This window comes from Nocardia sp. NPDC002869, assembly GCF_046764065.1.
Taxonomy (GTDB): domain Bacteria; phylum Actinomycetota; class Actinomycetes; order Mycobacteriales; family Mycobacteriaceae; genus Nocardia; species Nocardia rhamnosiphila.
Window position 1 is genome coordinate 1 of sequence record NZ_JBKOOL010000024.1, and the last position, 47,641, is coordinate 47,641.

Annotated in this window: 44 protein-coding genes and 3 pseudogenes; 14 read left to right on the plus strand and 33 right to left on the minus strand. The window is 67.1% G+C overall.

Features of this window, described 5'->3' with window-relative positions; translation table 11 throughout:
- From ACLML9_RS07050 to ACLML9_RS07060, 3 genes are all read right to left on the minus strand, one after another.
- Positions 1-691: SDR family oxidoreductase (locus tag ACLML9_RS07050; RefSeq protein WP_411944724.1), on the minus strand; the 691-nt coding region annotated here is incomplete at its 3' end.
- 75 nt (positions 692-766) lie between these two features.
- A complete protein-coding gene (locus ACLML9_RS07055; protein ID WP_411944725.1) occupies positions 767-2,149 on the minus strand; it encodes an NAD-dependent succinate-semialdehyde dehydrogenase in 1,383 nt (460 codons plus the stop codon).
- Positions 2,150-2,255: 106 nt separating this feature from the next.
- A complete protein-coding gene (locus ACLML9_RS07060) occupies positions 2,256-2,459 on the minus strand; it encodes a ferredoxin (protein WP_411944726.1) in 204 nt (67 codons plus the stop codon).
- A 226-nt stretch (positions 2,460-2,685) separates the two neighbouring features.
- Here ACLML9_RS07060 and ACLML9_RS07065 point away from each other — a divergent pair, with 226 nt between their 5' ends.
- The 3 genes from ACLML9_RS07065 to ACLML9_RS07075 are packed head-to-tail and all read left to right on the plus strand — an operon-like array spanning position 2,686 to position 6,062.
- Entirely contained in the window at positions 2,686-3,927 is a 1,242-nt protein-coding gene (locus tag ACLML9_RS07065; protein ID WP_411944727.1) for a cytochrome P450, read from the plus strand.
- 35 nt (positions 3,928-3,962) lie between these two features.
- Entirely contained in the window at positions 3,963-4,892 is a 930-nt protein-coding gene (locus ACLML9_RS07070; protein WP_411944728.1) for an NAD(P)-binding domain-containing protein, read from the plus strand.
- A gap of 57 nt (positions 4,893-4,949) precedes the next feature.
- Positions 4,950-6,062: an NDMA-dependent alcohol dehydrogenase gene (locus ACLML9_RS07075; RefSeq protein WP_411944729.1), complete on the plus strand. Its 1,113-nt coding sequence runs from the start codon at positions 4,950-4,952 to the stop codon at positions 6,060-6,062.
- 118 nt (positions 6,063-6,180) lie between these two features.
- Here the strand turns inward: ACLML9_RS07075 and ACLML9_RS07080 are convergent, their stop codons facing one another.
- From ACLML9_RS07080 to ACLML9_RS07125, 10 genes and pseudogenes are all read right to left on the minus strand, one after another.
- Positions 6,181-7,539, minus strand: a complete 1,359-nt coding sequence (locus ACLML9_RS07080) for a flavin monoamine oxidase family protein (protein ID WP_411944730.1) — start codon at positions 7,537-7,539, stop codon at positions 6,181-6,183.
- Positions 7,540-7,581: 42 nt separating this feature from the next.
- Positions 7,582-8,277, minus strand: a complete 696-nt coding sequence (locus ACLML9_RS07085) for a transporter (RefSeq protein WP_411944731.1) — start codon at positions 8,275-8,277, stop codon at positions 7,582-7,584.
- Positions 8,278-8,585: 308 nt separating this feature from the next.
- Positions 8,586-8,690 (minus strand): annotated as a pseudogene (locus ACLML9_RS07090) (nitronate monooxygenase); the annotation flags it as partial.
- A gap of 176 nt (positions 8,691-8,866) precedes the next feature.
- Complete coding sequence (locus ACLML9_RS07095) at positions 8,867-10,165, minus strand: NAD(P)/FAD-dependent oxidoreductase (RefSeq protein ID WP_411944732.1); 1,299 nt, start codon at positions 10,163-10,165, stop codon at positions 8,867-8,869.
- A gap of 5 nt (positions 10,166-10,170) precedes the next feature.
- Complete coding sequence (locus ACLML9_RS07100) at positions 10,171-10,545, minus strand: hotdog domain-containing protein (RefSeq protein ID WP_411944733.1); 375 nt, start codon at positions 10,543-10,545, stop codon at positions 10,171-10,173.
- Positions 10,542-12,200, minus strand: coding sequence for a flavin-containing monooxygenase (locus tag ACLML9_RS07105; protein ID WP_411944734.1), 1,659 nt, complete (start codon positions 12,198-12,200; stop codon positions 10,542-10,544). Before ACLML9_RS07105 ends, ACLML9_RS07100 begins: the two co-directional genes overlap by 4 nt.
- Positions 12,201-12,314: 114 nt before the next feature.
- Positions 12,315-13,772 carry an aldehyde dehydrogenase family protein gene (locus ACLML9_RS07110; protein ID WP_411944735.1) on the minus strand — a complete coding sequence of 486 codons (1,458 nt, stop codon included), beginning with the start codon at positions 13,770-13,772 and terminating at the stop codon, positions 12,315-12,317.
- Between the two features lie 34 nt (positions 13,773-13,806).
- On the minus strand, positions 13,807-14,901 hold the full coding sequence (locus ACLML9_RS07115; RefSeq protein WP_411944736.1) for a Zn-dependent alcohol dehydrogenase: 1,095 nt from the start codon (positions 14,899-14,901) through the stop codon (positions 13,807-13,809).
- Positions 14,898-15,695: an enoyl-CoA hydratase/isomerase family protein gene (locus tag ACLML9_RS07120; protein WP_411944737.1), complete on the minus strand. Its 798-nt coding sequence runs from the start codon at positions 15,693-15,695 to the stop codon at positions 14,898-14,900. The genes ACLML9_RS07115 and ACLML9_RS07120 overlap by 4 nt, the downstream gene beginning before the upstream one ends.
- A 10-nt stretch (positions 15,696-15,705) precedes the next feature.
- Positions 15,706-17,313, minus strand: coding sequence for a class I adenylate-forming enzyme family protein (locus tag ACLML9_RS07125; RefSeq protein WP_411944738.1), 1,608 nt, complete (start codon positions 17,311-17,313; stop codon positions 15,706-15,708).
- A gap of 288 nt (positions 17,314-17,601) precedes the next feature.
- Here ACLML9_RS07125 and ACLML9_RS07130 point away from each other — a divergent pair, with 288 nt between their 5' ends.
- Positions 17,602-18,279 carry a TetR/AcrR family transcriptional regulator gene (locus tag ACLML9_RS07130; RefSeq protein WP_411944739.1) on the plus strand — a complete coding sequence of 226 codons (678 nt, stop codon included), beginning with the start codon at positions 17,602-17,604 and terminating at the stop codon, positions 18,277-18,279.
- Positions 18,280-18,346: 67 nt separating this feature from the next.
- Here ACLML9_RS07130 and ACLML9_RS07135 read toward each other — a convergent pair whose 3' ends face one another.
- From ACLML9_RS07135 to ACLML9_RS07145, 3 genes are read right to left on the minus strand one after another with little or no spacing between them, the layout of a single operon-like run.
- A complete protein-coding gene (locus tag ACLML9_RS07135) occupies positions 18,347-19,051 on the minus strand; it encodes a gamma-glutamyl-gamma-aminobutyrate hydrolase family protein (RefSeq protein ID WP_411944740.1) in 705 nt (234 codons plus the stop codon).
- Between the two features lie 56 nt (positions 19,052-19,107).
- Complete coding sequence (locus ACLML9_RS07140; protein ID WP_411944741.1) at positions 19,108-20,463, minus strand: glutamine synthetase family protein; 1,356 nt, start codon at positions 20,461-20,463, stop codon at positions 19,108-19,110.
- Complete coding sequence (locus ACLML9_RS07145; protein ID WP_411944742.1) at positions 20,456-21,118, minus strand: hypothetical protein; 663 nt, start codon at positions 21,116-21,118, stop codon at positions 20,456-20,458. Before ACLML9_RS07145 ends, ACLML9_RS07140 begins: the two co-directional genes overlap by 8 nt.
- Positions 21,119-21,273: 155 nt before the next feature.
- On the opposite strand from ACLML9_RS07145, the gene ACLML9_RS07150 reads away from it, so the two are divergent.
- Positions 21,274-22,239: an alpha/beta hydrolase gene (locus ACLML9_RS07150; RefSeq protein ID WP_411944743.1), complete on the plus strand. Its 966-nt coding sequence runs from the start codon at positions 21,274-21,276 to the stop codon at positions 22,237-22,239.
- 155 nt (positions 22,240-22,394) lie between these two features.
- Entirely contained in the window at positions 22,395-23,624 is a 1,230-nt protein-coding gene (locus tag ACLML9_RS07155) for an amidohydrolase family protein (RefSeq protein WP_411944744.1), read from the plus strand.
- Positions 23,625-23,730: 106 nt separating this feature from the next.
- Here the strand turns inward: ACLML9_RS07155 and ACLML9_RS07160 are convergent, their stop codons facing one another.
- Genes ACLML9_RS07160 through ACLML9_RS07195 form a run of 8 tightly spaced genes read right to left on the minus strand, consistent with a single transcriptional unit; the run spans position 23,731 to position 31,457 of the window.
- Positions 23,731-24,825 carry an acyl-CoA dehydrogenase family protein gene (locus tag ACLML9_RS07160; RefSeq protein ID WP_411944745.1) on the minus strand — a complete coding sequence of 365 codons (1,095 nt, stop codon included), beginning with the start codon at positions 24,823-24,825 and terminating at the stop codon, positions 23,731-23,733.
- Entirely contained in the window at positions 24,822-26,000 is a 1,179-nt protein-coding gene (locus ACLML9_RS07165) for an acyl-CoA dehydrogenase family protein (RefSeq protein WP_411944746.1), read from the minus strand. Before ACLML9_RS07165 ends, ACLML9_RS07160 begins: the two co-directional genes overlap by 4 nt.
- Positions 25,997-27,220 (minus strand): acyl-CoA dehydrogenase family protein, encoded by a 1,224-nt coding sequence (locus ACLML9_RS07170; RefSeq protein ID WP_411944747.1) that lies wholly within the window; start codon positions 27,218-27,220, stop codon positions 25,997-25,999. The genes ACLML9_RS07165 and ACLML9_RS07170 overlap by 4 nt, the downstream gene beginning before the upstream one ends.
- Entirely contained in the window at positions 27,220-28,248 is a 1,029-nt protein-coding gene (locus ACLML9_RS07175; RefSeq protein ID WP_411944748.1) for a phosphotransferase family protein, read from the minus strand. The genes ACLML9_RS07170 and ACLML9_RS07175 overlap by 1 nt, the downstream gene beginning before the upstream one ends.
- Positions 28,248-28,700, minus strand: coding sequence for a MaoC family dehydratase (locus ACLML9_RS07180; RefSeq protein WP_411944749.1), 453 nt, complete (start codon positions 28,698-28,700; stop codon positions 28,248-28,250). Before ACLML9_RS07180 ends, ACLML9_RS07175 begins: the two co-directional genes overlap by 1 nt.
- The gene (gene fabG / locus ACLML9_RS07185; RefSeq protein ID WP_411944750.1) at positions 28,697-29,455 is read right to left on the minus strand and encodes a 3-oxoacyl-ACP reductase FabG; all 759 of its coding nucleotides are present in this window, start codon (positions 29,453-29,455) and stop codon (positions 28,697-28,699) included. The genes ACLML9_RS07180 and fabG overlap by 4 nt, the downstream gene beginning before the upstream one ends.
- Positions 29,456-29,484: 29 nt before the next feature.
- On the minus strand, positions 29,485-30,240 hold the full coding sequence (locus ACLML9_RS07190; protein ID WP_411944751.1) for an SDR family oxidoreductase: 756 nt from the start codon (positions 30,238-30,240) through the stop codon (positions 29,485-29,487).
- Positions 30,237-31,457 (minus strand): acetyl-CoA C-acetyltransferase, encoded by a 1,221-nt coding sequence (locus ACLML9_RS07195; protein ID WP_411944752.1) that lies wholly within the window; start codon positions 31,455-31,457, stop codon positions 30,237-30,239. The genes ACLML9_RS07190 and ACLML9_RS07195 overlap by 4 nt, the downstream gene beginning before the upstream one ends.
- A 152-nt stretch (positions 31,458-31,609) precedes the next feature.
- On the opposite strand from ACLML9_RS07195, the gene ACLML9_RS07200 reads away from it, so the two are divergent.
- Positions 31,610-32,203, plus strand: coding sequence for a TetR/AcrR family transcriptional regulator (locus tag ACLML9_RS07200; protein WP_411944753.1), 594 nt, complete (start codon positions 31,610-31,612; stop codon positions 32,201-32,203).
- Positions 32,204-32,274: 71 nt separating this feature from the next.
- Here the strand turns inward: ACLML9_RS07200 and ACLML9_RS07205 are convergent, their stop codons facing one another.
- Entirely contained in the window at positions 32,275-32,592 is a 318-nt protein-coding gene (locus ACLML9_RS07205; RefSeq protein WP_411944765.1) for an amidohydrolase family protein, read from the minus strand.
- Positions 32,513-32,740, minus strand: coding sequence for a hypothetical protein (locus ACLML9_RS07210; RefSeq protein WP_411944767.1), 228 nt, complete (start codon positions 32,738-32,740; stop codon positions 32,513-32,515). The genes ACLML9_RS07205 and ACLML9_RS07210 overlap by 80 nt, the downstream gene beginning before the upstream one ends.
- Between ACLML9_RS07210 and ACLML9_RS07215 the strand changes: the two genes are divergently transcribed.
- Together ACLML9_RS07215 and ACLML9_RS07220 are read left to right on the plus strand one after the other, a co-directional pair.
- Positions 32,713-32,928, plus strand: coding sequence for a zinc-ribbon domain-containing protein (locus tag ACLML9_RS07215; RefSeq protein ID WP_411944754.1), 216 nt, complete (start codon positions 32,713-32,715; stop codon positions 32,926-32,928). The two genes, ACLML9_RS07210 and ACLML9_RS07215, sit on opposite strands and share 28 nt — an antisense overlap.
- Before the next feature lie 26 nt (positions 32,929-32,954).
- Positions 32,955-33,164: pseudogene (locus ACLML9_RS07220) on the plus strand (IS5/IS1182 family transposase); the annotation flags it as partial.
- 137 nt (positions 33,165-33,301) lie between these two features.
- On the opposite strand, the gene ACLML9_RS07225 reads toward ACLML9_RS07220, so the two are convergent.
- Positions 33,302-34,216 (minus strand): VOC family protein, encoded by a 915-nt coding sequence (locus ACLML9_RS07225; protein ID WP_411944755.1) that lies wholly within the window; start codon positions 34,214-34,216, stop codon positions 33,302-33,304.
- Positions 34,217-34,963: 747 nt separating this feature from the next.
- Between ACLML9_RS07225 and ACLML9_RS07230 the strand changes: the two genes are divergently transcribed.
- Positions 34,964-36,292, plus strand: a complete 1,329-nt coding sequence (locus tag ACLML9_RS07230) for an NACHT domain-containing protein (protein WP_411944756.1) — start codon at positions 34,964-34,966, stop codon at positions 36,290-36,292.
- Positions 36,293-36,766: 474 nt separating this feature from the next.
- On the opposite strand, the gene ACLML9_RS07235 is transcribed toward ACLML9_RS07230, so the two are convergent.
- Together ACLML9_RS07235 and hsaA are read right to left on the minus strand one after the other, a co-directional pair.
- Complete coding sequence (locus ACLML9_RS07235; protein ID WP_411944757.1) at positions 36,767-36,970, minus strand: hypothetical protein; 204 nt, start codon at positions 36,968-36,970, stop codon at positions 36,767-36,769.
- Between the two features lie 2 nt (positions 36,971-36,972).
- Positions 36,973-38,139, minus strand: a complete 1,167-nt coding sequence (gene hsaA, locus ACLML9_RS07240; RefSeq protein ID WP_411944758.1) for a 3-hydroxy-9,10-secoandrosta-1,3,5(10)-triene-9,17-dione monooxygenase oxygenase subunit — start codon at positions 38,137-38,139, stop codon at positions 36,973-36,975.
- 237 nt (positions 38,140-38,376) lie between these two features.
- Here hsaA and ACLML9_RS07245 point away from each other — a divergent pair, with 237 nt between their 5' ends.
- Positions 38,377-39,693, plus strand: a complete 1,317-nt coding sequence (locus tag ACLML9_RS07245) for an MFS transporter (protein WP_411944759.1) — start codon at positions 38,377-38,379, stop codon at positions 39,691-39,693.
- A gap of 698 nt (positions 39,694-40,391) precedes the next feature.
- Here ACLML9_RS07245 and ACLML9_RS07250 read toward each other — a convergent pair.
- From ACLML9_RS07250 to ACLML9_RS07260, 3 genes and pseudogenes are all read right to left on the minus strand, one after another.
- Complete coding sequence (locus tag ACLML9_RS07250) at positions 40,392-41,255, minus strand: alpha/beta fold hydrolase (protein WP_411944760.1); 864 nt, start codon at positions 41,253-41,255, stop codon at positions 40,392-40,394.
- Positions 41,256-41,983: 728 nt separating this feature from the next.
- Positions 41,984-42,553 (minus strand): flavin reductase family protein, encoded by a 570-nt coding sequence (locus ACLML9_RS07255; protein ID WP_411944766.1) that lies wholly within the window; start codon positions 42,551-42,553, stop codon positions 41,984-41,986.
- Positions 42,542-44,089 (minus strand): annotated as a pseudogene (locus ACLML9_RS07260) (FAD-binding protein); the annotation flags it as partial. The gene ACLML9_RS07255 and the pseudogene ACLML9_RS07260, both read right to left, overlap by 12 nt.
- 293 nt (positions 44,090-44,382) lie before the next feature.
- Between ACLML9_RS07260 and ACLML9_RS07265 the strand changes: the two are divergent.
- Together ACLML9_RS07265 and ACLML9_RS07270 are read left to right on the plus strand one after the other, a co-directional pair.
- Entirely contained in the window at positions 44,383-45,531 is a 1,149-nt protein-coding gene (locus tag ACLML9_RS07265; RefSeq protein ID WP_411944761.1) for a Rieske 2Fe-2S domain-containing protein, read from the plus strand.
- Complete coding sequence (locus ACLML9_RS07270; RefSeq protein WP_411944762.1) at positions 45,528-45,797, plus strand: ferredoxin; 270 nt, start codon at positions 45,528-45,530, stop codon at positions 45,795-45,797. Before ACLML9_RS07265 ends, ACLML9_RS07270 begins: the two co-directional genes overlap by 4 nt.
- 91 nt (positions 45,798-45,888) lie before the next feature.
- Here the strand turns inward: ACLML9_RS07270 and ACLML9_RS07275 are convergent, their stop codons facing one another.
- Positions 45,889-46,392, minus strand: coding sequence for a thioesterase family protein (locus tag ACLML9_RS07275; RefSeq protein ID WP_411944763.1), 504 nt, complete (start codon positions 46,390-46,392; stop codon positions 45,889-45,891).
- 350 nt (positions 46,393-46,742) lie between these two features.
- Here ACLML9_RS07275 and ACLML9_RS07280 point away from each other — a divergent pair, with 350 nt between their 5' ends.
- Positions 46,743-47,543 (plus strand): SDR family NAD(P)-dependent oxidoreductase, encoded by an 801-nt coding sequence (locus ACLML9_RS07280; protein WP_411944764.1) that lies wholly within the window; start codon positions 46,743-46,745, stop codon positions 47,541-47,543.
- The last annotated feature ends 98 nt before the right edge of the window (positions 47,544-47,641 follow it).

Here is a 47,641-nt window from a genome sequence, read left to right on the forward strand (position 1 = left end):
CGTGCGCCGACTGCAGGATCGCAAGGACCGACCGGATGTGGTGCGGTAGGCCTAGACGATCCATCGCGTTGTCGGCGGCGTCCTGTGCCTCGCGGCCGTCGTAGAGCGCGGCCGCGAACCGCGTCTTGACCACGGCGGGCGCGACCGCGTTCACCCGGGTGGCCGGGCCCATTTCCAGCGCGAGCGAAGTGGTGAGATGCATGACCGCGGCCTTGGAGACGCCGTAGAAAGCGATACCGGGTTCAGTGCGCAAACCGGCGACCGAGGCGATGTTCACCACGGCGCCGCCGTGCTCGGCCAGCCATGCCCGGTGCGCCTTCTGCACCCACGACAGAGTAGAGAGCACGTTGACCTCGAGGATTTTGCGCGCGGCATCCAGATCCACGTCGAGCAGCGAACCGTACACGGGGTTGATGCCGGTGTTGTTGACCAGCAAGTCGGCGCTGCCGAACGTCTCGATCGCACGTTCGATCGCCTCGTCCTGGTGGGCGGGGTCGTCACCGCGGCCCGCGACGGCCAGGGCCACCTCGGGCCCGCCCAGCTGGGCGACCGCCTCGTCGAGCGCGTCCTGCTTGCGCGCGGTGATCACCACCTTCGCGCCGTCGTCGACGAGCCGCTGGGCGATCGCCAAACCGATGCCGCGGCTGGCGCCGGTGACGATTGCGGTCTTCGCCTCGAAACGCGCACTCATTCTCGGTCTCCCTTGTCCAATGCAATAACTAAGCGCTTGCTTAGACTTTAAGATAACACCTGATTGCTGAATTCGTCACCGGTGTCCTGCCCCGATTCGGATGAGCTTGCGGTTGACGAATTCCTCGATGCCGAATCTGCCCAGCTCCCGGCCGAATCCCGAGTTCTTCACCCCGCCGAAGGGCAGACCGGGTTCATCGGCGCCGACGAGGTTCACGAACACCATGCCGACCTCGAGCTGATCGGCCACGCGGCACGCCTGCTCGGTGTCGGTCGAGTAGATATAGGAGCCGAGACCGTACGGCGTGTCGTTCGCGACCTCGACGGCCTCCGCTTCGGAGCTCACTCGGTAGAGGTGGGCGAAGGGGCCGAAGAATTCTTCCCTGGCCGCCTCGTTGGCGGGATCGATATCGACCAGGACGGTCGGCTCGAATCGGGCTCCGTCGCGCTTGCCGCCGAGAACTACCTTCGCGCCCCCGGCCACCGCGCGCCGCAGTTGGTCCTCCAGGTGTCGCGCGGCCGCCAGCGACGACACCGGGCCGAGCACTGTCTCCGGCGCTGCCGGATCGCCGGGTGTGACCACCGCGAGCCTGCTCACGAGCAGTTCGAGGAATTCGTCGTAGAGTTCATCGATCACAATGAATCGCTTGGCGCCGCAACAGAGCTGGCCCGCGTTCTCGTAGAAGCGGGCCGCCAGCGCCGCGTCGACCGTCGCGGCGAGATCGTCGGTGCTCAGCACGATGAACGGATCGGAACCGCCGAGCTCGAGTACCACCTTCTTGAGGTTGCGGCCTGCGGCTTCGGCGACGAGCGCGCCGACACGTTCGGAACCGGTGACCGAGACACCGTGCACGCGAGGGTCGGCGATGATCCGGTCGATCTGTTGGTAGGTGGCGTATACGTTCGTATACGCACCGACCGGGTAGCCCGCGTCGTCGAAGATCTGCTCGATGGCCGCCGCAGAGGCCGGGCACTGTGCCGCGTGTTTGAGCACGATCGGGTTGCCGACCAGCAGGTTCGGCGCGGCGAAGCGGGCCACCTGGTAGTACGGGTAGTTCCACGGCATGATCCCGAGCAAGGCGCCCAGTGGCGCGCGGCGAACCACCGCCGTGCCCGTACCCCACACCAGGTCGATCGGTTCGTCGGCGAGCAATTCCTGCGCGGAGTCCGCGTAGTACTGGTAGATCGCCGCGCTGAAGTCCACCTCGCCGAGGGCCTGGGTGAGGGGCTTGCCCATCTCCCGGCCGATGACGCGGGCCAGCTCCTCGCGCCGCTCGGTATACAGCGCGGCCACCCGGCCCAGCAATTCGGCGCGCTGCGCGACCGTCGAACGGCGGCCCCAGTCGCGCAGGGCCTGGTCGGCACGATCGAGGACCGTGTCCAGCGCGGCATCGGTCAGCGTGGCGAACTCTTCGACCTTCTCCCCCGTAGCGGGGTCCACAACGGCGTACGTACTCACGGTAGCCTTCCTGATCGCACATCGAGAACGCGACCAGGATCAGGCCGGCGCCGGCCGATGTGGGTAACCCCACCCGAAACGTCCCCCACCCGGGGGAGTCGGCCGGCTACTTCTCCTCCAGCCTGATCGCGCCCTCAGGGCAAGAGCGAACGGCTCGTACGGCTTCGTCGAGGCGCTCGGCCGTCGGCCTGGGCTCGAGAAGCACGGCTTTGCCGGAGTCGTTGTCGATGTCGAACAGGTCCGGGCACTCCATCATGCAGCAAGCACAGCCGGTGCATCTCGCGAGGTCAACAGTCAGATTCAGCGCCATGTCGGCTCTCCTCGGTGCGGAAACAGGTTCGCTCACTATCGACCGGCAGGGCCACGCCGGCGACGGTGTCGCTGAAGGAACACCCATTCGGGGGGCGTGGATCCCGTTGTACCGCAGCAAGTCCAGACCTCCCCCAGTCGGGGGAAGCGCGTGCGCGGTTTCGGCCGGAGATGTGACCTACGTCCTACCTTCACCCGAACCACCGCCTCGGCTCCCTGGAGGAACTATGACGACTCGCGAAGATCCGGCCGCCGATCTCACACTCGGCGATCTGACCGTTTTCGCCGACGGACCACCACACGAGGTGTTCTCGACCTTGCGGGCTCAGTGCCCGGTGCACCGGTCCCCCGGTATCGCGGGCATGCCGGACGAACCCGGCTTCTGGTCGCTCACCCGCGCCGATGACGTGGAGCAGGCCAGCCGCGACTGGAAGACGTTCTCCTCGCACCGGCAGGGCGCGGTCGATCTGACCTATGGTGATCTGCCCGAAGACCTGCAGGAACTCGGCAAGCTCGACATGATCAACCTCGACCCGCCCAAGCACGACCGGATCAAGCAGCTGTTCCTCGGTGGGTTCACCAGAGATCGCATCGCGGCCTTGGAACCGTGGGTCCGCGGGGTCGTCACCACGGTGTTGGACCGGCTGGACGGCACAGACACCTGCGATCTGGTCGCGGACGTGTCCCAGCCCATCGTGGCGCGTGTGATCCACGGCTTCCTCGGGATCCCCGAACAAGACGACGCCAAATGGGCCAAGGACATGTCGCGCTACATCGGCCGCGACGATCCGGACCTGAATCCCGGCGGACTGATGGAATGGGCCGAGGAATTCATGCCCTACCTCATCGGCGAATGCACCGCACTGATCGAGCCGCGCCGAAAGAACCCGAAGGACGACCTGATCAGCATCCTGGTGCACGCCGAGATCGATGGCGAACGCCTCAGCGAGGACGAGATCGTGATGGGCATCCTGCTGCTGATCGTCGCAGGCAACGATTCCACGATGGCCACCTATGTCAGCGCGATGAAGGCGCTGCTCGAGAACCCGGATCAGCGCCGGCTCGTCCTCGACGACATGTCCCTGGTGCGAAGCGCCGTCGAGGAGGCTTTGCGGATGTTCCCGGCGTTCTCCTTCATGCGCCGAACCGCGACCCGCGAAGTGGAGATCGGCGGGCAACTGATCAAGGAGAACGACAAAGTAGTCATGTGGTACACCTCGTCGAACCGCGACGAGTCCCGCTACACCGACCCACATCGTTTCGACGTCACCCGCAACCCGACCCATCAAGCGTTCGGAGCAGGCGGCAGGCATTTCTGCCTGGGCAACGCGCTCGCTCGCCTCGAGTTGCGGGTGATGCTCGAGGAGACGCTGCGGCGGTTCCCGAGGATGGAGATCATCGGTGCCGCGCCCTTCGCGGAGTCCTTCTTCATCAATCAGCACAAAACCCTGCCCGTCCGGCTCGGCTGAGACAGCACGGGTCATTCGAGACATCGGAGAAAAAATTGCCCGAGAACGCTGCTGCTCGCAGTTTCGACGTCACCGTCGTCGGCTGCGGACTGATGGGTTCGGCACTGGCCCGCGCGTTCGCGGCCGGCGGACTGGCCGTGGCCGCGTGGAACCGCACCCCCGCCCGAGCGCGCGCACTGGCAGGCGACAACATCACCCCGGTCGAATCCCTCGCTGACACAGTCGGCATGTCGACACTGGTGGTGGCCTGCACCTCGACCTACGACACCACCCGCGCGGCGCTCGACCCGGTCATCGACTGGGGCGGCGCCGAGCTCGTCAACGTGGGCACGGGGACCCCCGCCGAAGCGGAGGCGATGGCTCACTGGGCCGCCGACCGGCACGTCGGCTACCTCGACGGCGCGATCCTGTGCTACCCGCCTCAGATCGGCACCGAGGACGGGATGATCGTGTACTCCGGTTCCAGCGAAGTCTGGGCCACGCACCGAGACACGCTGTCGCTACTCGGCCCGCACTCGACCTGGGTGTCCGACGACATCACCGGTGCCGGCGCCGCGGAAACCGCGATGACCGGCGCGTTCTACGTCAGCGCCCTCACCGCCTACATCGAGGCGATGACATACGCTCTGGGACACGGGATTTCCCGTGAAACCATGAAGTCCCTGACCCGCGTGGCGATCGCCACGCTGGCCGCTACCGCAGACGAAGCCGTCGATGCCATCGCTGACGATGCCCACCAGACCTCGACCGCCACCCTCGGCGTCTACGCCGAAGGTTGCCGCGCCGCCCTCGGCGCGATCCAGGCCACCGGCCACCGAGCCACCATGCTCGCGACGGCGGTCCAGGCGCTCGGCGAAGCGGAGCGGGCAGGTCTGGGCGACCTCGGGTTCTTCGCGTTGGCGAAGCTGGACGCGTCCCCCATCCGGGTGGCAGATGTGCACGGAAACGGTGCGGAAGGCACATAGGTCCTACGGTCTCTCCCACCCCAAGACCCCGTTCGGCCCAGAAGAGGAGCCATCACCGTGAAGACCCGAGCTGCCATCCTGACCGGCGTCGACCAACCCTTCGAGATCGTCGAGCTCGAACTCGACGGCCCGAAGGAGCACGAAGTCCTCGTCCGCTACGTGGCCGCCGGTCTGTGCCACTCCGACCTGCACCTCGCCCGGGGGGACTTCCCCTCCCGTCTGCCGATCATCGGCGGGCACGAAGGTGCGGGCGTCATCGAGGAGGTCGGCCCCGGAGTCACCAAGGTCCGACCGGGCGATCACGTGCTGACCAGCTTCATTCCCAGCTGCGGTCAGTGCCGCTACTGCCTGACCGGCCGGGCGAACCTATGCGATCTCGGCGCCATCCTGCTCGACGGGCAGCTGCCGGACGGGACCTTCCGTGCCCGGCTCGGCAGCGAAGAGGTCGGCGCGATGTGCTCAGTAGGCAGCTTCGCGCAGTACGGCACGCTGTCGGAGCATTCGGTGGTCAAGATCGATCAGTCGCTGCCACTCGAGAAGGCGGTGCTCGCCTCCTGCGGGGTGCCGACCGGCTGGGGTTCGGCGGTCAACACGGGCAATGTCCGTCCCGGCGACACCACGGTCATCTACGGTTCGGGCGGTGTCGGCATCAACGCCGTGCAGGGTGCGGCCGCCGCGGGCGCCAGGAACGTCGTGGTGATCGACCCGCAGGAGCTCAAACGGGATACGGCCATGAAACTCGGCGCCACCCATGCCTTCGCCGATGCGGAGACCGCGACGGAAGCGGTCATCGAGTTGACTCGGGGCCAGGGCGCCGACCAAGCCATCGTCCTGGTCGGCCACCTCCACGAGGACATCATCCGCTCGGCGTTCGACATCGTCGGCAAGGGGGGAACGATCGTGATCACCGGAATGGGCGTGTTCGAGGCGCCGACCATCCAGCTCCCCGGCGTCGAATTGTCATTGTGGGAGAAGAACGTCAAGGGCAGCCTGTTCGGATCGCTCAACCCCCAGCACGACATCAATCGCCTGCTCGGCCTCTACCAGGCCGGACGCCTGGAGCTGGACGCACTGGTGACCCGCGAATACTCGCTCGCCGAGGTGAACGAAGGCTACGCCGACCTCCTCGCGGGCAAGCTCATTCGCGGCGTGATGATTCACGAGCACTGACCCGTCGCGGCAGGCGCCGCTCGCGCCTGCCATAGCGCATGACGTCGGCCACGATGGACCGAACGACATGCGGTACGCGACGAACGGCCGGATCGGTCGCGCTGGAGCAGGCCCTCGGCTACCGGGAGCGACCAAGGCCGGCCAGTACCGCCAGCGCCGATCGCTCACCTGAGGTAGCGGCGTCGGCCAGCGACGGCAGGTCGAGCTGGTAGTCGCCGGCGAGATAGATGGCGCCGAGCGGGTCGCGCAAGGTGGGGAGCGTCTTGCGTCGGCCGGGCGCCCAGAACGGGACGACTCGGCGGTGCCTGCGCAGGATGGGCTCCCCCAGTTTGCCTTCCAGTTCGGGTAGCACGCTGAGCAGGTCGTTCCTGAAGCGTGACACGATCTCCTCGTCGGGCAGGTCGAGCAACGCGTCGGCTTTGCCGCCACCGGCGAAACAGGCCAGGGCGCCGCCCGGCTTGCGGTCACCACCGGTGCGCAGCGCCGCGGCGTGGTTGAACACCGCCTGGAACGACAGCTGCGGTGCGGAGATGGCGAAGTATTTGTCCCAGCGTTGCGGGCCGGCTTCGTCGGTGAAGAAGCCGACCACCACGTAGCGTCCGTAGGTGATGTCGTTGAACGCGTTGCGGTACTGCTGCGGCAGGTCCGGGATGATCCGCTCGGTGATATCGGCGGGTGCTGTGACGATCGCGCGCTTGGCCCGCAACCGCTTGGGGCGGTCGCCGTCGAGGTAGTCGACGATCACGCCGGCACCGTCGCGGCACACCGATTGCACCACCGAGTTCAGGCGGATACGAGCGCCCAGATCCTCGGTCAGCACGTCGGTCAGCGTCTGGTTGCCGCCGACCGGCAGCGAGAAGTTCGGGACCTTCTCCGGGTCGGTCAGCGCGATGCCGACCGAGTACACGAACTGGGCCGCGGCCGTCTCGTCCGGATCACAGCCCATCCACTGCGCCGACCACGACCGGACGATCGTGGCGGCCAATTCCGAGCGCACGCCGTTCAGCAGATACGACGCCAGCCTGGACTCGAGCCGGGCACGTACACGCTGGGCGAAACGGCTCTGCGACTCGAGAAAGGGCGTGGCGGACAGGATGCGCGCACCGACGACGGCGAGGCCGAGCCGATCCATCATCGTCATGCGTGTGCGGAATATGAGCGCGAGCGGATTCGAGGTATCGACCGTCGAACCGTTCACATACAGCGCGATGCTCTTGCCCGCGAGCGAGCCCATCTCGATGTTGTGCCGGTCGAGGGCGTCGATCAGCGTGCCGGTGCCCTCGGTGAACTGGGTGCCGACATTGATCCAGTAGTCGCCTTGGCGGACGGTGTCAACGCGCCCACCCGTGCGGTCGGTGGACTCGAGCACGACCACCTCGGCCTTGGGCGCGAGGGTGGTCGCGGCCGTCAAACCCGCCATTCCGGCGCCGACGACGACAACCTCAGTGGTTTCTTCCTGGATATTCTGTGTTGCCATTTCAGCTCCTGCCTTTGGCCCGGTCGAAATGAAACTCGTGGATTACGCCGTAACGGCGGCGTCACCGGTCACCGCCGGCGCGGCGACACGCTTGTGGTGAGCATCGAAGGCGCGGTACGCGCGGTAGTACGTGAACATCTGCAGGCCCCAGGTGGACAACGCGAAGATGTAGAAGATGGTGTGCTCCGCGTCGTCGCCCGGAATGTGGACGAAGTCGTAGATAGCCGCGATCAAGAATCCGCACGCCGTCGCGACACCGGCCCACACCGCGTGCCCACGCTCACCGATCTCCCAGAGCCGCTTGGAGAAATAGATCAGGAAGAACGTCGTGAGGACGTTGACCACGATGTAGAAGATCTTGCCCGGGGTGCCGATCTCCTCGGCGTAGGTGCTCAGGACGAAACCGACCACACCCGCCAGGGCGAACGCACCGACGTCGACCGCCGCCGACGGCTTGTACCGGTGGGTGACCGCCATCAACCCGAGCACCAGGATCAGCGTGATGCCGACGGACCGCGAGAAGGCGTCCAGGAAGTAGGCGAACGCGTACATCGGGCTGTCGTGACCTGCTTTGAGCAGCCCGTAGATCAGGAAGTTCGTTCCCGATGTCGCCACGATGATCCACTCGATTCCGAGCAGATAATTCCGGTAGTTCCGAATGAATTTGATGCCGTAGGTGAAACCGACAGCGATCATCCAGATGTCCGCGACCGCGAAAAGCAGTTCCTTGATCGACATTTGATCTTCTCCTTGAAAAGTGCCACCCGCCGACAGCGGCAAGGGGTCGTTTCGTCGACGCCGCCGAGCGATCGAGAACGGGTGGTCGTCTCGCTTCGGCAATGCATGGGTCCGACATCCGGCCGCCGAGCGGGGTGCGCTCGCGTAGCCCCGACGCGGGTCGGGATGTGATGCCGGTCATAACAGTACCGCGAGTCAGTCATATGATCAAGGCAATTGACCCACTAGTTCCAGAACGTACCCCGGGGGGGCCGGCACCGGGTCGCTTGGACACAAAAAAACCGCCGAACCCGCGCGTGCGCAGGTTCGGCGGCCAGGTGGGCGATGTCGTCGAAGGTCGCGCCGGGCCCGCGGGAGACGGCGGCAATCTCCTCCGACACCGCATTGCGGGCGACGCGAGCGGAGTTGCGGAACACGATGACGGCGTCGCGTTATTCCTCACCGCGACCTATGACACGCTCAACCAGCACGGCGAGGTCCGTCAGCACACCACCGCCCGGCTACTGGCCTTCACCCGGGCCTGAGAACCTCACGCCGGCCGTCGAGGGCGAGTGCCTTCATCGACGGCCGGCGTGAACGGACGCGGTGATTATTTTCTGAGCGAGGCCAGACGGTCGGCGGTTCGGTCGGCGAGCCAGCCCATATACAGCGCGGGGTTGCTGACAAAGCTGGGCCAGAACCGCTTGTGGCCGTGCCAGATCGCCTCCAGGTCCGCGTGCCGCGGTGCGCCGGTGACATGGTCGGCGAGCAGGTGTCCCACGTATTGCGCTTGGGCGAAGCCGTGGCCGTTGCAGGCCGCCGAGTAGAGCACGTTCTCGGAGGCCTCACCCGCAACGGGCAGCCAGGTGGAACTCATGCCGATCCAGCCACCCCAGGCCTTCACCGGCTCGATGTCGCGCAGACCGGGGAAGCGGTCATGGAAGCCACGGACGAGGTCGTCGACGACCCGCGGTGCGGGGGTGCGGGCGGGCAGTGGGTTGCGACCCGCCTGGATGCGGCGCGTGCCGAACGCGATGGTTCCGCGCGGGGTGACGCGGTAGCTCTCCAGGATCATGTGCAGCGTCACCATGGGCGCCCGGCTGGTCCAGCCGATCTCGTCGAGTCGCTCGGGCGGGATCGGTTCGGTTTCGACCAGCGAGGTCCACACCGGTGTCGCGAGATACTTGGGCGCGATGGACAGGCTGTTGCTCGCGGCATTGGTGGTCAGTAGCGCCTTGCGGGCCTTGACCTTTCCGTGCGGGGTTGCGACGGTGACCCGGTCACCGGTGTCGACGACGTCGACCGCCGGAGTGGATTCGTAGACGCGCACACCCGCGGCGATGGTGGCGGCGCGCAGGCCGAGAGCGAACTTACCCGGGTTGACAGTGCCGCCGACGCCTTCACGGATCCCACCGAGGAAGCCCTCGGGCAGGCCGGCCTCGGGGCCCTCGACGAACTCGCCCGACGATCCGGCCGCTGCCAGGACCTTCGCGTTGCGGCGCGCGTGCCGCAACTGGCCCTTCGACACCGCGGCCATCACGATGCCTTCCTGCCGGTAGTCGCAGTCGATGGCGTGATGCTTGATTGCGTCCTCGGCGAATTCCACCGCATGCTCGGCGTAGCGGTACAGCTTGCGCAACCGCTCGCGCTTCAGCAGCAACCCCAGCAGCTCCGGGTCGGCGGCGACCGAGTTGGTGATGTAGCCGGCGTTGCGCGAGGTGGCACCCCAGCCCAGTGTCTTCGCTTCGAGCAGCACCACGTCGACGCCTTTCTCGGCGAGGCGCAGGGCGGCCGACATGCCGCCGCCACCGCCGCCGATCACGACGACGTCGCAGTCGATGTCACCGGTGAGCGACGGTTCGACCGTGGTGGGTTGTTCGGCCCAACCGGTGTCGTTGATCAATTCCATGGCGCCTACTCCGTTCCGTCGGCGGGGATGACCGCGGTGCCGCGGGCGCGTACCGCGACCAGGGGTGGATCCAGGATCTGCGCGCGGCCGGTGTCACCGGAGCCCCGGCAGATCACCCGGAGCTCGAAATCGATCGTGCGGCTTCGGTTTCCCTTCTTCACCAGGGTTGCTTCGGCCTCGACGACATCACCGCCCCGGATCGGGGCGAGGAATTCCACCGACGAGTAGCCGGCGAACAGGCCTTCGTGGCCGTCCATTTCGATCGCCAGATTGGTGCCGACATCGCCGAAGAGCTTCAAGGCGTAGGCACCGTCGACGAGGTTACCAGCGTAGTGCGCGTCGGAGAAGGCGACATACCGCCGGTGGAGCGCGCTGCTCATGCGATCTCCTCGTGAATCGGGCCGAGTGTGCGCGACGTCGCTTCGCCGTCGATCGCGACGCCCGGGTAGCCCCGTTTGGCGATCTCGGTGCACATGCGGCGGTACTTGCCGACCCCGCCCAGGTAACCCATGAAAGTGTTGGGCTTGCCCTCGACGTTGGAGCCCCGATACCAGGAGTCGGTAGTGGCGTACAGCGTCTGGGACACGGTCCACTCGGTGATGTCGACCCACTCCTGCTGAGCCTCGGGGGTGGCCTCGATCAGGGTGGATCCGGTGTCGCGGGCGTGTTCGATGAGGTCGGCGATCCAGTCGACGGCCTGCTCGATCGTCACGACCACGTTGCTGGCGAGCGCGGGACTCAGCGGTCCGCCGACCATGAAGAAGTTGGGAAAGTCGGCGGCCATCAATCCGAGATAGGAGCGGATACCGTCACTCCACGCTTCCTGCAGTTTCTTGCCGGACGCACCCGCGAGATCGAGCCCGTAGAGCGGGCCGGTGAAGGCGTCGAACCCGATGGCGAGCACGATGGCGTCCACCTCGTAGATGCCCTTCGAGGTGACGATCGCGTTCTCGGTCATCGTTTCGATCGGCTCGTCACGCAGCGACACCAGCGATACGTTCGGCCGGTTGTAGGTCTCGTAGTAGTCGGTACCGAAGACGCTGCGCTTGGCGCCGAGCGGGTGGTATCTGGGCACGAGCAGTTCCGCCGTGGCGGGGTCTTTCACGATCTCGCGGATCTTGTCGTGGATGAACTCCGACGCGGTCCGGTTTGCTTCCTCGTCGAACAGCAGGTCGGCGAATTCGGCGCCGACACCCAGGAACCCGCTGCGCTTGTAGGCCGCCTCGTAGCGTCGCTGACGCTCGGAGTCCGAGACGTCGAAAGCCCGGTCGGTGACGGGGCGGTCGGGGATGCCACCGGGCGAATGCCTGCACTCCTCACGAATCGCCACGTAGTTCTCCTTGACGGCGGCGACCTGGTCGGGGGCGAGTTCGGCGTTGCGGGCGGGCATCACGTAATTGGGGGTGCGCTGGAAGACCGTGAGGTGTTCGGCGACCTCGGCGATCAGCGGGATCGCCTGCACGCCAGAGGATCCGGTGCCGATGACGGCGACGCGCTTGCCCCTGAGGTCGTCGAGGGAGATGTTCCACCGGCTGGTCGACACCGTCGATCCGGTGAAGTTCGACAGGCCGGGCACGTCGAAGTCCTTGGGAGTGGACAGGCCACCCGCACCCGAGATCAGGTAGCGGCTGCGCCGGACCTCACCGTTGTCGAGCCGCACCTCCCACAGCCGGTCGCCCGCGTTCCAGGTCGAGGCGACGACGCGGGTGTTGAAGGTGAAGTGCTTGCGCAGATCGAAGCGGTCCGCGACGTGCTCGATATAGCCGAGGATCTCGGCCTGCGGGGCGAACCGCTGGCTCCACGTCCACTCCTGCTGGAGTTCCTCGTCGAACGAGTACGAGTAGTAGATGCTCTCGACGTCGCAGCGCGCGCCCGGATAGGTGTTCCAGAACCAGGTGCCGCCGACGCTCGGGCCGGCTTCGAAACCCGCGAAGCTCCAGCCCGCTGTCGTCAGCCGGTGCGAGAGGTACATGCCGGTGAAGCCGGCGCCGACACCGATGACGTCGACGATCTCTGGGGTGGGGGTGGGGTTCATGGCAGAAGCCGCTTTCCTTTGTATGGTCGAACGACTGGATCAAATGACCTAGTTTGAGTACACCAGTGGCACCGGTCACAGTCAAGGGGTGAGGCGGAAATAGTTCCGCGATCGCTACATCGGCAGGGAGGGAGAATCGACGCCGACCACGCGGTCGCCGCAGAACACCCGCACGGATTCACCGGGTGCGTGGCCGCCGATTCCCGAAGTGCCCCAGAAGCTTTGGGCCGATCCGTCGGCCAGGTCGGCGACCTTGGCGCCGTTCACGCGCACCTCACCCGAGAGCACCCGTGAGCCGACCTCGACGGCGCGGTCCAGGTCGCCGCCGAACACGTAGGCGTCCAGACCCGACGGGTTGGCGTTGGCCACCCGCAGGGCGTCCTCGTCGGACTCCACGGCGTGCAGGCTGATGAGCGGACCGAACAGTTCGGCGGTCGCCAGCGACGCGTCGACATCCGTAGCGACGGTGGGCAACAGGAAGAAGCCCTCCAGCCCGGGGAGTTTCGCGGGCTGATGGATGGTCGCACCGTTGGCCCGCAGCTCTTCGATACGGCTCTGCAGCGTCGCGAAATGCGGGGCGTTCGAGATGGGGCCGAGTTCGGTGGTCTCGTCGAGCGAGTTCCCGATCTCGAGGCGGGCGATGCGATCGAGCAGCGCTTCGAGCAGCGGTTCGACCAGGCTCTTGTGCGCCAGCACCTTGCCGGGGCCCTCGCACCACTGACCGTTGAGCTTGGTCATCCCCTCGAGGATGCCGTCGGCGGTCACCTCGATATCCGCGTCATCCAGCACCAAGGCCGGGTTGTTGCCGCCCAGCTCGAGCTGGAGCACCTTGAAATCCTCGGCCGCCGCGCGCGCGATCGCACGGCCCGCGTTCGGGCCGCCGGTGAAGGAGACGACCTTCACGCGCGGGTCGCCGGTCAGGGCCGCGCCCACGTCACCCGCGCCGTGCACGAGCTGCAATGCACCGTCGGGCAGACCGGCCTTGACGAAGCTCTCGACGATGATCTGAGCGCTGCTCGGCGCGTGCTCCGACGGTTTCAGAATGACAGGGCACCCTGCCGCAAGCGCACTCACCATCTTCGCGGCGGGTATGAAGCTGGGCCCATTCCACGGCGTCAGGATGGCGGCGGGACCCCACGGGACCTTGTAGAGCCGCACGTCACGTCCTTCGGCCGTCAGCGCGGTCCGGCGCGGAATGGATCGCAGTTCCGCAGCGGCCGCACGGATCCGGTGCGGCAGGAACTGCGCGACCAGCCGGGCCTTGGCGATCGGCACGCCGCTGGTGAGGGCATCGGTGTAGGCGATGTCCTCGATCCGGGACTCGACGATATCGGCCGCGCGCTCGATGGTTTCGGCGCGATCCTCGCTCGCCGCGTCATCCCAGCGTTCGAAACCGTAGGACTGCTCGGCGTGACGCAGTGCGCGTTCCACATCCGCGGGCGTGGTGGTGACGGCACGGTGCACGGGCAGGCCGGTGTTGGGGTCGAGATTCCAGAGGCCGGGAATGGTCGCGCACTCGGACCAGTCGTCGGCGATGTAGTTGATCGGTTGGGGCAGTCGCGGATTCGTCATGAGAAGCTCCTTCGGCGCGTGGATGGGCGGGGGCTCACACGGTGAGGTCGGCGACGATGCGGGTGACTTCGCCGGACTTCATCGCCTCGAAGCCCTTGTCGATGTCGTGGAACCCGATGACGTCGCTGACCATCTCGTCGAGCAGCAGCCGCCCCTGCTGGTACAGGCGGGCGAATTGGGCGATGTCCTCCTGTGCCTGGCCCGAGCCCATGTAGGAGCCGATGAGACGCTTCTCGGAGAAGAAGAAGTTCCAGGCGGGCAGCGTCAGGTCGGTGCCGTCGGGGGCGATACCGACCAGGCACGCGGTACCGGTGGGACGCAGCACCTCGAGCGCGGTGGCCGCGGTGCGCGCGCTACCGACGGCCTCGAACGAGAAGTCCACGCCGTCGCCGAGCAGGTTCTGGATCTCGGCGGCCACATCCGCCGCACCGTTCACGACGTGGGTGGCGCCGTAGATCTCGGCAGCGGCGAGGCGGGCGTCGTCGAGGTCGACGGCGACGATCGCCGAGGCGCCGGCCAGACGCGCCCCCTGGATGATGGCCGAGCCGACACCGCCGCAACCGATTACGGCGACAGTGGAACCGGGACGCACCTCGGCACCCCGGAACACGGCGCCGACGCCGGTGATGATGCAGCACGAGAGCAGGCAGCCCACATGCAGGCTCACCTCGTCGGCCACCTTCACCAGCGCGTTCTCCCGCATCAGCGTGTGGCGGGAGAAGGCGCCGACATCGCCGAGCCGGTGGACGACCCGGCCGTCGGGTGTCTGGAAGGCAGGCCGGGGCCGCTGCCGGATCTCGGTGATGCGCTGACACTGGGTCGAGTGTCCGACCTGGCAGTTGCGGCACAGCCCGCACGAGGGAGTGAGGGCACCGACGACGCGGTCGCCGGGACGCAACGTGGTGACCGCGGAGCCGACCGACTCGACCACCCCCGCCACCTCGTGCCCGACCACCACGGGCAGGTCGGCGCCGACGGTTCCGGTCATGTAGTGCAGATCGCTGTGGCACAGTCCGACATTCGAGACCGCGAGCCGGACCTCGTGGGGTTCCGGGTCGTCGACCAGGATCTCGGTGAACTCCAGCGGTTGCTCGACCGCCGTGAGGACAGCTGCTTCGGTGGTGATCATGATCGACTCCGATCTCGGTTGTTCTGCGCGGGCGCCGAGGACGCCGCATTCTTCGATGTCCAGAAGCCCTCGATGCCTTCGCTGAAGGCGCCGGACTCCCAGGCCTGGCGGGCGGCGTCGTCCTCGCGGGCGAACGCCGCCTCGATGTCGGCGGGCAGCGGGCGCAGCAGGCCGAGGTGCAATGCGGTGATCCGGGGATCGGAGTTCCACTGCCGGACCACCTCGACGGCGCGGCCGACCAGAATCTCCGGGACGACGATCTCGTCGAGCAGCCCGATCCGCAGCGCTTCCTCGGCACCGATCCGCTGGGATCCGAGGATGATTCGCATCGCGTGGTTGCCGACCAGCCGGCCCATCAGAAGGCTCGACGCGTTGGAGATGATGATCCCGCGGTGGTTCTCCGGCTGGAAGTACTCGGCGGCCGGGCTGCCGATCCGCCCGTCACAGCACAGCGTGATCTCCGAGGCGCCGCCGACGGCGATCCCGTTCACGGCCGCGATCACCGGGATCTTCGTCTCGAGGATCGCGCGGGTGATGTCGTGGAAGGTGGCGAAAGCCTCCCGGATCTCCGCGTAGCTGGATGGCACGGCCTGGAGGTCCTCACCCGCGGAAAAAGCCCGGCCGTTGCCGGTGAGCACGATCCCGCGCACCAGATCACCGGTCCCGAAATGACGGATGGTCTGCGCGAGCAGCACCCGGGTGGCCACATCCAGCGCGTTCAGCTTCGCCGGGCGGTTCAGTGTGAGCACCGCGACGTCGTCATCGATGTGTACTTCCAGATAGTCGTCGGTCATATCCGGCTCCTCAGTCGCGCGGCGGTTGCAAGTCGTAGGTGGTGCCGGGCCGCTCGGCGGCGCGCGCCTTCAGCGCGGGTTTGGACACGCGTTCGGACGGAGTTCGCGGGAAATCGGCGACGAATTCCAGGTACCGAGGAACCTTGAAGCGCGCCAGCTGGTTTCGCGCATCGTCGAGAATGCGCTGCGCGGTGTCACGGCATTCCGCCACGCCGGAAGCCAGTTGCACGAAGGCCTTGACCTCCTCGCCGAACAGCTCGTCCGGCACGCCGACGACGGCCGTCGCGACGACGCGGTCGTCGCGTTCGAGCACACGTTCGACCTCCGCACTGGCGATGTTCTCCCCGCCCCGGCGGACCATGTCCTTGAGCCGCCCCACCAGGCGGTAGCTACCCGCCTCGCGGACCGCGACGTCGCCGGTGTGCAGCCGGCCGTCGCGCAGGACCCGCGCGGTGTCCTCGGGCCGGTTCCAGTAGCCGAGCATCATGGGCTTACCGGAGGTGACGAGTTCGCCGGACTCACCCTCGCCCACTTCGCGGCCCTGCGGGTCGACCACCCGGACCTGCTTGGTCGGCACCGGCCGGCCCAGCCGTCCGCTGCCGACGTTCTCGGTGGCCTCGGGCAGGCTCACCAGGTCGACGCCGGTCTCGGTCATCCCGAAGATCTCCCGCCACGGCGCGCCCCATCGCTGTTCGAGCTCCGCGTGCAGCGCGGCGGGGATGGCCGAGCACAGCACGATGCGCAGGTCGTTGTCGCGGTCCTGTGGCGTGGGCGGCTGCTTGAACAGCAGCGTCGGCATGGAACCGAGCACATAGACGAAGGTCGCCCGGTGTTTGCGGACATCGGCCATGAAACCGGACGCGGAGAACCGGGGCAGCACCACCAGCGGCGCCCCCACCGTGAGGCACAGCGCGGTGTTCCACTGCGGATCCATGTAGGAGAACGGCTGCGAGGTGAGCGCCACATCCTCGGCGCCGAGGCCGGCGGCGTTCGCGCACACCCAGCCGAGCCGGGTCCAGTAGTCGTGGGTCAGCATGCAGGCCTTGGGGAAACCGGTTGTTCCCGAGGTGTATTGCAGGTTCGCGAGGGTCTCGCCGGTGACGGCGACCGCCGGCCGGCGCGCCGGGTAGTCCGCGAGCGCGCCGGGTGCCGGCACATCGAGGATCCGGACGTCGGCCAGCTCGTTGTTCGCGGCACGCACCTCGTCGACCAGCGCGGCGTGCTCGGAGTCGGTGAACAGCACCCGGGCGCCGGAATCCTGGAGGACGAATTCCAGGTCCGCCCGCTGATACGACGAGTTCACCGGAACCGTCACCGCGCCCGCCTCGAGGATCGCCAGCCAGGCGACCGGCCACTGCACGACGTTGGGCAACATGATCGCGACCCGGTCCCCTGGTCGGACACCGTCGTCGGTGGCCAGTCGCTGGGCCAGCCGTGAGGTCCAGTCGTCGATCTCGGCGAAGGTCCAGGACCCGTCCGCGAACCGCAGGAATTCACGGTCGGGCGCACGGACGGCCTGGTCGGCCAGCAGGCCGACGAGGGTGTCGATCGGCGGAGCCACGGCCAGGCGATCGAGCGCGATCGCGCGTTCGGGGTGGACCGATTCGACTTGGGTCATGTCGTCCTCTTCACGGGGTAGCAGGTGGTAGGTCGCCGATCGACCTGCAATCGCCGGGCTGCGATGCCGGCGGGGGCACGCGCGCCGTCACGGATGGCTCTCGATGGGCCGGGTCGCCAGGAAATGTGAGGCCTGCCATAACGGTAGCGGTAGTGGGTCATTTGATCAAGGCAAACGACCCACTAATTCGGCGAAGCTCACCGGACGCCCCACCTCGGACCAGTTACAGACTGGTAATATCGAATTTGACTTGATCAATCGTTCAGATCGGATCCGAAGGAGTTCCGCATGGCTCGTATCCCCGCCGCCGAACGTCGCGCCGAGCTGGTGGCCGCGGCCGTGCGCGTGATCGCCGCCCACGGGGTGGACGGAGCCACCACGCGCCGCATCGCCGAGGAGGCGGACGCTCCGCTGGCCACGCTGCACTACTGCTTCGCCACCAAGGAGGTGCTGTTCGCGGCGGTCTTCGAATACCTCGCCGGCGAGTACCGCGAGGTACTCAACCGCAGCGATGTCCACAGCGACGCGCAGAACACCGCTCGGGGATTGCTACGCGGCGTGCTGCAGTGGTATCTGGAGAATCCGGACTTCGGCGCGACCATCCTCGAGCTGATCAGCTGGGGTCAGCGTGAAGGCGAGCAGGCCGAGATCGTGTACAACGCGGCCTACGCGACCATGCGCACGATCATCGAAGGCACCACGACCGCCGCGGGCCGACCGATCGACCCGGACACGATCGACCAGCTGATCTACGTGGTGTCCGCGCTGTCCGATGGCTTCGCCCTCAACTGGCTGGTGTTCACCGATGACGCAGCGGCGCGGGCACAGGTGGAACTCACCGTCGGCGTCCTCGACGCATGGATGGCAGCCAACCTCGGCGAGGTCGCCGCACCCGCGGTCCGGCCGGCGGATATCGCGCCCGAACCGGACATGCGATCGCTGGTGTCCTGGGTGCGCATGGATTGACCGCGTCGACACAGCAGCACTGTGGCCGCCACCGAAAAGATGACGGCCACAGTGGTTTACGCTTCGCTCAGCGCCGCTCGCCCGCCGCGTCGACGAGCCAGCGCAGCGCGCCGTCGTCGCTTTCCATCCACTCGGGATGCCATTGCACCCCGAGCACCGCGGCCCCGGGGAGCTCGATGGTCTCGGCGACACCGTCGTCGGTCCGACCGGTGACCACCAGCCCGTCCCCGCAGATATCGACCGCCTGGTGGTGCCACGAATTGGTCACCAGCCGATCGCCGAACACCCTCTGGGCGATCGTCCCCGCGTCGAAGGTGACGAGGTGCCCGGGATCGCCGTCCGACAGCGGCCCCGCCGACATGAGGTGCTTGATCGGCCCGACCGGCAGGTCGGGAATCAGCGTGCCGCCGAGGGTCACATTGAGCACCTGCATGCCCCGGCACACCCCGAGCAGCGGGATCTGCCGCTGCAGCGCCACCCGGGTCAACGCGATCTCGAACTCGTCCCGGCCGGGATCGTGGACGGAGGGGTCAGCGACCGGATCGATCTCGCCGACCACCGACTCGTCCCCACCCCAGCAGCTCGGATGCACGTCCTGACCACCGGTGATCACCACACCGGACAACCAGTCACCCAACGCCGCCGGATCCGCGTCGTAGGGCAGCATCACCGGCACACCGCCCGCGCGCGTGATCCGCTCCGCGAAATCGGCGAAGAAGGCATCGGTGAGACGCTGGCTGTACCCGGGGTGACTGCCCTGGATCAGCCCCATCCTGAACCGCCTGCCCGTCAGCCCGATCAGCGGCCTCGCGGCGGTCGAGCGCGCGGTCACGGGAACTCGAAGTAGCGCGTGGACTCCCACTCCGACAGCTCGGCGAACGGGTCACCGCCGGTCGTGTGGAACTGCATCCACTCCCAGCGCCGCGTGCCGACCCAGTAGTCGACGAACTCGGCACCGAGCTGCTCGCGCAGGATCGGGTCGGCCTCGAGCGCGTCGGCGGCCTTGGTGATGGTGTCGGGCAGCCGTTCGAGGTCGGGCGCGCACCAGGCCATATCGCTGATCGGCTCGGCCGGTTCGAGCTTGCCGTCGATCCCGGCGAGCACGCCGCCCAGAATCGTCGCCACCGCGAGGTACAGGTTGGCGTCGGCACCGGGAACGCGGTACTCGAGGCGGGAGTACTTCGGGTGTCCGCAGACCGCGCGCACCGCGGTGGTCTTGTTGGCGATGCCCCAGGTCACCGTGGTCGGCGGTCCGCTCAGGTCGACCAGACGACGGTAGGAGGTGATCTGCGGAAGCATCACCGAGGTCGCGCCGCGCATCGTCGCGAGCAACCCCGCGACCGCGTGCCGCATGGTGTCCGACGGCCCGTCGGCGGCGTAGAACGCGTTGACGCCGTCGCGCTGCAGCGACAGGTTCACATGCGAGGCCTGACCGTAGCCCGCGGTCGGCTTGGCCATGAAAGTGACGGTGTGACCGAGCTCGAAGGCCACCTCACGCATCACCTGCCGGGCGCGAGCCCAGTTGTCACACACCGAGATCGGGTCGGCGGGAACGAGATTGAGCTCGACCTGACCGGCCGCGTCCTCATCGCTCCACGCCTCCCACTCGATACCGATCTCCTCGAGCCGCCGCGCGACCGCCGACATGTAGTCGACCCAGTCCTTCGACTTCGCCAGGTTGTAGGCGGTGCCCGCGGAGCCGCCGAGCGGGGTCAGATCGCGGTATCCCTTCGCCCTCGCCTCATGCACCGACTCCTGGAACAGGGTGGCTTCGATCTCGACCGCGACAGTGGCGGTGAAACCACGGGTGGCGAGCCGGTCGACCATCGCGCGCGCGAGATTGCGCGGACAGGTACCGATCGGGGAACCGTTGGCCTGCCAGTAGTCGCCGATCACCGACTGCACACCGGGCGCCCACTGCACCAGCGTGGACATGTCGGGCCGGAACTGCAGATCGGCGAGATGACCACGCCAGTCGGGGTAGGCGAAACCGAGAGTCGGCGCGTTGCCCAGGTCGAGACCGAACAGCAGGTCGGCCATCGCAAAACCCGATTCCGCGCACGCGGCGAACTTCGCGGGCGAGACGTTCTTGCCATGGAAGGAGCCGTCATGGTTGGTCGACTCGATCCGGACCGTGTGCACGCCCGGATCGGGAACCGTTGCGGTGGTGGCGATTTCAGACATCGTAACGAACCTTCCAGGATGCGGCGACCAACACCGACAGCTGCGAGAGCGTGCCACGCACGCCGATGAGGCCGGTGGACAGGGCCGCGAGCAGATCGACCGCACCGGTGAAGACTGCCGCCAGCAGATCCGGCGGGCCCGCGATGACGTACTGGGTCTCCCCCTCGCCCGCGATGACCTGGTCGATACCGTCGGGGCCCTCGATGACGGCGACCAGCACGTCGGGGATGCCCGGGACCGACCGGGCCTTGTCCCAGAAGCTCACCGCGGCGGTCTTCCAGTCCGGCAGCGGCGGCGACAGCAGCGCGGTGGCCACGGCGATGAACTCGGCGGAGCCGACGGGCTCGCCGACCGGGGCGAAGAACTGGTTCAGGTCGACGGTTACGTCGAGATCGGGCTCGCCGAACACGCCGCCCGACACCGCGATGGCACCATCGGCCAGGGTGATCGTCGCGGCCTGCGGGGTGTCGTGGGAGCGGATCGCGAGCGCGCCTTCCAGCCCGGCGGGCAGGAGGGAGCTGTCGGCGCGGAGGGAATCGGTGATGGCCCGGGCGATCAATCGGACGATCGGACTTGCGTCGTTCTCGATCCGGATGTCGACCCCGCCGACCGCGTCGGCCCCGCGCGTCGCGGGACCGATCGTCGTTTCGGTCATCTTGTTGTCCTTTCGATGCGACGAGATCGCGTGCGCGGTACACCGTCGACAGCGGATCCCAAATGGTACGTGAACTTCTAGTCAAATGTCTGGGTCACGTGACTATGATGGTGAGGCACAGATCACTCCTTGTCAACGATCAGCGAGGAATTCTCATGAACGACGCCGCGCCCGCCTGGCGAGCTCTGCTCGATGGCCCGGCCACGGCCGTGGCCGGGTTGATCAGCCAGCTCCTGCCGAAACCCCTGCACGAGCTGGGTCCCGAGCAGGCCCGCGCGCTGGTGAACTCGGCACCGGCCGCCGAGCCGATCACGCGACTGGAACAAGTCGAACAGTTGACCATCTCAACACGTGCGGGCGCGATCGCGGCCCGCCTGTATCGCGCGGACGGTACGCGCCCCGACAGCGCCGCGCCCGCTCTGGTCTACCTGCACGGCGGCGGTTTCGTCCTTGGCACCTTGGACGGCGCGGACGAGTTGTGCCGCGCGATCGCCGCGGGATCCGGCTGGACGGTCGTGTCCCTCGAGTACCGGTTGGCACCGGAAAACCCCTACCCCGCCGCGCTGGAAGATTGCGTCGACGCCTACGCGTGGCTGACTCGATCAGCGCCCCAACTGGGCATCGACCCGGCTCGGATCGCGATCGGCGGCGACTCCGCCGGCGGCAATCTCGCTGCCGCCCTGTGCCTGTACCGGCGCGATGAGGGCAGCGCCCTGCCGGTAGCGCAGGTGCTCGCCTATCCCGCCGTCGACGACACGTTCTCCCGGCCGTCGTGGTCGGAATTCGCCGACGCGCCGCTGCTCGGCGCCGCGGAGGGCCGCTGGTTCTGGGAGCAGTACACCGGCACAGGACACCCCGGCGGCGACCCGCTGGCCGCGCCGATGCGCGCGGAGTCGTTGCAGGGCCTGCCACCCGCACTGGTCCTCACCGCGGAGGTCGACCCGATCCGCGACGATGCCGAGGCCTACGCACAGCGGCTGCGCGAGGAGGGCATCCCCGTGTCGTCGACCAGATACCCCGGGGTGTTCCACGGCTTCTTCACCGAGGTCACAGTATTCGCGCAGGCGAAACAAGCGATCGATGAGGTGTGTCGGTACCTGCGCGAGCTCGAGCGGGCATAGGGACCGCCGACAACCCCATCGAGTTCGGCGAACACACCGGTCGGCACGGTGGGGCCTGGCGCGAATTTCGCGCCCTCTCGCCTACGATCGGTCGGTTGGCCCCGGATTTTCTCGTTGCCGGCTCGAGATCGCCCGACCGATCGGAGGACAGCGGTATGGCCACAGTGCTGACAGGCGCGACCGTGTGGGACGGGTTGAGCGATTCCCCGTTCGGGCGGTCCGAAGTACTCGTCGAGAACGACCGGATCACCACCGTTGCCGAGTCCGTCCCCATTCCTGACGGCGCCACCGTGATCGACCTCTCGGGCCACACCGTGACACCGGGTTTCATGGACTGCCACACCCATGTCACCCTCACCCCGGCGCTGACGCCCGCCCTCGCCCGCTCGGCCGCGGCCACCGCGCTGGCGTCGATCCCCGTGCTGAAAACCATGCTGCTCAACGGTTTCACCACGATCCGTGACCTGATGACCGCGGACCTCGAGTACAACACCATCGACCTGCGCAACGCCATCGCGGCCGGGCTGATCGCGGGCCCGCGCATGCTGGTGGCGCCACACCTGATCTCGGCCCGCGGCGGCCACGGCGACTTCAGTTCGATTCTGGGCGGCCGATATCAGGGCGAGCACCGGCTGCTCGAGATGGCGGCCGCCGACGGGTGCGACGAGATCCGCAGGCGCGTGCGCACCGAGATCCGCGCGGGCGCCGACTGGATCAAATTCGGTGCTACCGGCGGTTTTTCGAGCCCCTCCGACGACCCGACCGAGACCACATACAGCCAGGAGGAGATGGACACCTTGGTCGCCACCGCCCGTGACCTGGGCCGCCACGTCACCCCGCACTGCTACGGCGACGAAGGTGTACGGCGCTCGGTGCGCGCTGGGGTCCGCAGCATCGAACACGGCAATCTCGCCACCAAGGAAACGCTGCAGATCATGATCGACAAGGGCGTGTTCCTCGTCCCCACCCAGTTCACCGTGCTCGACGACGCCCGCCGCGTCGACGACGACGCCTACTGGGCCGACAAACCGGCCTTCAAGCGCCACAAGTTCCGGATCCACCAGAAAGCCCTGCTCGACAGCGCCGGATTCGTCGCCGACAGCGATATCAAGCTCGCCTTCGGCACCGACGCCGGGATGTTCCCGCACGCGGAGAACTGGAAGGAGTTCCCGACGATGGTCTCCACTGGAATCACCCCGGCCCGGGCACTGAAGTCCGCCACCAGCGTGGCCGCCGAACTGCTCGAACTCGACGACCTCGGGGTCCTGGCCGCGGGCAAGATCGCCGACATCATCGCCATGCCGGGCGACCCGTTCACCGACATCGACGTCACCGGCAAGGTCGACTTCGTCATGAAGGAAGGCATGATCGTCAAGCGCCCGTGAGTCAGAGCGCCTTCACGAGGTCCTCGACCCTGTCCTTCGCGTCGCCGAACAGCATCGCGGAGTTCTCCTGGAAGACGCGGGCGGGCTTCGCGAAGGACACCGACGATCACGGTCGGGGAACCTCGACCAGCTCGGCCAGCCGCACCCGGTGCGCGCCGGCGGTACCGAAGGCGAGTTGGTCGGCCTTGGCGCGCTTGAGGTACAGGTGGGCCGGATGCTCCCAGGTCATGCCCATGCCGCCGTGCAGCTGCACCGCCTCCTCACCGGCGTAGATCGCGAGGTCGCTGCAGAACGCCTGGGCCACCGAGGCCGCGACGGGTGCGTCGGCGTCGTCGGTGGCGAGCGTGGCGGCGGCGTAGCGGGCGACGGCATTGCCGGACTCGACCGCGGTGTACAGCTCGGCCAGCCGGTGTTTGATCGCCTGGAATCCGCCTACTACGCGGCCGAATTGGCGACGTTCCCTCAGGTACGCCACGGTCTCGTCGAGGCACCACCGCGCCACCCCGTACTGCTCGGAGGCGAGCAGGGCCGTCCCGGCCGCGAGCGCCCGGCGCACCGCCGCCTCGCCTTCGGCGACCACGAGTTCACCTGCGGCACCGTCGAACTCGAGGTCGGCGAGCTGACGGGTCATGTCGAAGGAGACGACCGGCGTGAGTTTCGCGTCGGCGGTCGAGACCGCGTACAGCGCAACACCTTCGGACCCGGTGGCCGGGACCAGCAGCACATCGGCCTCGAGCGCACCGGCGACACTGGTGACCGCGCCTGTCAGCCTGCCGTCGGCGTCTGCCGACACGGTGGGCAGCGCGGCGTTGGCCGCGGTGGTCAAGGGCACGGTCAGGGCAGCCGTTCGCTCCCCCGCCGCGAGCCGACCGAGCAGCGCCGAGCCGGAGCCGAGCAGTGCGGTGGTGGCGACCACGGCACTGGTCAGGAAGGGCACCGGGGCGACGAAGCGGCCCAGCTCCTCGAGCACCACCGCGGCCTCACGGGCCGAGGCGCCCGCGCCACCGTCCGCTTCGGGAACCAGCAGCCCGGCCAGGCCCAGGTCGACCGCGATGTTCTTCCACAGGCCCGCGACCAGCGCGCGGTCGCCGTCGTAGAGGGCGGTGACCGCGCCGGGTTCGCAGTGCGCGGTCAGCACCGAGCGCACCACGGCGCGCAGGTCGTCCTCGACTTCGGTGTAGAGGAGATCAACGTCGGTCATCGCGCGACTTCTTTCCAGGGACGGTCCTTGTCGGTACGCGGCTCGGCGGGCAGGCCGAGAATGCGCTCGGACACGATATTTCGCAGGATCTCGGAGGTGCCGCCCTCGATAGAATTGCCCTTGGCCCGCAGATAGCGGTATCCGGCGTCGCGGGCGTTCAGGTCGACACGTTCCGGGCGGACCATGGTCCAGTCGGAGTAGCGCAGGCCGTCCTCGCCGAGCAGTTCGACCTCGAGCCCGGACAGCTGCTGCGCGATCCGCGCGAAGGACAGCTTCATCGCCGAACCCTCCGGACCGGGCTGTCCCTGAGCCAGCTTCTGGCGCAGGCGAAGTCCGGCGAGCCGGGCGACCTCGGCGTCGACCCACAGCCGCAGCAACCGGTCGTGCAGCTCCGGGGTGCGCCGTGCCGGGTTCGCCCGCCAGGTGCCGGTGACCACGCCGATGAGCCCGGATTCGCGGGCGCCGGCCCGGCCGCCGATGGCGACCCTTTCGGTGTTGAGGGTGGTGTTGGCGATGCGCCACCCATCACCCTCGGCGCCGAGGCGCTGCTCGTCGGGGACGCGGGCGCCGGTGATGAAGACCTCGTTGAACTCGGCCTCACCGGTGATCTGGCGCAGCGGCCGCACCTCGACACCCGGCTGGGTCATGTCGATCAGGAAGTACGACATGCCCCGGTGCTTGGGAACGTCCGGGTCGGTGCGGGCCAGCAGGATCGCGAACTGCGCCAGGTGCGCGCTCGAGGTCCACACCTTCTGCCCGTTGACCACCCACTCGCGGCCGTCCCGGACCGCGCGGGTGCTGACGTTGGCCAGGTCGGAGCCGGCGCCGGGTTCACTGAACAACTGGCACCAGATCTCCTCGCCCGTCCACAGTGGGCGCAGGAAACGCTTCTTCTGCTCCTCGGTACCGCAGGCCAGGATGGTCGGACCCGCCATGCCGAGACCGATCTCATTGGCGGCCGGATTGTTGTCCGGGGCCCCGGCGTGTTCGAAGAGCTGGTCCACCTCGGTCTGCCAGGCGTGCGGCAGACCGAGACCACCGTGGCCTTCGGGGAAGTACACCCACGCCAGGCCCGCGTCGTAACGCGCGCGCAGGAACTCGAGGCGCTCGGTGGTGGCGGGATCGTTGGCGGCGAGGAATTCGGTGATCCTGGTGCGGAGTTCGTCGATGGTCATCGGGCGTCCCGGTATTTGCGCAGCTCGTTCTTGGCCAGCGCGTTCTTGTGGACCTCGTCCGGGCCGTCGGCGAAGCGCAGCGTGCGGTTGCCCGCATAGGAGGCGGCCAGCGAGAAGTCCTGGGACAGGCCGGCGGCGCCGTGTACCTGGATGGCTTTGTCGAGAATCCACTGCACGGTGGCCGGGGTGGCGATCTTGATCGCCTGGATCTCGGTGTGGGCGCCCTTGTTGCCGACGGTGTCCATCAGCCAGGCGGTCTTGAGCACCAGCAGTCGCAGCTGTTCGAGTTTGACGCGCGACTCGGCGATCCAGTCCCGGATCACGCCCTGCTCGCTGAGCGGCTTGCCGAAGGCGATCCGATCCTCGGCGCGGGCGCACATGGCCTCGATCGCGCGTTCGGCCACGCCGATGGCGCGCATGCAGTGGTGGATGCGGCCGGGCCCGAGCCGGGCCTGCGCGACGGCGAAACCGTCACCCTCGCCGGCGATCAGGTTGCTCGCGGGCACCCGCACATCGGTGAACCGCATCTCGGCGTGGCCGCCGTGTTCGTGGTCGTCGTAACCGAAGACCTCCATGCCGCGGATGATCTCCACGCCGGGGGTGTCGCGCGGGACCAGGATCATCGACTGCTGACGGTGCCTGCTCGCCGACGGATCGGTCTTGCCCATCACGATGAAGATCTTGGCGTTGGGGTTCATCGCGCCGGTGATCCACCATTTGCGCCCGTTGAGCACGTAGTCGTCGCCGTCGCGTTCGATGCGGGTGGCGATATTGGTGGCGTCGGAGGAGGCCACGTCGGGCTCGGTCATCGCGAAGGCGGACCGGATCTGCCCCTCCAGCAACGGCTCGAGCCATTCCTGGCGCTGCGCCTCGGTGCCGAACTGCGCCAGCACCTCCATATTGCCGGTGTCGGGCGCGGCGCAGTTGAGCGTGGCCGGGGCCAGATGCCCACTGCGCCCGGTGATCTCGGCCAAGGGTGCGTACTGCAGGTTGGTCAGCCCCGCGCCCTCCGCACCGGGCAGGAAGAGGTTCCACAGGCCGCGCCTGCGGGCCTCGGCCCGCAGCTCGGTCATGATCGGCGCCGAATCCCAGGCCCAGCGGTTGTCGAGCTGGGACAGCTGCTCGCGGAACACCGGTTCGGCCGGGTAGACGTGGTTGTCCATGAAGTCCAGCAGCGAGGCACGCAATTCCTCGGTGCGGGCGTCGTAGGCGAAATCCATCAGCGGTACTCCTTCAATGCGGTCAGACCGGTTTCGAGGAGGGGCTCGATCGACGCGCCGACGGTGTCGAAACCTTCACCGACGGTTTGGCCGTGCAGATAGCGGTAGTGGATGCCCTCGAGGATCGCGGCCAGCTTGAAGGCGGCGAGCCCGAGGTAGAAACCGAACCGGGACATATCGCGATCGCTGCGCGCGTTGTAGCGCGCGATGATCTCGTCTTCGGTCAGGAAGCCCGGCGCCGTCGTCGCGTCGGCCACCACGGCGCTGCCGGCCCTGGCCGCGAGACGGCCGTAGACGATCATCAGCGCCAGGTCGGTGAGCGGATCACCGAGGGTGGCCATCTCCCAGTCGACGACCGCTGCGAGGCGGTCCTCCGGATCGGTGAGAACATTGTCGAGCCGGTAGTCACCGTGCACGATGCCGACCGCCGACTCGGCGGGGACGTCCGCGGCGAGCAGCGCGTGCAGTTCCTCGGCCAGCGGCAGGTCGCGGGTGCGCGACGCGTCGAGCTGCTTCTTCCAGCGGCGCACCTGACGTTCCAGGAATCCCTCCGGACGACCGAAATCGGCCAGCCCGAGCGCCGCCGGATCGACCGCGTGCAGTACCGCGAGGGTGTCGATCAGACCGGTCGAAATCGCGCGTGTGCGTTCGGGTCCCAGCTCACGCAGTTCCGCGGCGGTCCGGTACGGCGTGCCCTCGATGTACTCCATCACGTAGAAGGGCGCACCGAGCACGGTGTCGTCCTGGCACAGCGCGTGCATGGCAGGCACCGGGACATCGGTGTGCTGCAGGGCGGCCATCACCCGGTATTCGCGTGCCATGTCGTGGGCGGTGGCCAGCACATGGCCCAGCGGCGGACGGCGCACGATCCAGCGGCTGGTGCCGTCGGTGACCGCGTAGGTCAGGTTCGACTTGCCGCCCGCGATCAGCGTGCCGCTCAGGTCGGAACCCGTCACCGGCAGCCGACCGCGCAGCCAGGTGGCGAACCGGCCGAGATCTAGGCCGGGAAGGTCGGTCCGTGTTTCCATCAGGCCACCACGAGGGTCAGCGATTCGACCACGCAGACCGGCTTGTCGCCGCCCTCGCGCTCGACTGCCACCCGGGAGGTGACCAGGTGACCCGCCGAACCCGTCGCGACCGAGACCAGCTCGACCCCGGCGCGCACCTTCGAGTCCACCGGCACCGGTGCCGGGAAACGCAATTTGTTGGCGCCGTAGTTGACCGCCATCTTCACGCCCTCGATCCGGTACACCTGCGGAACCAGCAGCGGCAGCAGCGACAGGGTCAGGTAGCCGTGCGCGATCGTGGTGCCGAACGGGCCGCCGGCGGCCTTCTCGGTGTCGACGTGGATCCACTGGTGGTCACCGGTCGCGTCGGCGAACGCGTTGATCTGCGCCTGGGTGATGGTGTGCCACTCGGAGTAGCCCAGATGGGAACCGACGGCGGCCTCGAGTTCGGCGATGCCCTGGAAAATCCTCATGCCTTCGGCCCGCCCGCGACGTAGAGCACCTGACCGGACACGAAACCGGCGCCTTCGCTGGCGAAGAACGACGCGGCGTGCGCGATGTCCTCGGGCAGACCGGTGCGCGCGACCGGGATCTCCTTGGCTGCACCGGCTTTGAAGTCCTCGAAGGGAACGCCCACGCGCGCCGCGGTGGCCGCGGTCATCTCGGTCTCGATGAAGCCGGGTGCGATGGCATTGGCGGTGACACCGAATTTGCCGAGTTCGAGGGCGAGGGTCTTGGTGAAGCCCTGCAGGCCCGCCTTGGCCGCGGCGTAGTTGGCCTGGCCACGGTTGCCGAGCGCCGAGGTGCTCGACAGGTTGACGATGCGGCCGAACTTCGCCTCGGTCATGTACTTCTGCACCGCGCGGGTCATCAGGAACGAGCCGCGCAGGTGCACGTTCATCACCGTGTCCCAGTCGTCGGTGGTCATCCGGAACAGCAGGTTGTCGCGGATGACGCCGGCATTGTTGACCAGCACGGTCGGGGGGCCGAGCTCGGCGACGACCCGCTCGACGGCCGCGGTGACGGCGGCCTCGTCGGACACGTCGGCGCCGATGGCGGTCGCCCGGCCGCCCGCGGCCTCGATCTGCTCGACGACCGGCTTACAGGCGACCTCGTCGAGGTCGATCACGGCGACGGCCATGCCGTCGGCGGCGAGCCTGCGGGCAACGCCTGCGCCGATGCCACGGGCGGCGCCGGTGACGATCGCGGTCTTGGTCGGTGTGCTCATCGGTTTCTCCTGAAGTTCGCGAGTAGTTGTCAGACGCCGCCGGTCAGCGTGACGCCGCCGTCGAGGACCAGTAGTTGTCCGGTGACCCAGGACGCGTCGTCGGAGAGCAGGAACGCCACCGCGCCCGCGATGTCCTCGGGCACGCCGAGCCGCTTGAGCGGGTAGGTCTCGGCGAGCTCCTGCTCCTTGCCCTCGTACAGGGCGGTGGCGAATTTGGTCTTCACCACGGCGGGCGCGACCGCGTTCACCCGGAGCGTCGGGCCGAGCTCCACGGCCAGCTCCTGGGTGATGTAGGTCAGCATGGCCTTGCTGGCACCGTAGAAGCCGATGCCGGGCGCCGGCTTGATCCCGGCAACCGATGACACATTCACCACCGCGCCACCGTGCTCGGCCATCCACGCCTTGTGGACCTGCTGGGTCCACGCCAGCGCGGCAAGGCAATTGACCTCGATGATCTTGCGCGCGGCCTGCAGATCCATGTCGATCATCGGACCGTACACCGGGTTGATGCCGGTGTTGTTCACCAGCAGATCGACACTGCCGAACGTCTCGATCGCGCGGGCGACGGCGTCTTCCTGATGGGTGGCGTCATCGGCGCGGCCTGCCACGCCGAGCGCATGTTCGGAGCCGCCGAGCTGGGCGACCGCCGCGTCCAGGGCGTCCTGTTTGCGGGCGGTGACAACGACCTTCGCGCCGTCGTCGACCAGCCGCTGCGCGATACCGAGGCCGATACCTCGGCTGGCGCCGGTGACGATCGCGGTCTTGCCCGCGAAACGGCCGGTCACGAGAGCCGCTCCAGCACCATGGCCATACCCTGGCCGCCGCCGACACACATCGTCTCCAACCCGAACTGCTTGTCGTGGAAGCGCAGCGAGTTGATCAGCGTGCTGGTGATCCGGGCACCGGTCATCCCGAACGGATGACCGACCGCGATCGCACCGCCGTTGACGTTCAGCTTGTCCTCGGGGATGCCGAGTTCGCGGGCGGAGCCGAGCACCTGCACGGCGAAGGCCTCGTTGATCTCGACCAGGTCGATGTCGTCGATGCTCAGACCCGCGCGCCGCAGCGCCTGCCGCGACGCCTCGATCGGACCCAGACCCATGATCTCCGGCGACAGGCCCGAGACACCGGTGCTGACCACCCGGGCCAGCGGGGTCAGTCCCAGTTCCCGAGCCTTGGTGTCGGACATGATGATCAGGGCGGCGGCGCCGTCGTTGAGCGCGCAGCAGTTGCCCGCGGTGATGGTGCCGTCGGGACGGAAGACGGGCTTCAGCTGACTCACCGCCTCGAGGGTGACACCGGCACGCGGGCCGTCGTCGGCGCTGACCACCGTTCCGTCGGGCAGTGTCACCGGAGTGATATCGGTGGCCCAGAACCCGTTGGCGATGGCCTTCTCGGCCAGATTCTGCGAGCGGACACCGAATTCGTCCTGCTCGGCGCGGGTGATCCCGGTGAACTGGGCGACGTTCTCGGCGGTCTGACCCATGGCGATGTAGACATCGGGTAGCTGACCGTTCACGCGGGGGTCGGCCCAGGACGGGGCGCCACCGGCGGCACGTTCGGCGGTCCGAGCGGCCGCGTCGGCGAAGACTGGGTTCTGGGTGTCGGGCATACCGTCGGCATTGCCCTTGGTGAAGCGGCTCACCGTCTCGACCCCGGCCGAGATGAAGACGTCGCCTTCGCCGGCCTTGATCGCGTGCAGCGCCATCCGGGTGGTCTGCAGGCTCGACGAACAGTAGCGATTGACGGTCGTGCCGGGCACCGTGTCGAGCCCAGCCAGCACGGCGATCGTGCGGGCCATGTTGAAGCCTGATTCGCCTGCGGGCTGCCCGCAGCCGAGGACGAGGTCCTCGATCTGGTTCGGGTCGAGCTCGGGTACCTGAGCCAGTGCGGCACGCACCATCTGCACGGTCAGGTCGTCGGGACGCATGTCCCTGAGCGAGCCCTTGCCCGCTCGACCTATCGGGGAACGGGCGGCGGCGACGATCACAGCTTCCGGCATCGGGTCTCCTTGATAACTAAGCGCTTGCTTAGTAGCATAGTGCAGGGTGGTCCCCGTCACCGTCAACAGCAATCAGGACTTCGGCTCCTGTTAACCACATCACATCATCCGTGACCAGCGCGGCTCCAGCGAGGCGAGATAATGGCGATCCCATGACCGAGACAACCGAACCCCGCGGCGGCTCGACCCGCGCACGGCTACTGGAAGCCGCCCTCGAGGCATTTGCCGAGAAGGGTTTCAACGGGACAACGACGCGCGATATCGCCGGGGCCGCCGGTATGAGCCCGGCAGCGGTCTATGTGCATCACAAATCGAAGGAAGAACTGCTCTATCTGATCTCGCGATCGGGCCACGACGAGACACTCGAGCTGATTCGGAAGGCGGCCGCGTCGTCCAGCGATCCGACGACCGCACTGCGAACCGTGATTCACGATTTCGCGGTACATCACGCACGCGCGCACACCAGCGCCCGGATCGTCAACTACGAGCTGAACTCGTTGAGTCCCGAGCACCTGGTCGAGATCCGCGCCATCCGCCAGCAGATCGACCGTGCCATGCGCGAGCTGGTTCAGCGCGGGATCGAGGAGGGTGCCTTCGATATCCCCGACGCGCGAATCGCGGCCACCGCCCTGCTTTCACTCGGCATCGATATCGCCCGCTGGTACCGCGATGAGGGCTACTGGTCGCCGGAAGACATCGCCACGGCCTATGCCGAGATCGCACTACGCATCGTCGGCGCCGGCTGACCCGGCCCGGGATCACGTGCTGGTAGGCGTGCTCGACGATGCCGTCTTCGTACTCGCGCGTCGAGTCGGCTCTACGGCATACCTGCGAGGCCATGCCGTTGCTGAGACGCTATGGCGCCGCGCCGCCTGCCGAGTTCACGGAAGCGGGCCAGGTCCTCGCGGCGTGTCCAGTCGAGATGTGTGATCGCGTGCCGGGAGTCGCGGCGGGCGTTGCGCTGGGCGGCGTATTCGAAGGCGTCGAGCACGTTGTCCTCCGGGTAGAACCCGGGGTTGCCGATCGCGTGGACATAGATCCGGAAGTCCGCCGCGTCAAGCGCTGCGACAGTCTCGTCGAGTACATCTTGCCTCCAGCCAGTCTCGCTCCTCCGGGGACACCTCCGCCGCGGGATGCCACCACAGCGTCGGCCGCCACGAGTAGGTACCCAGGTGCTGGCCGTGGTGGTGCTCGTCGAGGTCGCGCATGAAGATGTCCCAGTACCAGGGCTTACGGAGGCCGAGGTCCTCGGCGAATGTCCCCGAAGGTCCGAACCGCACCACCGTTCAGCGGCTGCCCGCCTTGTTCGTACAAGCGAGCTGGCGACATCCTGCGCACGCACTATCCCGGCGAATCTCTGGCCGAACGACACCCGCAGGTTGCTGCCCCTACAAAGAACGGCGAGCTTCAGCCCGGCGAGGTGTCGCAGGCGAGCGCCACCAAGGCGTGGTGGCTGTGTTCTGGCCCCTGATTGCGGACATGAGTGGCAGACGGCAGTTGGAAACCGGCGTTTCCGCCGCGAACACCCACGATTCGGTGATGCTGGCACCGATGGTCGAGTCGATCCCGCGGATTCGGTCGGTCCGTGGCCCGCGTCGTGGCAGACCCGCCAAACTACGTGCCGACAAGGGCTACGACTTCGACATCCATCGCCGCTGGCTGCGTGCTCGCGGGATCGTGCCTCGGATCGCGCGGCGTGGGATCGACGCCACGGCCGCCTCTTCGCAACATTTCTACAACTCGCCGCAGCTCTCACCTGCACCAAGAAACCAGCCACGTAAGACACCCCTTATCCGGTGGAGTCCGGGGTCGGCCCGTCCGTAAGCATGGTGAAGGTTAATGGTTCAGGGCAGATACTCAGCGAGTTCGAAAGCAGTACTGCCAATTTCGACGTAGGGGCCGTGCGTGCCGGCCCGGAAGTAGGTCGTTATACCCGGAACACGGGCCAGTGGCGTCATTCCCGCTTCGACCATGCGCTGCTCTGCGGCGGTCACGTCCGGGGTGAAGTACACCAGGTGCGCGCGGGTGGTGCCGGGCGCACAGTTCTGCGACGAGACCGGCGCCGGGGTTTCGATACTGAGATGAGGTCCTTTCTCACTCGACGAATGCACTTCATGCAACACCGGCCGCATCTCACCGTCGACTTGTTGCCAGGGCAGAGGAACCGACATCGGAACTTTCCAGTTCACACCCAGTGCCCCGGCGAGCTGGTCACGCAACCCCGACGCAGCGCACGGCAGCAGGGTGAAGGACCGGATCTCACCGAGGTCCCCGGCCGCTCCCGAACCGGCCGACCAACTATCCCGGTCGATCAGCCGGATGAGGACGCCGTCAGCGTTGCGCCAGAAGCCGAAATCTGCTGCTCGCGCAACATTTTCGAACCCGTGATCGACGAGTGTCGCACCCATGCCATCGACGTCGTCCACCGCGTAGGACAGAAAGGCGGTCGCAGCAGCCGAATCCGCCCACGGACCTATCGCGGGAGTGGCGTGCTCGAATGTCAGCGACGGCGAGCCGCCGACAGTTCGGACGCGACGTAACTGCACCGAGCGTGTTCCCGCTTCTCCTGCCAGCTCAACAGCCACCGTTTCCTCTGACAGCCCAGTGAACCGAGCACCCGTCCCCGCTTCGAACGCCCGGACCGTCGCAGCCATATCGGCGACGACGAAGCCGATATGGTGCGGCACTCCCACCTTCACATCGCTCTCAGCGTGGGCGGCCGCCTCGCTGAGGGGGACTGGGACGACGGTCAGCACCACCGCTACTCCGATAGCCCTCAATGCCGTGAACACGGGACGAATACGTTTGCTCATCTCTTGAAACCTCCGCGGTGACGCCGACCCGGCGCTATGAGCTGAAGATAATAAGGCAAAGGGTCCGTGATCGCGCAAGGAAAGGCGCCGGCCTCGCACCCGGACAACTCACAGCACGCGCGGACGTTGTGATCCCAGCGCACCCGGTGACCGGTCAGGCGCGCGAGCAGCCGTCTGCCTGAGTGCGCGTCTGGGAACTCGGGCGGTAGCCGGTCCGTGGCGGTCGAGATTTGAGTGAACTCCTGGTACTGCAGTGAGTGCTGAAGTCACGAAGTACCAGGAGCTCGGGTGTCATCATCGGATGCCTTCCAGCGCGGCGCGGTCATCGGACCGATGGCGGCCCGGGTAAGCGCCTCTTCCGCACAGGAATCAACGACTCCAACCTGACCCACAGCTCATCGGTCACCACCGCATCAACCACGATGAGATCGTCAAACACGCTGCGGGACAGCGCACGCTGTCACCAAACTCATTCTGAACTGATCTCTCAGCGCGTTTCCGCAGATATCCGCGCACTATGTGGGGTCGCCGTAGTATCGGCCGAATTTCGGGCGGATATGCCATATTCGGCTGGTGGAGCGGGGTGTGTCCGCCACATTCTTCAGGACCGGAGTGGGGTACGGGATGTGTCCTGTTCGACCGACAGTCGAGCACGGAAATCGGTTCGATGACAAGCTGTTACGGGTGATTGGGATGGAGACCGCAGCCGTACGCGTGATTCCGGCATTGATCACCAGACCGGTGTCATGGCTGTATCGGCGATGGCGGCCGGAGAAGCACTCGCGTGCGTTGGCGCAGCGAGCCGACGATCTCGCCGCGGCCGTAGACCGAGCCGAGGACAAGCTGCAGCAGGAGCTGCGCGCGAAGCCGGGCTCGTTCATGCCCGTGACGTTCACCGCTGCCGACCGCCCGCAGCCCGAGGAGGTGATCGACTCGGCCGAGGTCGATGACATCTCCACCTACTTCGGAATGCTCGAGATCCCACGGCGCATGGTCGTGCTCGGCGATCCGGGCGCCGGCAAGACCGTGGCCGCCACCTACCTCGTCCGCGGTCTGATCCAAACCCGCCGCGAATCGCTCTCCGACCGCAGCCGCGCCGCTGAACCGGTACCTGTCCGGGTCAACACCGCCGGATGGGACGGTGCACAGGAGTTCTCCGCTTGGCTGGTCAACCGCCTGAATCTGGACCACCGGCTGCCGCGCGCCCTCGGCGCCGAGATGGTCGTATCCGGGATGATCCTGCCCGTGCTCGACGGCCTCGACGAAATGGACGACGACACCACCGACGGGAAACGCGCCCGAGCACTGCTGGACCGGCTCAACGAACGCGAATGGGCACACCGCCCCGTGGTGGTGCTATGCCGCAGCACCGAATTCGACCACCTCCAACAGGCCGGGGGCGATAACGGCTTGCACGGCGCGGCCACGGTCACCCTCGTCCCGCTGGACGCCGGCCAGCCTGCCGGCTACCTCACCCGCTACCAGCGCCGGATCGGCGCCACCCACCCTGCATGGGATCAGATCACCACTCACCTGCGCGAGCACACCGATCCCGAGCACACCGACAGCCCTCTGACCGCGACTCTGCGCAACCCGTGGATGCTCGGCCTGACCGCCCACACCCTGCACCACCGCCCGGCCACTGCTGCCGCCCTGCTCGACTGCCCTACCCCCGAGGCCGTGCGTGACGGGCTGTTCGCCGTCCAGATCCCCGCCGCGATCGCCGGCACCGACGATGCCGAGCGCCTCCGCGACTACACCCCCGACAACGTCGAGAAGTGGCTGCACACATTGGCGCTGCACCTCGAACACCGTCGCGAGACAGGCCGCAACGGCATCGCGATCCGCCTCGACGAAATCTGGGAAATCGCCGGCAGGGACCGCCTCCGGATCCTCCACCCTTGGCCACCGCACCCATATTCGGGCTACCGGTCGGCCTCATGGGCGGGATCGGGAAGGGGCTGTCGTTGGGGCTCATGGCCGGGCTCGTGGGCGGGCTCATGGCCGGGAATACGAGCCTGACTGCCGCGACCGATGAGGGGCCGCGGCATCGCTTCGCTTGTTTCTATCCGGCGGGCACTCCCGAAGGCGGGGCAGCGCTTGCTGCGGCTCGCTATCCGGTGACCATACCGGGCCGACTGCTCGCGATGCCCGCGCGAAGGGCTCGGGTGGCCGTGCCTCGGTAACGCGCCCACGCAGGCGGCGGGATCCCTGATGCCTGTCGCCAGACAGCCGCAGCGGCGCGCCGGATATCGGCGATCACCGCCTCGGTCCGGACGGATGGGGATGTCCGGTCCGCGGAATCCGGAAGGGTTCGCCACTTTTGCCGGGAAAGCAGCGAACCCTTTGGGGTTCTCAGCACACACGAGTCGCGGCGCACTGCCTCCACCGTCGCTCACCGGAGCGGAAGCCGGTGAGCGACAGAGTCAACGGTCGGGTCCGCGAGTGCCCGCCGCGCGGCCAGCCGTTCCGCGGTCGATCGATCGAGCAATTCGATCACTTGCCCGAGTGGATCCCGGTGGTAGACGGCCCCTCCGGGGGACACTCCGTGGTGGCCACCGGACATCCACAGCGGAGCTCCCCGCGCAACCAGTTCCGCCGAGGCGGCCACCAGATCGTCTCACGCAGCGTCGCGGCCGATTCTTCCAGGTCGTCGACGACGAGCCCGATATGATGGAGTCCGGCCGGGTCGTAATCCATGATCAGTACATGCCCTCGTCGATGGGCACCCCGAACTCCCCGCGTCCGTACATCGCCAGTGCGCGCTCCACATCGTTGATCACGTGCACGCTGCCGGCATGCGCGTCCCGCCAGTGCCGTTCGATCGGGTTGTTCCTTTTGATCGAATGCCCGCCCGAGTTCTCGAACAGCATCTCGATCGCGTGCAGCGACCGCTCGGTGCCCAGTACCTGGTCACGCCGGGCGCGCAACCGCACCCGTTCGGGGATCTCTACTCCGGATTCGACGTAACGGGTCTGTTCGGCGACATTGTGGTCCAGGGCGAGCACCGCGGCCTCGATCTCGCCGGCGGCTCGGGCGACCCGGACATGCGCGAACGGATCGGCCGCGACTTTCTGGCCGCCGTAGGACAGGCGCACCCGTTCCTTCATCCGCTCTACATGCGCCGCGTACGCGCCTTCGGCACACCCGACGATGGCATTGGTGATCGCGTAGGAGAACACCATCCCGAACGGCAGCTTGTAGATCGGGTCGGTGTTGACCTGCTGCCCGGGGCCGCGCAGCTCGTTCTGTTCCAGCGAACTGTAGGCACGGTGGGCGGGAACGAACGCGTCGTCGATGACGATATCGTTGCTTCCGGTGCCCGAGAGACCGACAACCTCCCACACGTCCTCGACCACATAATCAGTGCGCGGCACAAGGGCGGTGAGGTATTCCGGTGGCGCGCCGTTCTTGCCCGGGCGCAGCGTGCCGAGCAGTGCCCATCGACAGTGATCGCTGCCGCTGGAGAAACTCCACCGGCCGGTCAGCCGGTAGCCGCCCTCGACCTCGGTGAGCGTGCCGGTGGGAGCGTAGGACGACGACACCAGCGCATCGGGCGTCTCCTTCCACACATCGTCCTGGGCCGCTTCGTCGAACAACGAGATCTGCCAGGGATGCACACCGACGACGGAGGTCACCCAGCCGGTCGACGGGCACGCCGCGGCCACCTCCCGCACCACCGAGTACAGGTCCGCGGGATTGCGCTCGAGGCCGCCGTACCGCTTGGGCTGCAACAGGGTGAAGACACCGGCGGCCTGCAGTTCGCGAATTGTTTCCGCGGGTACCCGCCGCTGGCTGTCGGCTTCGGCGGCACGCTCCCGGATCGCCGGCAGCAGTGGCCGCACCCGATCCAGTATCTCGTTGCTCATCTGTTCTCCTGATCTCCGGCACCGAGGTGCCACGTATTCCGCCCCGGCACTGTGCCGAGGACGGTAAGCCCGGCCACAACCGGGGAAACGCGAGAATCTCAACCACCGGAACGTTGCCGGGAATGTGCGATGTCCGTCCCGGCCGCGTACGAATTCCACTGACCAGGAAGGAACGCAGACGCCGCGGGATTCGCCGGTCAGGATGAGGCCCTGATCACTTCCGAGGAAGGACCTTCCATGAGTTCGGCACCCGGTCCGGAATCCGTTTCCACCGACCCTGCGCAGCTGCGCAGGGTCGCGGCCTCCAGCCTGCTCGGTACCGCTATCGAGTACTACGATTTCCTGCTCTACAGCACCATGACCGCACTGGTGTTCAACAAGGTGTTCTTCCCGGACTCCAACCCGGCACTGGGCACTATCGCCGCTTTCGGCACCCTGGCCGCCGGCTATGTCGCCCGGCCGATCGGTGGCATCATCTTCGGGCATTTCGGTGACCGCATCGGCCGAAAGAAGATGCTCGTCCTGACCATGACAATGATGGGCGCGGCGAGTTTCCTCATCGGTGTACTTCCCACCTATCACGCAGTCGGAGCCATCGCTCCCCTGCTGCTGGTGCTGCTGCGCGTCATCCAGGGCGTAGCGATCGGCGGCGAATGGGGCGGGGCCACTCTCATGGTGACCGAGCACGCCGAGCCGTCCAGACGTGGCTTCTGGAACGGCATCATGCAGATGGGCTCCCCCATCGGCTCATTGCTCTCCACCGCAGTCGTCGCCATGGCGGCCATGCTGCCGGATGACGACCTCTTGTCCTGGGGATGGCGAATCCCGTTCTTGGCCAGCATCATCCTGCTGGCTGCGGGTTTGTACATCCGGATCGGGGTCACCGAGAGCCCGATTTTCCGCGAAGCGGAGGATACCGTAGAGAAGCAGATCCCGATGCTGTCGGTCCTGCGCCGGCCGGGAAATCTGTTACTGGCCTGTGGTGTCGGCATCGGCCCCTTTGCACTCACCGCACTGATCAGTACTTATATGATCAGCTACGCCACCGCGATCGGCTACGAACGGTCCGACGCGGTCAACGGTCTGCTGTTCGTGGCGAGCACCGCGCTCATCTCCATTCCGCTGTTCTCCGCACTGTCCGACCGGGTCGGGCGCCGTCCCGTAGTGCTGTCGGGGGCGGTAGCCATCGTGGTGTTGGCCTGGCCGATCTACGCACTCGTCGACAGTGGTTCCGTACCGCTGCTGATCGTCGCCATGATACTGGGCCAAATGATCCAATCGGCGATGTACGCCCCACTGGGCGCACTGCTGTCGGAGATGTTCGGTACCGCGGTCCGCTACACCGGCGCGTCCATGGGTTACCAGCTGGCGGCACTGATCGGCGGTGGCTTCACGCCGCTCCTCGCGAGCACGCTGCTGGCCGGTGGGCCGAACAGCATCCCGCTGATCATTCTCGCCATGTGCTGCGGCGTGGTGACGGTCGTCGCTGTCTACCGCATCCGGGAGACCAGAGGCAGAGATCTGCGCGACGCGGCCCCCGTACCCGCCCGCTGAGGCCGGCTCCCGCACCGGAGTCTGCGCCACCGGCGACGTGACATGTCTCCCTTCAATTCCGATATCGCCCCGCCCTCCAACCTCATGGACTGGAACTGGGACACCCGACGACCCGAACGCCGGGTCCCGGGGCGGGGTGAACGTGCCGCCTCACCGAAACCGAGCGGGTATTCGCGACAAGCCACCACGCCCCGATACCCATGATCACCGAGACCGATACCGGAAACTCCGCATTGAACTTCGTCATGAATAAATTGCTCTTCCGTGGCGAAACTTACTCGCCGCCCTCGGAAATATGCCCTTCGAAATGATCGGTGCACTCGATGATTCCATGTTTGCCATCAGCATTGTCACGACCGGCGGACCGGGTGGATATTCCGTAGGCGGACAGTCGGTCGAGACAATGGTCAGCGTCGACCCCCCTGGGTTCCGTCGTTCCGGCAATGATTACAAACAGATTCTCGGCGTCGAGAGGACGCTTACCCGTATGCGGGGCTCATTCGCAACGAAGCGAAGGCGGGGTATTCGCAGGAGATGACGCTGATCGGAATCCCTTCGGATGCGACAGCTCGGCGAGCAGGTCTTACGCCTGGACGCGCGGTCCTTATCCTGACCCGAATGTTCCGAGGGGCCTGGGCCTTTGATGTGCTTCGCCGTACGGAAACGATTCACCCGTCGATCCGAGTATCGAAGGCGCGCTACCGATGGGGCGCACCGATCCACTCCTTGATCACGGCATTCACCCGCGCTGGGTCCTCGAGCTGCAGAAAGTGGCCGACACCTGAGATGCGTTCGTAGCGCGACCCGGCCGGCAGGGTCTCGGGGAACGCTTCGTACAACGCGGCCTGCATACAACCGTCCTGATCGCCGTGCAGATAGAGTGCCGGCGCTTTCGGTGTGATGGTGAAGGTGGCCTTCAGACCACCCTGCAGATTGTTGCGGTAGTAGCGCAGCGCCGCGCGGCGGCGACCCGGGCCGGCCAGAGCGCGGAATACCTGCGCGATATCTTCGGTCCCGTCGTAACCCGGTGACCAGGCGCGCCAGAGCCGAGGAATCACCCGATCCTGGGCACGATCGGAACCCGGCAGCTGATTGAAGAGGAAATACCAGCTCATCAGCGCCTGACGCAGCCCTATGGGAATGGTCTTGAATGTAGTGAACGGCCGGAGGATCGCCCTGGTCGGTGGAACCGAGAGGCATACGTAACTCCGGAAGCGATCCGGTTCGCGATCGGAGACCGCCCACGCCGCGGCTCCTCCCCAATCGTGGCCGATCAGCACCGAGTTTCCGTCGCCACCGAGGGCGGTGTGCAGTGCCAGGATATCGGCGGCCTGGTCGGCGACGAGGTAGGAATCGTCCGGGGCGAGATCCGTCGGCGCGTAACCGCGGGTGAAGGGAGCAACGGCGCGATAGCCGAGGGCGGCGAGCTCCGGCCCGAGGTGACGCCAGGTATATGCCGTGTCCGGATAGCCGTGCACGAGCAGGGCGAGCGGAGCGTCCGGCTCGCCCCAGGCGAGCGCCGCGAAGTTCAGGCCGTTGGCTTCGATGTGCAGTTGCTCCATGCCGCCGACTGTACTGTCTTGCCACCATCGGGGACACGGCCTGAACCTCCACTGGCCCAGTATGTTTCGAAGAACCAGTACTTCCCGCCTCCGACCTGGGCCGGCGCTCGGATCGAGACACATCGGTTCGGAAGGACGACACCATGCTCGGCGACCACCAGGTCACCACCGTAGAGCAATCTTTGTTCTCGAGGACGCGCTGAATGCAACGGCAGACGGCAACCGGAACGTGGGACTCGCAGCACAGGTCGACCTCGCGAGCGCATATAACCAGATCGGCGAACTCGAAGAGGGGTGCCGTATTCTCGGAGGAACCCACAACAGTCTCGTTGCAATAGGCAACCATCGTGGGATCGAACGTGCGCGGCGGGCAATCGAGAGAACCGCACTGTGGCGCATCGAGAAACCTGTCCGGGTACTCCGGGAACGTGTCCGAAGTACCGAGATTCAGTGAGTCGCGCCGGTCAGCGATCGGACCACGGAAACAACCGAGTCCGGATTCAGGGCATCGAGGATCTGAGCACGAGAGTGTTCCAGTAACTCGCTGCGCGTCATCCGGTGCGTGACGACGATGACCCGAAAGCTTCGACCACGATCGACTCGTCGGTGAACCCATGCACTCGTGAGAACCTACGAGCACGCGGCTGCCGAACCGAGATCTCGACGGCCACTTCCTGGATACCACGATCGGCAACGACCTGTCGGCCGGCCCGGTCCTTCTGTCGGCGTCAGCCCCAGCGCCAGGTATCCGCGCCGTAGGCGCCGGCGGCCACCGGCTCCGATGCCAGGTCGCGGAACGACGACCGGTAGAACAGCAGCGGCTCGGCCTCACGCATCGGCCCGACCGCGGTGACCCGCGCGATCACGATGGTGTGGTCACCACCGGGTACCTCTTCCTCGAGCGTGCATTCCAGCGATACCAGCGATCCGGCCAGCCGGGGAGCGCCGTTACCGCCCGGCGTCCACTCCACACCGGCGAACTTATCGGTCCCACTGCGGGCGAAGGCGCGGCATACCTCGTCCTGATCGACGGCGAGTACGTTCACGCAGAAGTTGCCCGCGGCCCGGATCCGGGGCCAGGAGGTCGACGTCACCGCCGGGCAGAAACTGACATACGGCGGCTCCAGCGACAGCGACGAGAACGATTGGCAGCTGAATCCGACCGGACCGTCCGCGCCGATCGCCGTCACAATGGTGACGCCGGAACAGAAGCGGCCGAGTGCCGATTTGAATTCACCGGGCGTCGGTTCGGAATGCGCCACCGTGGGAACACCCGGTATCCCGGTCGCGGCCGCCATATCCAACGCGGCGAGGTGCGCGAACACCATCGAGGCGCCGATGGGGTTTCCTCCTCCCGGGTAGGTGGCGCCGCTCACCGCCGCCATCGAGTTACCCGTGGCGTACAGCCCGGGAATGACCGCGCCCGTGGAATCCAGTACCCGGGCGGCGGCATCGGTCCGCAAACCTCCTTTGGTACCCAGATCCGACAGGCCGAATGCTGCGGCGCAATACGGGCCGCCATCGATCCGCACCAACGGGTCCGGACAGCCGGGTACCGAGCGGTCGTAGGGTTCGCCACCGCGACCGAAATCCGGGTCCGCCCCCGCGTCCACGGCATCGTTGAAACGCTGCACGGTCTCGGTCAGGGCCGGGGCGGGGACCCCGATGAGTTCGGCCAGTGCGTCGAGAGTGTCGGCGCGATGCCACAACCCGGCCGAACGGTATGCCTCGTGATCATCCAGCGGTTTCCCCGCGAACAGAACCGGGGGCGCGAGAGCCGCTGTCCCGCTGTAGATCATCCAATAGGGCAGCTCGAGGCGGCCCGAGTCCAGAGCCGCGAGCACATCCCGGCCGACCCGGTCGTGAGGCGCGGACTCGTTGGTGAACCGGCGGCCCTCGCTGTCGACGAAGATGCCGCCGGTGAACCACATCGAGAAGGTGGAGCTGCCGTCGGGATGCGTCAGGCCCGGCGCCCACCACGCCTCGTTCATCAGATCCACATCGCCGCCGACACCCATCGCGGCTTCGATGGCCGCGCCCGTATTTCCCGAGGGCGCCATGGAATCGCGCGCGAAGCCCGGCACGCCGAAGGCCGAACGCATCCGGCTGTTGCGCTCGAACCCGCCCGCCGCGACGAGTACACCGCGCGTGGCCCGGATTCGCCGCAGGCCCTGAGGTGTGGAGACCGAGGCCCCCACCACCCGGCCGTCCAGCCGGATCAATTCCCGGCAGGCCGTGCGCCGCTTCAACTCCACGGTCGGCAGCGCCTGCAATGCCAGCAGCAGACGGCCGATCAACGCGCGGCCGCCCTCCAACTGTCCGGGTACCGGAGCCGAACGGCGATCGGTGGCCAGCGGTGCCCGCACCTGCGCCGCCAACTCCCCCAGCGCATCGGCACGCAGTGGAACAGGAATGATATGACGCCCGGTGGGCCGGGCCTGTGGCGCGTTGCCGAAGTAGTCGGGCCAGGGCAGTACCTGGAACCGCAATGCCGGGTCCTGTTCGAGGTATTCCACAAGGGGGGCGCCGCCGGTCACGAAGGCCCGTGGCAACTCGACGGGTGTCCGGTCACCCACCACCGCCTGGAAGTATTCCAGGGCGTCCTCCGGAGTGTCGTCGTCGCCCGCGCGCCGCAGCACCGGGTTACCCGGAAACCACATTCCGCCGCCGGAGTACGCCGTGGTGCCACCGAACCGGTCGGTGGCCTCGGCGACCATCACATGCAGTCCCTCGCGCCCGGCGGTGTAGGCCCCGGTGAGCCCACCGCCGCCGGACCCGAGTACCAGCACCTCGCATCGTTCATCCCACTCGACCGCCGAATCCACCCAGCTCATGGGCCACCTTTCTCACCGCAACTGCTGAGCCCCGTCGCTGCCAGGTGGCCGCCCGCGCCGCGCGGCGGTGATCAGTGCATTGCTCTTTTACGGACCGAGCGAATGGTGACAGAACACAGGGGCACGGCGAGCCCGCGTTCCGTTCACCGAGATGGTGATCGCACAAGGTGCCCGGTCAGTGAAATGTGAGCGCTCTCACCGATCGCCGGCTTGCTACAACCGAGATACCGCGGAGGCCGCCGTATCGACGGTGCTCCAGCCCGCTTCCGCGCTATCCCCGAGGAGAGTCGATCATGACTACCACGCAACCGGATCAGGACGTTCGACGGATCGAAGCCGCGGCCGCGCCCACACGGTTCGCCCGCGGCTGGCACTGTCTGGGCCTGCTCCGCGACTTCACCGCCGGAAAACCACACACCGTGCAGGCCTTCGGGACCAAGCTCGTGATCTTCCGCGGCGCCGACGGCACCCTCAATGTCCTGGACGCGTACTGCCGGCACATGGGCGGCGACCTGAGCCAGGGCGAGGTCAAAGGCAATGAGATCGCCTGCCCCTTCCACGATTGGCGCTGGGGCGGCGACGGCCGCTGTAAGCGGATCCCCTACGCCCGCCGGGTGCCGCCGCTGGCACGCACCCGGGCGTGGACCGCGCTGGAACAAGACGGCATGCTGTTCGTCTGGAACGACCCGGAGGGCACACCGCCGACCGAGGACGTCACGATTCCACGGATCGAGGGCGCGGATAGCGACGGCTGGACCGACTGGCATTGGTACACCACGGTGGTGAATACGAACTGTCGCGAGATCATCGACAATGTCGTCGATATGGCCCATTTCTTCTATATCCACGGGTCGCTGCCGACGTATTTCAAGAACGTTTTCGAAGGGCCGATCGCCACCCAGTACTTCAAGAGTGGTGCGCGCGCGGACTTCCCGGCGCCGGAGGGACAGCCGAAGATGCTCGGTACGTCGTCGGTGGCCTCCTACTACGGCCCCTCGTTCATGATCGACGATCTGACCTACCATTACGAGCAGGGCGACCAGCGGACCGTGCTGCTCAACTGCCACTATCCGATCGACTCGGAGTCGTTCGTGCTCCAATACGGCATCATCGTCGAGAAATCCGCGGGGCTGCCCGACGACGAGGCGATGCGTGCCGCCGTCGCGCTCGGCGACTGGGTGAAACTCGGTTTCGAGCAGGATGTCGAGATCTGGAAGAACAAGGCGCGGATCGACAACCCGCTGCTGTGCGAGGAAGACGGTCCCGTCTACCAGCTGCGTCGCTGGTACGAACAGTTCTACGTCGATATCGCCGATATCAGGCCCGAAATGGTGGACCGTTTCGAATTCGAACTCGACACCAGCCGTCCGCTGGAAGCCTGGAACCGGGAGATCGAGGAGAATCTCGCGCGGCGGGCCGATGCGGCGGGCTCTGCGACATGACCGCCACCCGTGCCGACAACCGTCTGCTCGACACGCCGATGCGGCCGCTGAGCTGCCGGGACTGCGCCGCCGAGGTGCTGGTGCGTAAGAGCAGCCGGCACCAGACAAGTGTGCAGTGGAACGCCGAGGCGCTGTCGACGTGCCGGGAACTCGGCGCCGCCCCGATGCCGGGGCCGTCGCTGGCGGGTTGCTCGCGGCTGCGCGAGACCATCCGGGACGCCGCGAACTCCGGCGACCTCCCGGTCGTGGAGCGCCCGCCGGCCTGAGCGGATCCGCGCACGCCGGTGGCCGGCGTGCCCGGATCGGTCACCGGCCGATTCACCGGACACCTGCCACGACCCGGGGATCACCCGGCGATCAGCGCCGGATACGCAGCGAGCCGCAGGTCGGCGCCGGCCAGGACAAGGCCTCGTCGGCCGCGATTCTGCGGTCGAGGGCAGCCGCCAGTTCGTCGGGCAGCGGGCTCGCGCGACGCGCTTCGAGGTCGACGTGCACCAGCATGATCTCGAGCGTATTGGACAGTCTGTCGCGCTTGTCGTCCACCAGGAACGTCATCAGGTGCAGGGCCTTGTCGCTGCGTTCGAGGACCCGGACGTGCACGGTGAACGGATCACCCTCGCGTAGCTCGCTGTAGTAGACCAGGTGATGTTCGGCAGTGAACACCCCCAGCCGCCGGTCCCCGCGGTAGGTCTCGTCCACACCCAGCTCACGCATCAGCACATCCGCCCCCTGCGAGCCGAGGTCCAGGTAATGCACCACATTCATATGCCCGTTGTCGTCGATCTCGCGCGCGGTCACCGCCGCGGCGAGGGCGGCCGGGATCTCACGGATCTGCTGAGCTGTCGGAATACCTCGTCTCATGCTCCGATCCTCCGATACGGCCGACCGTCTCCGACCACAGGTGCCCGCTCACCGAGACACCACCATGGGTCCGGCAGCCCACCAGCGGCACAGCGGATCGGCCCGCCAGGATCCGGTTCCGAAATCGACTGGGCCGCCGCCGGAGTCGGTACGCCGGTCCACGCGCGAGCCCGATCCGGCTCCGGGACGCGGCGTCCGCGACGACGGATTCGCCCCGGGCTGCCGGCGGCTCCAGGTCTGCGCCCACTGAGCGGAATGACCTCGCCGCAGCCCGGATGGCCTGTGCCAATCTCGGCAGTCCGGGCGGCGCCACCAGTGTGTTCCGCCCCTGAGCACAGGAGCAAACCGATATGGACGTTCTTCAGCGGTACCGCGGCCGACGGGTACTGATCACCGGTGGCGGGTCGGGTATCGGCCAGGCCTGCGTGCTGCGAATCCTGGCAGAGGGCGGCCACGTGGTCGCCGCGGATATCAGCGAGGCCGGCCTGCGGGATACAGCCGATCAGGCGAATTCCGCCGCGCTGAGCACTCTGGCAATGGATATCGCCGACGAGGAGTCGGTGCGGGCGGGTGTCGCCGAAGCGGTACAGCAGCTCGGTGGCCTGGATACCCTCGTCAATGCCGCCGGTGTGTTGCGCTCGGGCCATTTCGAGCAGACCACGCTCGCCGATTTCGAACAGGTGGTGCGCATCAATCTCATCGGCACCTTCCTGGTCACCCGGGAATCGATCGCTGCGTTGCGGCAGGGGGTGGGCCCGGCGGTGGTGAACTTCAGTTCGACATCGGCGGCTTTCGCTCATCCCTACATGTCCGCATATGCCGCTTCCAAGGGCGGTATCCAGTCCATGACCCACGCACTGGCCATGGAGTTCAGCAAGCAGGGGATCCGGTTCAACGCTGTACAACCCGGCTCGATCTCCTCCGGGATGACCGACGGCAGCGGCGAGGCCAAGCAGAGCGTCGGCCCCGGACTGCCCGAGGATGTGGATCTCGCGATGTTCGCCAAGGCCCAGCCCGCGCTACCGCTGGACGGCGGGGCCATCTTCGCCGGCCCGGATGCGGTGGCCTCGGTGGTGGCCATGCTGGGTTCGCCGGATGCCTACTTCGTCACCGGAACGGAAGTCCGGATCGACGGCGGCTCGCATATGTGACCGGCTACTCCGGCTCGGCCCCGCCGAGTACAGACACCCGACCCTGTCCACCGAGGATTGCCTCGGTGGACAGGCTCTCCTCGCACCAGAACCACAGA

What these genes read in the sequence shown, in the direction of transcription:
- ACLML9_RS07165 (WP_411944746.1), bottom strand. Translation starts at nt 26,000, where the DNA reads ATGACCATCGACGAACTCCGCACCAGGATCACCGAATTCCTCGCCGCC.
- ACLML9_RS07170 (WP_411944747.1), bottom strand. Translation starts at nt 27,220, where the DNA reads ATGGATTTCGCCTACGACGCCCGCACCGAGGAATTGCGTGCCTCGCTG.
- ACLML9_RS07280 (WP_411944764.1), top strand. Translation starts at nt 46,743, where the DNA reads ATGGACGTTCTTCAGCGGTACCGCGGCCGACGGGTACTGATCACCGGT.
- ACLML9_RS07140 (WP_411944741.1), bottom strand. Translation starts at nt 20,463, where the DNA reads ATGTCTGAAATCGCCACCACCGCAACGGTTCCCGATCCGGGCGTGCAC.
- ACLML9_RS07175 (WP_411944748.1), bottom strand. Translation starts at nt 28,248, where the DNA reads ATGGAAACACGGACCGACCTTCCCGGCCTAGATCTCGGCCGGTTCGCC.
- ACLML9_RS07250 (WP_411944760.1), bottom strand. Translation starts at nt 41,255, where the DNA reads ATGGAGCAACTGCACATCGAAGCCAACGGCCTGAACTTCGCGGCGCTC.
- ACLML9_RS07150 (WP_411944743.1), top strand. Translation starts at nt 21,274, where the DNA reads ATGAACGACGCCGCGCCCGCCTGGCGAGCTCTGCTCGATGGCCCGGCC.
- ACLML9_RS07265 (WP_411944761.1), top strand. Translation starts at nt 44,383, where the DNA reads ATGACTACCACGCAACCGGATCAGGACGTTCGACGGATCGAAGCCGCG.
- ACLML9_RS07160 (WP_411944745.1), bottom strand. Translation starts at nt 24,825, where the DNA reads ATGACCGACGTTGATCTCCTCTACACCGAAGTCGAGGACGACCTGCGC.
- hsaA (WP_411944758.1), bottom strand. Translation starts at nt 38,139, where the DNA reads ATGAGCAACGAGATACTGGATCGGGTGCGGCCACTGCTGCCGGCGATC.
- ACLML9_RS07130 (WP_411944739.1), top strand. Translation starts at nt 17,602, where the DNA reads ATGGCTCGTATCCCCGCCGCCGAACGTCGCGCCGAGCTGGTGGCCGCG.
- ACLML9_RS07115 (WP_411944736.1), bottom strand. Translation starts at nt 14,901, where the DNA reads ATGATCACCACCGAAGCAGCTGTCCTCACGGCGGTCGAGCAACCGCTG.
- ACLML9_RS07110 (WP_411944735.1), bottom strand. Translation starts at nt 13,772, where the DNA reads ATGACGAATCCGCGACTGCCCCAACCGATCAACTACATCGCCGACGAC.
- ACLML9_RS07180 (WP_411944749.1), bottom strand. Translation starts at nt 28,700, where the DNA reads ATGAGGATTTTCCAGGGCATCGCCGAACTCGAGGCCGCCGTCGGTTCC.
- ACLML9_RS07135 (WP_411944740.1), bottom strand. Translation starts at nt 19,051, where the DNA reads ATGGGGCTGATCCAGGGCAGTCACCCCGGGTACAGCCAGCGTCTCACC.
- ACLML9_RS07065 (WP_411944727.1), top strand. Translation starts at nt 2,686, where the DNA reads ATGACGACTCGCGAAGATCCGGCCGCCGATCTCACACTCGGCGATCTG.
- ACLML9_RS07100 (WP_411944733.1), bottom strand. Translation starts at nt 10,545, where the DNA reads ATGAGCAGCGCGCTCCACCGGCGGTATGTCGCCTTCTCCGACGCGCAC.
- ACLML9_RS07105 (WP_411944734.1), bottom strand. Translation starts at nt 12,200, where the DNA reads ATGAACCCCACCCCCACCCCAGAGATCGTCGACGTCATCGGTGTCGGC.
- ACLML9_RS07270 (WP_411944762.1), top strand. Translation starts at nt 45,528, where the DNA reads ATGACCGCCACCCGTGCCGACAACCGTCTGCTCGACACGCCGATGCGG.
- fabG (WP_411944750.1), bottom strand. Translation starts at nt 29,455, where the DNA reads ATGAGCACACCGACCAAGACCGCGATCGTCACCGGCGCCGCCCGTGGC.
- ACLML9_RS07145 (WP_411944742.1), bottom strand. Translation starts at nt 21,118, where the DNA reads ATGACCGAAACGACGATCGGTCCCGCGACGCGCGGGGCCGACGCGGTC.
- ACLML9_RS07095 (WP_411944732.1), bottom strand. Translation starts at nt 10,165, where the DNA reads ATGGAATTGATCAACGACACCGGTTGGGCCGAACAACCCACCACGGTC.
- ACLML9_RS07085 (WP_411944731.1), bottom strand. Translation starts at nt 8,277, where the DNA reads ATGTCGATCAAGGAACTGCTTTTCGCGGTCGCGGACATCTGGATGATC.
- ACLML9_RS07060 (WP_411944726.1), bottom strand. Translation starts at nt 2,459, where the DNA reads ATGGCGCTGAATCTGACTGTTGACCTCGCGAGATGCACCGGCTGTGCT.
- ACLML9_RS07195 (WP_411944752.1), bottom strand. Translation starts at nt 31,457, where the DNA reads ATGCCGGAAGCTGTGATCGTCGCCGCCGCCCGTTCCCCGATAGGTCGA.
- ACLML9_RS07215 (WP_411944754.1), top strand. Translation starts at nt 32,713, where the DNA reads ATGTCCCCGAAGGTCCGAACCGCACCACCGTTCAGCGGCTGCCCGCCT.
- ACLML9_RS07155 (WP_411944744.1), top strand. Translation starts at nt 22,395, where the DNA reads ATGGCCACAGTGCTGACAGGCGCGACCGTGTGGGACGGGTTGAGCGAT.
- ACLML9_RS07255 (WP_411944766.1), bottom strand. Translation starts at nt 42,553, where the DNA reads ATGGCGGCCGCGACCGGGATACCGGGTGTTCCCACGGTGGCGCATTCC.
- ACLML9_RS07125 (WP_411944738.1), bottom strand. Translation starts at nt 17,313, where the DNA reads ATGACCCAAGTCGAATCGGTCCACCCCGAACGCGCGATCGCGCTCGAT.
- ACLML9_RS07275 (WP_411944763.1), bottom strand. Translation starts at nt 46,392, where the DNA reads ATGAGACGAGGTATTCCGACAGCTCAGCAGATCCGTGAGATCCCGGCC.
- ACLML9_RS07245 (WP_411944759.1), top strand. Translation starts at nt 38,377, where the DNA reads ATGAGTTCGGCACCCGGTCCGGAATCCGTTTCCACCGACCCTGCGCAG.
- ACLML9_RS07200 (WP_411944753.1), top strand. Translation starts at nt 31,610, where the DNA reads ATGACCGAGACAACCGAACCCCGCGGCGGCTCGACCCGCGCACGGCTA.
- ACLML9_RS07235 (WP_411944757.1), bottom strand. Translation starts at nt 36,970, where the DNA reads ATGGATTACGACCCGGCCGGACTCCATCATATCGGGCTCGTCGTCGAC.
- ACLML9_RS07230 (WP_411944756.1), top strand. Translation starts at nt 34,964, where the DNA reads ATGGAGACCGCAGCCGTACGCGTGATTCCGGCATTGATCACCAGACCG.
- ACLML9_RS07120 (WP_411944737.1), bottom strand. Translation starts at nt 15,695, where the DNA reads ATGACCGACGACTATCTGGAAGTACACATCGATGACGACGTCGCGGTG.
- ACLML9_RS07080 (WP_411944730.1), bottom strand. Translation starts at nt 7,539, where the DNA reads ATGGCAACACAGAATATCCAGGAAGAAACCACTGAGGTTGTCGTCGTC.